Genomic DNA, 57671 nt, shown 5'->3' on the forward strand with positions numbered 1-57671 from the left:
CGGAGCTCTGATGGTCGGCCCGGACGACGAGGTGTTCGCGATGACGTCGAACGGCGGCGTGATCCGTACCACAGCAGGAACCGCTGGTCGTCGCCGAGCCGCTCGTACACGGCGGCGAGGGCCTCGGCTCCACGACCGGCATCGCTCCCGACCCGTTCGCCGAGACGGGCATCGCGTGCGGGCCGGTGCCGTTCCTCGGCATCGCGTGCGGGCCGGTGCCGTTCCTCGGCATGGCGTGCGGGCCGGTGCCGTTCACCATCGCGTGCGGGCCGGTCCCGTCGCCGATGTCGACCGACCACCAGGGGCGCGCGCCGCCGAAGGGCGCCGGGGCGGACTCCGGTCCGGGACCGTCCTCGATGACCTGCGCCGCGTCCAGGTCGTCGCCGGACGGGGAGTCCGGCGTGCCGGACCGAGGTGGTGAATCGGCCATTGCACTCCTGATGGTTCAACTACCGCAAAGGCCCACGGGCCCTACCGGATCGTAACTGCGGCAGGCGCCGCGGCGCCGAAGGATCGCCGTGTCAGCACCCGTGTCAAGAGCGGCCGGGCCGGCCCCCCGCGGAGGTCAGCCCGCCGGGAGCGCGGCCAGCTGCGACTCCAGCCTGCCGATGTCGGACTCCGCCTGGGCGAGCCGGTCGCGGTTCTTCGCCACGACCGCCTCGGGCGCCTTCGCCATGAACGCCTCGTTGCCGAGCTTGCGCCGCGCCTGGTCGACCTCCTTGCGGGCGGCGGCCAGGTCCTTCTCCAGCCGCTTGCGCTCGGCGGCGACGTCGATCACCCCGGCGGTGTCGAGGTGCACCTTCACGTCCTCGACCGGCAGAGACGCCGTCGAGGAGAAGCCGTCCTCCGGCTCGGTGAGGCGCAGCAGCGCACGGATGCCGTCCTCGTGGCCCTGCAGGGCGGAGCCGTTCCACTCGATCCGCGCGGCGACCCGCTGACCGGGCTTGAGGCCCTGGTCGGCGCGGAACCGCCGCACCTCGGTCACCATCCGCTGGAGGGAGCCGACGAGCTCCTCGGCGCCGCCGTCGCGCCGCGCCGGGTCGGCGGCCGGCCACGGCGCGGTGACGACCGTCTCCGCGCCCGTCAGGGACGTCCACAGCTCCTCGGTGACGAACGGGACGACCGGGTGCAGCAGCCGCAGCAGGTTGTCGAAGACCTCGCCGAGCACGCGGCGCGTCGCCTCGGCGCGCTCGTCGGCGAGCTGCACCTTGGCCAGCTCCACGTACCAGTCGCAGACCTCGTCCCACGCGAAGTGGTAGAGCGCCTCGCACGCCTTCGCGAAGTCGAACGCCTCCAGGTGCGCGTCGACCTCGGCGATCACCGCGTGCAGCCGGGACAGCACCCAGGCGTCGACCGTGGAGAGCTCGGCGGGCATGTCGCCGCGGGTGTGCGCGCCGTTGATGAGCGCGAACCGGGTCGCGTTCCACAGCTTGTTGCAGAAGTTGCGCGAGCCCTGCGCCCACTCCTCGGCCACCGGGACGTCGCCGCCCGGGTTCGCGCCGCGCAGCAGCGTGAAGCGGGTGGCGTCGGCGCCGTAGGCGTCGATCCAGTCGAGCGGGTCGATGACGTTCCCGAACGACTTGGACATCTTCTTGCCGAACTGGTCGCGGACCATCCCGTGCAGGGCGATGGTGTCGAACGGCTGGACGCCGTCCATCGCGTACAGCCCGAACATCATCATGCGGGCGACCCAGAAGAACAGGATGTCGTAGCCCGTGACCAGGACGGACGTGGGGTAGAAGCGCTTCAGGTCGGGCGTCTCGTCCGGCCAGCCGAGCGTGGAGAACGGCCACAGCGCGGACGAGAACCACGTGTCGAGGACGTCGGAGTCCTGCGTCCAGCCGGCGGGCGGCTCCTCGTCGGGCCCCGGGCAGACGACCTCGCCGTCCGGCCCGTACCAGACCGGGATCCGGTGCCCCCACCACAGCTGGCGGCTGATGCACCAGTCGTGCATGTTGTCGACCCACTCGAAGTAGCGGGACGCCATCTCCGGCGGGTGGATCTTGACGCGGCCGTCGCGGACGGCGTCGCCCGCGGCCCGCGCCAGCGACTCGACCTTGACGAACCACTGCAGCGACACGCGCGGCTCGACGACCGTGGAGCAGCGCTGGCAGTGCCCGACCGAGTGCTTGTAGGGGCGGACCTCCTTGACGATCCGGCCCTGCTCGCGCAGCGCGGCCACGACCGCCGGGCGGGCCTCGAACCGGTCCAGCCCCGCGAACGGGCCGTGCGCGGTGACGACGCCCCGCTCGTCCATGACCGACAGGGACGGCAGGGAGTGCCGCCGGCCGATCTCGAAGTCGTTCGGGTCGTGCGCGGGGGTCACCTTGACGGCGCCGGTGCCGAACGCGGGGTCGACGTGCTCGTCGGCGACGACGGGGATCCGGCGGCCGGTCAGCGGGAGCTCGATCTCCCGCCCGACCATGTGCGCGTACCGGGCGTCCTCCGGGTGGACGGCCACGGCGGTGTCGCCGAGCATCGTCTCCGCCCGGGTGGTCGCGACGACGATCTCGTCGTCGCCCGACCCGTACCGGATCGACACCAGCTCGCCGTCGACCTCCTCGTGCTCGACCTCGATGTCCGACAGCGCCGTCAGGCAGCGCGGGCACCAGTTGATGATGCGCTCGGCGCGGTAGATCAGGCCGTCGTCGAACAGCCGCTTGAAGATCGTCCGGACGGCGCGGGCGCGGTCGTCGTCCATCGTGAACGCCTCGCGCGTCCAGTCGACGCTGTCGCCGAGGCGGCGCATCTGGCCGAGGATGCGGCCACCGGACTCGGCCTTCCACTGCCAGACCCGCTCGACGAAGTCGGCGCGCCCGAGGTCGTGCCGCGACAGGCCCTCCTTGGCCAGCTCGCGCTCCACCACGTTCTGCGTGGCGATGCCCGCGTGGTCCATGCCCGGCACCCACGCCACCTCGTGGCCCTGCATCCGGCGGCGCCGGACGAGGGTGTCCTGGATGGAGTGGTCGAGGGCGTGGCCCATGTGCAGCGAGCCGGTCACGTTCGGCGGCGGGATCACGATGGAGAAGGCCGGCCGCTCGGGCGCGCGCTCCGGATCGGCGGTGAACAGCCCCGCCGATACCCACCGCTCGTAGAGCCGGCCCTCTACATCGGCCGGCCGGTACTGGGTGGGAAGGTCGACGTCCGCGGCGGCGCCCTGGCCGCGCTCAGTGCTGGGCTGTGTCACGGCTGACGATTCTACGGGGACGCGCGGGGTGGACGGCCCAGGACGGCCGGTCGCGCCGGGGAGATCCGCTCCGGCGGCCCCCGCCGCACCGCTCGCGTCCACGCAGATCACCTTGATCCGGTCGACCGGAACGGCCTTCGGGTCGCCTGTCCGGCGGCCGGGCCGCCTCGCACCGCGTCCGCGAGCGCCGCGCGGAGGGGCGCGCCGCCCGCGGGCATCGGCCTGGCCAGCGTCGTGCGCGGCGCCCGCGACACGCGGCGGGAGGGGTCAGAGAGCGTTTTCCCGCCGCGGTCGGGACACTGGTCACCTGACACCGGGTCGCCTCGCCGGAAAGGGTGGCGGCGAAGTCCCGCGATGGCGGGGCGGAGGGAGAGGGACGGGATGCGAGCGGGACTGGCACGCGCCGCCGTGCTGGCCGGCGCGTTCACAGCGGGGGCCGTGGCGGCACGTGCCGCGACCATCCCCTACCTCCACCGTCTCACCGCCGACCTGCAGCGCTCCCGCGAGCGCATCCTCGCCAGCCGCGAGGAGGAGCGCCGCCGGCTGCGCCACGACCTGCACGACGGGCTCGGGCCGACGCTCGCCAGCCTCGCGATGTCGCTGGACGCCGCCCGCATCACCCTCGCCGGCGAGCCGGAGCGCATGGACCCGCTGCTCGCCGAGGTCCGGGACCGGCTCGCGAACGCCGTCGGGGAGATCCGCGACCTCGCGCACGGGCTGCGGCCCCCCGCGCTGGACGACCTCGGCCTCGTCGCCGCGATCGAGTCGTTCGCCGCCGGCTGCTGCGAGCGGGTGGACGTCCGGTTCGACGGCGAGCCCGCGGGGCTGCCGGCCGCGGTGGAGGTCGCGGCGTACCGGATCGCGCAGGAGGCGCTGACGAACGTCCGGCTGCACGCCCCGGAGAGCACCGTGACGGTCAGGCTGACCCGGGACGCCGACCTTCACCTGATGGTCGCCGACACCGGGCCCGGCCTGCCGGACGCCCTCCGCAACGGGGGCCAGCCGAGGCCGCGCCGCGGCCTGGCCGCGATGAAGGAGTGGGCCGCCGAGGTCGGCGGCAGCTGCGCGATCGCGTCCCGGAACGGCGGCGGGACCGTCGTCACCGTCCGCCTGCCGCTCGCCGCCGCGCGGATCGCCGCCGGGTACCATCGTCCCTCCATCGGAAGAGACGAGCAGCGATGACCGAGACCATCCGGGTGCTCATCACCGACGACCACCCGGTGTTCCGGCAGGGGCTGAAGGGCCTGCTGCAGGCGCTCGGGGTGGAGGTCGTCGGCGAGGCCGAGAACGGCCCGGGCGCGGTGCGGCTCGCGGCCGAGCTGCAGCCGGACGTGGTCATCATGGACCTGCACATGCCCGGCGGCAACGGCATCGAGGCGACCCGCACCATCACCCGCACCAGCCCGCGCATCGGCGTGCTGGTGCTGACGATGTTCCGCGACGACGACTCGGTCTTCGCGGCGATGCGCGCCGGCGCCCGCGGCTACCTGCTGAAGGAGTCGGGCGCGGAGGAGATCGCCCGCGCCGTCAAGGCGGTCGCGGCGGGCGAGGCCATCTACGGCCCGGAGATCGCTCGCCGCGTGCTCACCTACTTCACCGACATGCCCGACCCGCGGCAGGCCGCGTTCCCGCAGCTCACCGAGCGGGAGCGGGAGGTCCTCGAACTGATCGCGCAGGGCCGCAGCAACACCGAGATCGCCGGGACGCTCTACCTCAGCCAGAAGACCGTCCGCAACCACGTCTCGAACATCTTCATGAAGCTGCACGTCGCCGACCGCGCCCAGGCCATCGTCCTGGCCCGCGAGGCCGGCCTCGGCGAGTCCCGCGGCTGACGTCCCCCCGCGGGGGGCGGCGCGGGTCAACCGCCCGCACGGGTCAGGAAGGCCCGCACCCCGGCGCGCCTGGGCAGTCCGGGCACGGGGCGCAGGATGCCCTCGCGCACGGCGAGCGCCGCGGCCTCGGTCCGGCTCGACGTCCGGGTCTTCTGCAGGACGTGCTCGACGTGCTTGTGGATCGTGCGCGGCGACAGGAAGAACTGCTGGGCGATGACGTCGTTGGACATCCCCATCGCCAGGCGCGTCAGGACCTCCACCTCGCGGCCGGTCAGTCCGTACGGCACCACTGCGGGCCGCGCGTGGACGAGCACCGCCCCCGGCAGGCGGACGGGAAGCTCGGGTGAGAGCAGCCCGACGCGGTGCCACGTCCGGTCGAGGGGCCAGAGGGCGCGGAGCCGCCGGCCGCCCGACTCCCGGAACTCCGCGACGACCTCCCGGAAGGCGCGATCCTCCAGCACCTGCGGCCGCTCCCGCTCCGGCACCGGCACGATCCGGTCGCCGGACACGAGGGCGACGCGATCCGAGGGCCGCACCCCGCCGGCGTGGACGGCGCGCCCTGCCACATCCGCCACCGCGGCCAGCGCGGGCATCACGGATGCGAGCAGCCGGCGTCCCCGGGTGTCGAACGCCCCCTGCCGTCCGCTGGAGAGGTGCACGAGGCCCACGTACCGCCCCTGGTGCCGCAGGGCCCCCGTCATGCCGTCCCGGAATCCCGCGGGCTCCACGTGCTCCTCGTAGAACCAGCCGCGGCGGAAGCTCTGGCTCGGCTCCTCGGAGATGGACGGGGGCAGCTCGGCGTTGAGCACGTCGTCGAACCAGGGGGTGCGGGCGAAGTCGACGGCCAGCGAGCGCGCCGTCTCGGCCGTGTAGCCGACCCCGGCGACCTGGCGGTGCTTCCCGTCGAACGGGTCGACCGCGATCAGGGACGCGGCGTCGCCGTCCAGGACCTCGTTCAGCAGGCGCAGCATCTCCCCGCGCGCCCGGGCCGCGTCGGGCTCGTGGACCAGCATCCCGATCTCGGCCGCGAGCGCGACATGCCGATATGTGGGCATGGCACCTCCTGGCCGCGCGCGGTCGGGCAGCGAACCACGACGAGAGCCCCGAATCTATGGCGCGGACGGGCGCCCGGACAAGATCTTCCGGCGTCACGATCCGAAGCCGCGCACGCCCCCCGGCCCCGGGCGGGGACCGCTCCCGCGCCGGCCGGGCGACTCCGCAGTTCTACGGATGTCCCGGACGCCCGGCCCGCGGTCCCATAACGCGACCGGGCCCGCAGGCGGACCTGCGGCGACCGGCACCTCCACTGGGCAAAGCGCTCTCGTCACCGGAAGAGGAACAAGCGATGACCACGGGCTACCTGTACCACGAGATCTTCGGCTGGCATGACACCGGATCGAACGCCGGCCTGTTCGGGGCGGACCCGGCGGCCGGGCTGCAACCGTTCATGCACATGGAGAACGCCGAGACCAAGCGGCGCATCCACGAACTGATCGTCGTGTCCGGGCTCATCGACCGGCTGGAGCGGGTGCGGCCGCGGCACGCCACGGAGGAGGAGATCCTGAAGGTCCACACCCGGGACCATCTGGAGCGGATCAAGACGGAGAGCGGGTGGCCGAAGGGCGGCGACGCCGGCGACGGCTTCAGCCCCTTCGGAAAGGGAGGCCACGAGATCGCGACCCTGGCGGCCGGCGGCGTCATCGCGATGGTCGAGGCGGTCGTCAACGGCGACGTCGCCAACGGGTACGCCCTGGTCCGCCCGCCCGGCCACCACGCCGTCGCGGGCAGCGGCATGGGGTTCTGCGTCTTCGGCAACCTCGCCATCGCCGCCCGGCACGCCCGCGACGTCCTCGGCGTGCGGCGCATCGCGGTCGTCGACTGGGACGTCCACCACGGCAACGGGACGCAGTCGTTCTTCTACGGCGACCCGGACGTGCTCACGATCTCGTTGCACCAGGACAACTGCTTCCCGCCGAACAGCGGCGCGCTCACCGAACGCGGCGACGGCGCCGGCTTCGGGTACGCGCTGAACGTCCCGCTGCCGCCGGGAACCGGCGACGGAGGCTACCTTTACGCCATGGACCAGGTGGTGGCGCCGGCCCTGCGGCGGTTCCGCCCGGATCTCATCCTCGTCGCCTCGGGATTCGACGGCAGCGCGATGGACCCGCTGGCCCGGCAACTGCTCACCTCCGTGGGCTACCGGAGCATGACGCGGCGGCTCATGGACGTCGCCGAGGACGTGTGCTCCGGCCGGATCGCGATGTCGCACGAGGGCGGCTACAACCCGGTGTACGTGCCGTTCTGCGGGCTGGCGGTCATCGAGACCCTGGCCGGCGCCGAGCCCTTCGACGACCCGTTCCTGCCGGTCGTCTCCGGGATGGCGGGCCAGGACCTCCAGCCGCACCAGAAGGCCCTCGTCGACGAGGTCGCGGCGCTGGTCGGCGACATCTCCGGCGGCCCGGCCGCCTAGCGGCACCCGGGCGGGCGCCCGGGCCCCTCCCCTGGCTCAGCGGGCCGCGAAGGCTCCGTGCTCGCTCTCGAAGACGAGTGCCGCGAAGCGTTCTCCGATGAGGCGGTGGGTCTCGGGGGCGGGGTGGACCCCGTCCGGCAGGGGCAGCTCCGCGTAGTCGGCCTCGCCGTAGAGGGCCCGGCCGTCGAGGTAGTGCAGGTGAGGGTCGTCCTGGGCGCGCCGGGCGGCGATGCCGGCCAGCGCGTCCCTGATGACGGTCAGCGTCAGGCGCCCGCTCGCGACCTCCGCCGGGTCTCCGGTGGCCCGGAACCGCAGCCCCGGGCCCTCGGGATCGAGGGCCAGGGGACCCGGCGTGTGCTCCTGGACGGGGCACAGGATCGGCGAGACGAGCAGCAGCGGCGTGTCGGGATGCCCCTCGCGGACGGTGTCGAGGAAGCCGTGCACGGCGGGCCCGAACGCGCGCAGCCGCATCGCGTCGGCGTTCGCGACGTTGATGCCGATCTTGAGGCTGATCAGGTCGGCGGGGGTGTCGCGGATGGCGCGCGCGGTGAACGGGTCGAGCATCGCGTTGCCGCCGAAGCCGAGGTTGACCAGATCCGCCCCGCCCCGGGCGGCGGCCACCGCGGGCCAGGTGGAGGTGGGGCCGGCGGCGGTGGAGCCGTGGCTGATCGAGCTGCCGTGGTGGAGCCACACGGGGCGTCCGGTGTCCGGGACGGGTTCGACGGGGGCGTCGGCGCGCAGGGCGATCAGCTCGGCGGACTCGACCTGCGGCAGCCAGATCTCCACGTCCTTGGCCTCGGCGGCCAGGCCCGCGAACCTGAGGGTGCCCGGCTCGCCCGGCCTGGTGACCGCCTTTTGGGTCGCCATGTCGATGACGGCCAGGTTCCCGCCGGGCACGCTGCCCCGGCCCGCCGGACGCCCGTCCACCACGAGCTCGTAGAGGCCGTCCGGCTGCGGAGGGGCGCCCTCGTAGGCGCGCTTCGTGGGCAGGACGTCCAGTTCCACGGCGGTTGCACGGGTGCGGAACGCCAGCCGCACTCCCGACGGCTGCTCCTCCGTCCTCGCCATGTACTCGTCGTGGAACTGGACGCGGGCGGCGAGGGGCAGCCGGTGCGGCAGCACACCGCGTGCCTTCCGCTCCAGTTCGAGCGCGCCGCGCACGATGCGCATGTCGATGGGAGTGGTGATCCACTCGGTCATGCCTGCCCCCTCATATTCCCTAATAGTATTAGGCAACCACCAAGTTATCCTAGGAACGAGGTTCCCTGGCACGCGCGGCCTCACCGGCGCACGCCTCGGCCGGGCGACGGCGGCAGCCGGCCAAGGGCTGTTAGCCGCGCTAAAGGCACCTTGAGAATTCGGGCGTTGCCGGGCCGGAGCGCCAGATGCCAGCGTGTGAGCGCCGGCGCCCGGGCGGAGTCCGCCGTCAACGGGGCGCGGTCGATGTGGTGCGCTGCGCGCGCGGGCTTCACCACTCCCTGGTCGGCTGCCCTGTTCCTGCGGGTCGGCGTCCCCGCAGCGGCGGGCCCGCCTCACAGGCCCTCACCCCGGTCGGCCGGCGGCTCTATGCGGACCTGCTGCCCGGCAACAGCAGATCCGGCGCGCGGTCCACACCGCGTCGGCGGCCTTCGCGGGGATCAGTCACGTGATGGCTGCTGCGCTCGAAAGCATGTACGGCGAACTCGGGCGGGCCGGTGCGGGCCGCCATGTCCGCGCGTTCCCTAACATGAATAGGCAGTCACCAAGATGCTCTAGGTCCGGAGGTTCCATGGCACGCGTGGGCATCACCGCCGAACGCCTCGCCCGGACGGCGGCGGAGCTGGCCGACGAGATCGGCTTCGACCGGCTCACCGTCTCGGCGGTGGCGCGCAGGCTCGGCGTCAAGGACCCGAGCCTGTACGCGCACATCGAGAACGCGCGGGAGCTGAAAGTGCGGGTCGCCCTGCTGGCCCTGGAGGAACTGGCCGACAGGGTCGCGGGCGCGGTGGCGGGACGTGCGGGCAAGGACGCTCTCGTGGCGTGCGCCGGCGCCTACCGCGCCTACGCCGCCGAGCACCCCGGACGGTACGCCGCGGCCCGCTTCGAACTCGACCCGGAGACGGCGGCGGCGAGCGCCGGGCCCCGGCACGCGGAGATGACGAGGGCGATCCTGCGCGGGTACGACCTTCCCGAACCCGACCAGACCGACGCGGTGCGCTTCCTCGGCAGCGTGTTCCACGGCTACGTGAGCCTGGAGCTGGCGGGCGCCTTCGGCCACACGGCCCGCGCGGCCGACACGTCCTGGGCGTGGGCGCTGGACACCGTCGACTTCGCCCTCAGGAACCACCCGTCCCGCGCGGCCGCAGGACGGCCGCGCCCCTAGCCGGAAACGCCGAGAGCAGCGGTGCCGCGTGGGCGCCCGCTGCTCTCGTGCGGTTCAGATCTCGTGCGGTGTCAGGCCGACTTCTCCCGCGGCTCGCGCTTGGGACGGTCGCGCGGGACGAGGGTCGGGTTGACGTGCTCCAGCACGGCCTCGCGGGTGATGACGACGCGGGCGACGTCCTGCCGGCTCGGCACCTCGTACATCACCGACAGGAGCACCTCCTCCATGATCGCGCGGAGGCCGCGGGCGCCGGTGCCGCGCAGGATGGCCTGGTCGGCGATCGCCTCCAGGGCGTCGTCGGTGAACTCCAGGTCGACCCCGTCGAGCTCGAAGAGGCGGTGGTACTGGCGCACCAGCGCGTTCTTCGGCTCGGTGAGGATGTTGATCAGCGCCTCGCGGTCGAGGTTGTGCACCGAGGTGATCACCGGGAGCCGGCCGATGAACTCGGGGATCATGCCGAACTTCAGCAGGTCCTCGGGCATCACGTCGCCGAGCACCGCCGACGACTCCTCGAAGTCGGACTTGGAGCGGATCTGCGCGCCGAAGCCCATGCCCTGCTTGCCGACCCGGGACTCGACGATCTTCTCAAGGCCGGCGAACGCACCGCCGCAGATGAACAGCACGTTCGTGGTGTCGATCTGGATGAACTCCTGGTGGGGGTGCTTGCGGCCGCCCTGCGGCGGCACGCTGGCGGTGGTGCCCTCCAGGATCTTCAGCAGGGCCTGCTGGACGCCCTCCCCCGACACGTCCCGGGTGATCGACGGGTTCTCGCTCTTACGGGCGATCTTGTCGACCTCGTCGATGTAGATGATCCCGGTCTCGGCCTTCTTGACGTCGTAGTCGGCCGCCTGGATCAGCTTGAGGAGGATGTTCTCGACGTCCTCCCCGACGTAGCCCGCCTCCGTCAGCGCCGTGGCGTCCGCGATGGCGAACGGGACGTTGAGGAGCTTGGCGAGCGTCTGCGCGAGCAGCGTCTTGCCGGATCCGGTGGGACCGAGGAGCAGGATGTTGGACTTGCCCAGCTCGACCAGGTCGTCACGGCCGGTGTCACCCGACTGGATCCGCTTGTAGTGGTTGTAGACGGCGACGGAGAGCGCCTTCTTCGCCGTCTCCTGCCCGATCACATAGGAGTCGAGGAACTCGTAGATCTCCCGTGGTTTGGGCAGGTTGTCCCACTTGAGGTCGGAGGTCTCGGAGAGCTCCTCCTCGATGATCTCGTTGCAGAGATCGATGCACTCGTCGCAGATGTACACGCCCGGACCCGCGATGAGCTTCTTGACCTGCTTCTGGCTCTTCCCGCAGAACGAGCACTTGAGCAGGTCACCACCGTCGCCGATGCGTGCCACCCAACCGTCTCCTTTTCGTGGGGCCGCCAGCCTTGGAGGATGCGGCGCAGCTGGTCTGCGTCCCGGAGGCTCACGACGTCGGGTTCGACGTTACCGCCTCCAGTGGACTTGGAAAGCCCCTCGCCCGGAAGTGTGACGACCGGGCTGGGGGACTCCCTCGTCCTCGTGCCGTCTCAGGACGACACTACCTCGGCCTTCCGCTTCCTGCTGGCGAAGACGTCGTCGATGAGGCCGTAGTCCTTGGCCTCGGCCGCCGTGAGGATCTTGTCGCGCTCGATGTCGCGGCGGACCTCGTCGATGCCCTTGCCGCTGTGCTCGGCCAGGATCGACTCCAGCAGATCGCGGATCCGCATGATCTCGCGGGCCTGGATCTCGATGTCGCTGGACTGGCCGTAGCTGCCCTCGGTCGCGGGCTGGTGGATCAGGATCCGCGAGTTGGGCAGCGCCGCCCGCTTGCCCGGCGTCCCGGCCGCGAGCAGCACCGCCGCGGCGGACGCCGCCTGGCCGATGCACACGGTCTGGATGTCGGGCTTGACGAACTGCATCGTGTCGTAGATCGCCGTCATGGCGGTGAACGAGCCGCCCGGCGAGTTGATGTAGATGCTGATGTCGCGGTCGGGGTCGATCGACTCCAGCGTGATCAGCTGGGCCATCACGTCGTTGGCGGACGCGTCGTCGATCTGCACGCCGAGGAAGATGATCCGCTCTTCGAAGAGCTTGTTGTACGGGTTCATCTCCTTGACCCCGTACGTGGTGCGCTCGACGAACGACGGAATGATGTAGCGGTCGTCGACCGGCTTCGGAGAGCCGCCCGCGTACGCGGCGGGCCGGACCATATCGCTGAAACCGGGTCGGATGAGGTCGCTCACTGTGTGCCTCCGAATCGTTGTGAGGTCGTCAGGAGACGGGGCCCTCGGAGGGCACCTGGTTGGCGCTGAGCACGACGTGGTCGACGAACCCGTAGTCCTTGGCCTCGTCGGCGGTGAACCAGCGGTCCCGGTCGGAGTCGCGCTCGATCTGGTCGAGCTCCTGGCCGGTGTGCTCGGCGATCTTCTCGGCGAGCGTCTTCTTGACGTACAGCATCTGCTCGGCCTGGATCTTGATGTCGGAGGCGGTGCCGCCGATGCCGCCGGACGGCTGGTGCATCATGATCCGCGCGTGCGGCAGGGCGTAGCGCTTGCCCCGGGCGCCCGCGCACAGCAGGAACTGCCCCATCGAGGCGGCCAGGCCCATGCCGACCGTGACGATGTCGTTCGGGACGTACTGCATGATGTCGTAGATCGCCATGCCGGCGGTGACGGAGCCGCCTGGCGAGTTGATGTAGAGCGTGATGTCGCGCCGGCCGTCCTCGGCCGACAGCAGCAGGAGTTCGGCGCAGATGCGGTTGGCGATGTCGTCGTCGACCTGCTGGCCGAGGAAGACGATGCGCTCGCGCAGCAGCCGCTGGAACAGCTGGTCGCCCAGAGGCAACAGGGGCGCCTCGGCGACCCGCGCCTGGATCCGCGACGACTCGTCGAAAGTCGGAGGCATGCTCACCGGGTGTTCCTCCGGTCCTTTTAATCGGTTCGGATGATTGGACATTAACGCGCTCACGGGCCCACTCACGCCCGGGGGCCCGGCTTTTCGCCAGGGGCGTACCCGGCGCGGCCCGGGCGACGCGCGGGTTCCGGACGATCTTCGCCTCGCATCCGGCCCGGCGGACCCCGCTCACGCGCACGCCCCGCACCCGTCGTACGGATGCGGGGCGTGCCCGGTGCCTCGTGGACGTCCAGGAAAAGCTCTAGGCGTCCTTGGTCTTGCCGTCCTGCTCGTCGGCAGCGTCGGCGGCCGGGGTCTCCTCAGCGGCGGCCTCAGCCGTCTCCTCGGGGGCCTCCTCCGGAGCGCCGCCCTCGGCCTGCACGTCGGCGCCGTCCTCGCCGGCGTCCTCGGCCTGGACGGTCTCGCCGTTCAGCTCGCGCTGCACGGCGTCGACGTCGATCTCGTTGCCCGACTCGTCCTTGACCGTGACGTGCTCGACCACGAGGTTCAGCGCCTTGCTGCGCAGGACCTCGGAGACGATCGCCGGGAGCTGGTTGTTCTGCGTCAGGTACTCGGCGAGCTGCTGGGGCTGCACGCCCATCTGCATCGCCTGCGAGACGACGTACTCGCTGAGCTCCTCGTTCTCGACGTTCAGCTCCTCCTGGACGGCGAGCTGGTCGAGCACGAAGCCGCCCTTGACCGCGAGGCGGGCCGCGTCGGCGACCTCGGTGTCGAACTCCTCGGCGGTCTTCTCCTCTTCCTTGAGGTAGTCGTCCTTGGTCATGCCGGCCATCTGGAGCTGCTGCTCCAGCTGCTGGTTGCGGCGGCCGATCTCCTCTTCCACGACCTTCTCGGGAAGCGGGATGTCGACCTTCTCCAGGAGCGCCTCGAGGGCCTTGTCGCGCGCCTCGGACAGCTGCTGCAGCTTCACCTGCCGCCCGAGCCGGACGCGCACGTCCTCGCGCAGCTCCTCGATCGTGTCGAACTCGCTGGCGAGCTGGGCGAACTCGTCGTCGAGGTCGGGCAGGTTCTTGACCTTGACGCTCTGCACGGTGACGGTGATCTCGGCCTCCTCGCCGGCGTGCTCGCCGCCGACCAGGGTGCCGGTGAAGGTCTTGTCCTCGCCCGCGGCGAGGCCGACGATGGCCTCGTCCAGCCCCTCGATCGCGGAGTTGCTGCCGACCTCGTAGGAGTAGCCCGCGGTGGAGGCGTCCTCGATCTCCTCGCCGTCGATCCGCGCGACGAGGTCGATGGTGGCGAAGTCGCCCTCCTCGGCCGCGCGCTCGGCGCCGGTGAGGGAGGCGAAGCGCTCGCGGAGGTTGTCGATGGTCTCGCCGACCTGCTCGTCGGTGACCTCGGCGTCCTCGACGACGACCTCCAGGCCGTCGTAGTCGGGCACCTCGAACTTCGGCCGGATGTCGACCTCGGCGGTGAACGCGAACTGGGTGCCGTCCTCCAGTTCGGTCACCTCGACGTCGGGCTGTCCGAGCACGAAGATCTCGGACTCCTCGACGGCGCGGCCGTACAGCTCGGGAAGCGCGTCGTTGACCGCCTCCTGGAGGACCGCTCCCCGGCCGACGTACTTGTCGATCAGCGGGGCGGGAACCTTGCCGGGCCGGAAGCCCTTGATCCGCACCTGCTGCGAGATCTCCTTGTACGCCTTGTCGAGGTTCGGCTTGAGCTCGTCGAACGGAACCTCGACGGTGAGCTTGACCCGCGTGGGGGTCAGCTCCTCGACATCGGTCTTCACTGGGGTCGGTCTCCTTGATCGGGCGCTGTCTCGGCCGCGGCGTTCGACGCGTTCTCTTCCTCTTTACGTGCGAGCCCTCGGCCTCCACGCAGCGGGCTGCGCCGTGGTGCTCGGCCGGTCAGTCTCTCGGCGGCGCGGGCACGCCGAAATACGGCTCCGCGCCTTCGCGCGGCCAAGTCTATGGGGTCGCGGCCCCGGCTGCGGACATCGGAGGCCCGCAAGCCCGGCGAATCCGAGTCAGCGCCACCGTACGGGCAGTGACATGGAGCACCGGGACCCCCATACTCGTCCGGGATGAACGGGATAGCCGCGGCCTCCAGTGCGACCGGTCTCTACTACCTCGGGTTCGCCGTGTTCAAGCTCGCGGCGGACCGGATGCCCCCCGTCCGGGGCAACCGCATCCCGCACATGGTGTGGACGATCGTGAGCAACTGGGTCTTCCTGATCGCGCTCGGGATCGTGCTCGGCGGCCTCGGCCTGCAGATCCTCGCGCTGCGCAACCTGCCGCTGTCCACCGCCGTACCGATCTTCATGTCGGGCATCGTGCCGCTGCTGCTGATCGCGCTGGTCTTCTTCGGCGAGCGGCTGACCCCGCGCGAGTGGCTCAGCCTGGTGCTGATCGGCGGGGCGATCCTGCTGCTGACCGCGTCGCTGCGGGGAGACGAGCCGATCGGCTCGGCCGACGCGCCGCTGTGGAAGATCGCCGCGGTGGTCGCCCCCGCGGTGCTGGTGCCGGTGCTGATCCTGGTCCTCGGCGACCACCGGCCCGACGGCCGGCACGCCCGCCCGGTGACCGGCATCGCCTACGGTCTGAGCTCGGGCTTCCCGGTCGGCACCGCCGAGCTGGCGATCAAAGGGTGGAGCGACGACGCGCACGCCACGAGCCCGCGCATCGCCGCGACGCCGTGGCCGTACCTGACGGTGCTGGCCGCGGCCATCGGGTTCGGGATCATGGTCATGGCGTTCCAGCGCTGCCGGGTCTCGATCGTGGCCACCGTGATGACCGTGAGCGCCAAGACCTACCTGCTGGTCATGGGCACGTTCCTGTACGCGGAGCCGTGGCCGCAGGACGCGGCGCACTCGGCGATGCGGCTGGGCGCGCTGGCGCTGGGCGCGGTCGCCGTCCTGCAGTTCCCCCGGCACCGGCCGATTCCGGACGAGCCCGACGGCTCCTCCGCGGAGGGCGCCGACGCGGTGGACCCGTTCGGCACGGCGGTCGGCGGGCCGGCGCTGGGCGGCCCGAGGCTCGGCCAGGCGTACCGGCACGCTCCGCAGGTGCCGCGGCAGCGTTCCCCGTACGCGCAGGACCCGCTCGGCGAGGGTTCCCGCGCCCGGCCCGAGGCCCCTCCCCCCGAGGCGGCGCCGCAGCCGCGGCGTCCCGTCCGCCCGCGGCGCCCGACCGAGACGGGCTCGGACGGTCGCTGGCGCGGCTTCGGCGACGACTGAACGGCGCCCCGCCGCCGAGCGGGGGACGCCGTTCAACGCTGTCGCCGGGTGTCAGCGCTTCTTGCCGGAGCGGCCCTTGTCCTTGCTGGGGAGGCCCTTGTCCAGGCCGGCGCGCCGGAGCGCGTCGGCCATGGCGCCGCCCCCGGAGAAGTCGCCGCCTCCCTGGCCGCCGCGGCGCTGCCCGCCGCGCTGGTTCCGGCCGCGCTGGTCCTGACCCCGCTGGCCCTGGCCCCGCTGCTCCTGGCCCCGCTGCTCCTGACCGCGCTGCCCCGGGCCCCGCTGGCCCTGGCCGCGCCGGTCCTGACCGCCGCGTCCCGGACGCGCGCCGCCCTCGCGCTGCTCGCGCTGCTCGCCGCGCCGACCGCCGCCGCCCTGCTGGTCGCGGCCCGGCTCGTCGTCCAGGCGCAGCGTGAGCGAGATGCGCTTGCGCTGCAGGTCGACGTCGAGGACCTTCACCCGGACGATGTCGCCGGGCTTGACGACCTCGCGGGGGTCGGAGACGAACTTGTCCGACATCGCGGAGATGTGCACGAGCCCGTCCTGGTGGACGCCGACGTCCACGAACGCGCCGAACGCGGCGACGTTGGTGACGACGCCCTCCAGGAGCATGCCGGGTTCGAGGTCGGCGAGCTTGTCGACGCCCTCCTTGAACGTGGCGGTCCGGAACGCCGGGCGCGGGTCGCGGCCGGGCTTCTCCAGCTCGGCGAGGATGTCGGTGACGGTCGGCAGCCCGAAGGTGTCGTCGACGAACTCCGCCGGCCTGAGCGAGCGCAGGACGGCGGTGTTGCCGACGAGGGACTTGATGTCCGTGCCCGCGGAGTCCAGGATCCGGCGGACGACCGGATAGGACTCGGGGTGCACGCTGGAGGCGTCGAGCGGGTCGTCCCCGCCGGGGATGCGCAGGAAGCCCGCGCACTGCTCGAACGCCTTCGGGCCGAGCCGCGGGACCCCCTTCAGCCCGGCGCGGCTGCGGAAGGGGCCGTTGGCGTCGCGGTGCGCGACGATGTTGTCGGCGAGGCCCTCGCCGATGCCCGACACACGGGTGAGCAGCGGCGCGGACGCGGTGTTGACGTCGACGCCGACGGCGTTCACGCAGTCCTCGACGACGGCGTCGAGGGAGCGCGACAGCTTCACCTCGGACACGTCGTGCTGGTACTGGCCGACGCCGATCGACTTGGGGTCGATCTTGACCAGCTCGGCGAGCGGGTCCTGCAGGCGGCGGGCGATGGACACCGCGCCGCGCAGCGAGACGTCCATGCCGGGCAGCTCGCGGCCCGCGTACTCCGACGCCGAGTACACCGACGCGCCCGCCTCCGACACCATGACCTTGGTCAGCTCGAGGTCGGGATGCCGGGCGATCAGGTCGGCGGCGAGCTTGTCGGTCTCGCGGGAGGCGGTGCCGTTGCCGATCGAGACCAGGTCGACCCGGTGCTCGCGGGCCAGCCGGGCGAGCGTCTCGATCGACTCGTCCCACCTGCGGCGCGGCTCGTGCGGGAAGATCGTGTCGGTCGCGACGACCTTGCCGGTCGCGTCCACGACGGCGACCTTGACGCCGGTGCGCAGGCCCGGGTCGAGGCCCATGGTCGTGCGGGTGCCGGCGGGCGCGGCGAGCAGCAGGTCGCGCAGGTTGGCGGCGAACACGCGGACCGCCTCGTCCTCGGCCTCCTGCCGCAGCCGGGTGCGCAGGTCGATGCCGAGGTGGACGAGGATCCGGGTGCGCCAGGCCCACCGGACCGCGTCCGACAGCCACTTGTCGGCGGGACGCCCCTGGTCGGCGATCGCGAACCGGCGGGCGATCTCCACCTCGTAGGAGCTGCGCGCGGCCGGGTCCTCCCCCGCCTCCTCGGGTTCCAGGTCGAGGTCGAGGACCTCCTCCTTCTCCCCCCGGAACAGCGCGAGGACGCGGTGCGAGGGCAGCTTCGCGAACGGCTCGGCGAAGTCGAAGTAGTCGGAGAACTTGGCGCCCGACTCCTGCTTGCCGTCCCGCACGCGCGAGACCATGCGCCCCCGGTTCCACATCCGCTCGCGCAGGGCGCCGATGAGGTCGGCGTCCTCGGCGAAGCGCTCGACCAGGATGGCGCGGGCGCCCTCCAGCGCGGCGGCCGCGTCGGCGACGCCCTTCTCTTCGTCCACGAACGCCGCGGCCTCGGCCTGCGGGTCGCGGGACGGGTCGCCGAGCAGCATCTCGGCGAGCGGTTCGAGCCCGGCCTCGCGGGCGATCTGGGCCTTCGTCCGCCGCTTCGGCTTGTACGGGAGGTAGATGTCCTCCAGCCGCGCCTTGGAGTCGGCCGTGATGATCTGCGCTCGCAGCTCGTCGGTGAGCTTGCCCTGCGACTCGACCGATTCCAGGATCGCGGCGCGGCGCTCGTCCAGCTCGCGCAGGTAGCGCAGCCGCTCCTCCAGCGCGCGGAGCTGGGCGTCGTCGAGCGCGCCGGTCGCCTCCTTGCGGTAGCGGGCGATGAACGGGACGGTCGCCCCGCCGTCGAGCAGGTCCACCGCGACCCGCACCTGCCCCTCGCGGACGCCGATCTCCTCGGCGATGCGCTCGGTGATGGGCCGCAGGGCGGGCCCGGGGCCCTGGCCGTCGGACGTCTGGCTGATGGTCGCTGTCACAGCTTGAATTCGCTTTCTCCCCTGAGTGTCGCCTGTGCATTGTCCAGGGAACGGGGCCGGTTGTCTTGTCACGCTCGAATGACGGTAGGCCTAACCCCACCGCATCGGTCACGAAGAGGGGGTCTAGCACCACCGAGCCGCGAGGGGCGAACGATGACAATGGTGGAGGTCCCACGGCGAACCCTTGGAGGAACGGTGAGTGAGCTACTGCGCGGGTACGGGCGGCGCGCCCTCGCCTGTTTCGGGCGGGCGGTCGTCCAGATCGTGCTGGCGTACGCGGTGAACCTGCCCTTGTTCATCGTGACCGTGCTGTCGATCGCGTTCATCCCGCTGGGGTTCGGGGTCGTCCTGGCTCCGGTGATGTTCCAGGCGATCCGGACGGTCGCCAACCAGCAGCGCGCGTGGGCGGCCGGGTGGTCGGGGGTGCGGATCCCCGTCCCGTACCGGGCGGAGCCGGCCGGGGCGGGCGTGTTCGGCCGGCTGAAGTGGGTCCTCGCCGATCCGGCCTCGTGGCGCGACCTGCTGTGGACGCTCCTGAACGTGCCGGTCGCGCTCGTCCTCGGCGTCCTCGCGGGCGGCCTGACGCTCTACGGGCTGGAGGGCGTGTTCGTGGCGCCGTGGGTGTCGCTGCTCACCGACTACGGCTGGGGTCCCTTCTGGCCGCTGAGCGACTGGGGCGTCATCGGCTTCGTCGGCACCATCGTGCTGGGCGCGGCGCTGACGGCGGTGTCCGTCCCGCTGGGGCCGCTGTTCCTGAAGGCGCACGCCCGGTTCTGCCAGTCCCTGCTCGCGCCGACGCGGGACGCGCTGGCCGAGCGCGTCGAGCGGCTCACCGAGACGCGCTCGGAGGCGGTGGACGCCTCGGCGGCCGAGCTGCGCCGCATCGAGCGCGACCTGCACGACGGCGCGCAGGCCCGGCTGGTCGCGCTGAGCATGAACATCGGCCTCGCCGAGGAGATGATGAAGCACGATCCCGAGACGGCGCAGAAGCTCCTGGCCGAGGCCCGCGAGGCGAGCGGGACGGCGCTGACGGAGCTGCGCGACCTGGTCCGGGGCATCCATCCGCCGGTCCTGGCCGAGCGGGGCCTCGACGGCGCGGTGCGCGCCCTCGCCCTCACCCTGCCGCTGCCCGTCGACGTCCGGATCGACCTGCCCGGGCGCGGGGACGCCCCGGTGGAGTCGGCGGCGTACTTCGCGGTCGCGGAGATGCTCGCCAACGTGGTCAAGCACTCGGCCGCGCGGCGCGCCTGGGTGCAGATCGAGCACCCCGGGGACCGGCTGATCATGATCATCGGTGACGACGGGACCGGCGGCGCCGACCCGGGGGCCGGGAGCGGAATGCGCGGTATCGAGCGCAGGCTGGCGGCGTTCGATGGGACGATGGCGGTGACGAGCCCGGTCGGCGGGCCGACCATCGTGACCATGGAGCTGCCGTGCGCGTTGTCATCGCCGAGGACCTCGCCCTCCTCCGGGACGGGCTGATCCGCCTGCTGGAGGCGTTCGGGTTCGAGGTCGTCGAGGCGGTCGACAACGGGCCGTCCCTGCTGAGGGCGCTGACCACGCACCGCCCGGACGTGGCGGTCGTGGACGTCCGGCTCCCGCCGACGTTCACCGACGAGGGGCTCAGGGCCGCGCTGGACGCGCGCAAGGAGATCCCGGGCCTGCCGGTCCTCGTGCTGTCGCAGCACGTGGAGCAGCTGTACGCGCGGGAGCTGCTGTCCGACAGCACGGGCGGCATCGGCTACCTGCTGAAGGACCGCGTGTCGGACGTCAAGGTCTTCGTGGAGGCGGTGCGCCGGGTCGCGGGCGGCGGCACCGCGCTCGACCCCGACGTGGTGGCCCAGCTGCTCACCCGGCACGCCCGCGAGGAGCCGCTGCAGCAGCTCACTCCCCGCGAGCGCGAGGTGCTCGGGCTGATGGCGGAGGGCCGCTCGAACGCCGCGATCGCCGCGAAGCTGTTCGTGACCGAGAAGGCGATCAGCAAGCACACCAACAGCATCTTCGGCAAGCTCGGGCTGCCGCAGTCCGAGGACGACAACCGCCGCGTCCTCGCCGTCCTGGCCTACCTGGGCGCCTGATCCCCGCCGCCTCCGGTCACGCGGCCCAGGGCGGGACGATCCGCTCGTCCCCCTGGGGCGCGATGGCGCACCGGGTCTCGTCCACCAGGGCTTCGGGGTCGTAGGCGAGGCAGCCCGCGTGGGCGGCGACGACGGCGGTGAAGCCGGTGTCCCCGGCCGTGATCTGGCGGGGCGCGTCGGCGGGCAGGACGACGGTGTCGCCGGCGCCCGCCTCCAGCTTGCGGCCGTCCAGATCGACGGTGGCGTCGCCGTCGAGGAACGTCCACACCTGCTCGGTGTCGAACGCGTGCAGCGGACCGGTCTTGCCCGGCGTCCCCTTCACGCGCCAGACCGCGATCCCCTCGGTGCCGCCCTGGGTCGGAGTGGCGGCCGTGGTCATCACGCCGTTCGGCGTCTCGGTCCGGCGGCTCTCGGCGTTGCGGATGAGCGTCATGGTTCCCCGTCCCCTAAGTTAGACAATGTGGTTGTCCATATAGTCAACGAGGTTGTCTTTCGTGTCAAGTGACGGCGGGCCGCGGGACGCGCCCGGATTCGAGCTGCCGCTGCGGCTCTTCCTGGCGTTCCGCCTGATCATCGACGAGCTGCACGCCGAGCTGGCCCGGCAGGGGCATCCGGACCTGCGCCCGATGCACGGCTTCGTCTTCCAGGCCATCGGACCGGACGGCACGACGGCGGTCGAGCTCGGCCGCCGGCTCGGGGTGTCCAAGCAGGCCGCGGGCAAGATGGTGGAGTCGCTGGAGCGGGCGGGCTACCTGGAGCGCGGCGCCGACCCCCGGGACGCGCGCCGCAAGATCGTCCGGCTGACCGCGCGGGGGGTCGACTCCCTCGTCCGGTCCGAGCGGATCTTCGAGCGGATCCGGGGCGACTGGGTCCGGACGCTGGGCGCCGACCGCATGCGGGCCCTGGAGGACGATCTCCGCCGGATGACGTCCGCGGACCTGTGGCGGCTCGACATGCCGGGGTGGTTCGGCGCGTCCTGATTTTTCTGCGCGCCCGGTGACCGTATGAGTCCAGGCAGTCGCTTAGACCACTCGTTCCGGCGTCCGCGGGTCTCCCGCGAGCCCTTGTCGGCGCCGTTCGGCGCGGTTACGATCGGCCCAATTCTTAGGAAACTTTCCTAAGAGTTGGCGGGGATTCCTGTTTGCTTCGGGGGCCGAACCGAACGGAGAACCATGTCACGACCGGGCGGACGGCGGGCCATCGCGCTCGCCGGCGCAGCGACACTCGCGGCGGCCTCGGCCCTGCTCACGGCGCCCCCGGCGTCGTCGGCGCAGGCGGTCACCGCCACCTGCAAGAAGACCTCCGACTGGGGCACCGGCTTCGACGGCAACTGCACCATCACCAACGGCACCGGCTCGGCGATCAGCAGCTGGAAGCTGGAGGCGGACCTGCCGTCCGGGACGTCCGTCGGCAACGTCTGGAACGCGACCAAGACCGTCTCCGGGAACCACTACACGTTCGCCAACACCGGCTGGAACGGCACGATCGCCGCGGGCGCGAGCACCAGCTTCGGGTTCGGCGGCACCGGTTCCGGCTGGTTCACCGGCTGCACGATCAACGGCGCGACCTGCGACGGCTCCACACCCCCCGAGAAGGACACCGAGGCCCCCTCGGCCCCGTCCGGCCTCCGCTCCACCGGCAAGACCGCCACCAGCGTGTCGCTGGCGTGGACCGCCTCGACCGACAACGTCGGCGTCACCGGCTACGACGTCTACAACGGCTCCGCCAAGGCGGCGTCGGTGACCGGCACCAGCACGACCGTCGGCGGGCTCTCGGCCAAGACCGCCTACACCTTCACCGTCAAGGCCAAGGACGCCGCCGGGAACACCTCCCCCGCGTCGGCGCCGGTGTCGGTCACCACCGACGAGGGCGGCGGCAACCCCGGAGGCGGCGGGAAGAAGGTCGTCGGCTACTTCACCGACTGGGGCGTCTACCAGCGCAACTACCACGTCAAGAACGTCGAGACGAGCGGCTCGGCCGCCAAGCTGACGCACATCAACTACGCGTTCGGCAACGTGACGGGCGGCCGGTGCGCGATCGGCGACTCCTACGCCGACTACGACAAGGCCTACACCGCCGACCAGAGCGTCGACGGCGTCGCCGACAACTGGGACCAGCCGCTGCGCGGCAACTTCAACCAGCTGCGCAAGCTGAAGAAGCTGCACCCGGACCTGAAGGTGCTGTGGTCGTTCGGCGGCTGGACCTGGTCCGGAGGCTTCGGCCAGGCCGCCCAGAACCCCGCCGCGTTCGCCGAGTCCTGCTACAACCTGGTCGAGGACCCGCGCTGGGCCGACGTGTTCGACGGCATCGACATCGACTGGGAGTACCCGAACGCCTGCGGGCTGACCTGCGACACCAGCGGGCCGGACGCGTTCAGGAAGCTGATGGCCGCGGTCCGCGCCAAGTTCGGGTCCGGCAACCTCGTGACCGCCGCGATCACCGCGGACGCGAGCGCCGGCGGCAAGATGGACGTCACCGACTACGGAGGCGCCGCCCAGTACGTCGACTGGTACAACCCCATGACCTACGACTACTTCGGCGCCTGGGACGCCAAGGGGCCGACGGCGCCGCACTCGCCGCTCACGTCCTACCCGGGCATCCCGCACGAGGGCTTCAACAGCACCGACACGATCTCCAAGCTCAGGGCCAAGGGCGTGCCGGCGAGCAAGCTGCTGCTCGGCATCGGCTTCTACGGCCGCGGCTGGACGGGCGTCACCCAGTCCGAGCCGGGCGGCGCCGCGACCGGCGCCGCGCCCGGCACCTACGAGGCCGGCATCGAGGACTACAAGGTCCTGAAGGGCAAGTGCCCCGCCACGAGCACGGTCGCCGGAACCGCGTACGGCAAGTGCGGCAGCGAATGGTGGAGCTACGACACCCCGTCGACCATCCGCGGGAAGATGGGCTTCGCCGGCGACCAGGGTCTCGGCGGCGCCTTCTTCTGGGAACTCAGCGGCGACACGACGGGCGGTGAGCTGATCACCGCGATCAAGAGCGGTCTCGGCTGAGCTGTTCGCAGAAGGGGTACTCCCAGCCCCCTCAGACAGCCGAGACTTCGGGCCCCTGACCAACCGGACGCCGGTCAGGGGCCCGCTCCTTGCTCAGAGCAGGGACTGGCCTCCGTCCACCGTGAGGATCTCGCCGTTCATGTAGGTGTTGGCCATGAGGAACAGGGCGGCGGAGGCGGCCTCCTCGGCCGCCCCGAACCGTCCGAGCGGCATGGACCCGCCCGCCTCGGCCATCGCCGCGTCGCCCTCCGCGCCGGAGGCGGCTCCGTAGGCCGTCCGCAGCAGAGGGGTGTCGAAGGCCCCGAACCGGATCGCGTTGACCCGCAGGCGTGCGGGCGCGTACTCGACGGCGAGCGCACGGGTGAGCGTCTCGACGGCGCCGCCCGCCGCCACCGGCGCGGACATCCCCGGACGGGGACGCGTCACGAGGATGCCCGAGGTCAGCGTGATCGACCCGCCCGGGGGCATCCGGCGGGCGGCGGCGCGCGCGACGGCGAGCACCGCCCACGCCGGTCCCTCGACGGCGTCCCGCACGACGTCCCGGGTGAGCCCGGTGAGCGGCCCCATGCCGACAGGGCGCCCGGCCGTCACCAGCACGTGGTCGACGGTGCCGGCGCGCTCGAAGACCTCCTCCACCGCGTTCTCGTCCGTGACGTCGGCGGCCGCTCCCAGCACCTGGGCCGCGGTCCCGGCCGCGGCCACGCGCGCCACGGCGGCGTCCAGCCGGGTCCTGTCGCGGCTCGCGAGCACGATCCGCGCACCGGCCGAGGCGAGCAGCTCCCCCGCGGCCAGGCCGATGCCGGAGCTGCCCCCGAGGATCACCGCCGTGCGGCCGGCGAGGCTCGCCGGGAGCGGTGAGCGGGCCGGGACGGGCGCTTCGGTCGTGGTCATACGTCCTCCACAAAATAAACCATCTGGTTGTTTTAGAATGCTCCCCGGACCGGCCGAAGTCAACCGGGTGGTTTAATCCGCGTATGGGCTACGACGCGGAGGCGACCCGCCGGCGGATCTTCCAGGCCGCCACCGCCGAGTTCGCCGCGCGCGGGCTCGCGGGCGCCCGGATCGATCGCATCGCCACCGAGGCACGGGCCAACAAGCAGGCCATCTACCTGTACTTCGGCGGCAAGGAGAAGCTGTTCGGCGCCGTGGTGCGCGCGAAGATGGCGGAGATCGGCAACGCGTCCGACATCGATCCGGACGGCCTGGCGGACTCCGTGGGCCGGCTGTTCGACTGGTACAGGGAGCACCCGGAGCTGGTCAGGCTGCTTCTGTGGGAGGCTCTGGAGACCTCGGGCCAGGTGCAGGGCGAGGCGGAGCGCCGCGAGGAGTTCCGGCGCAAGGCCGCGCGCTTCACGGAGCACGGCGGCGGCGGACCCGCGGACCCGGACCGCACGCGGGCCGTCCAGGACCTGATGTTCACCGTGTTCGGCCTCATCGCGTGGAACTTCGCCGTCCCGCAGTTGCGCCGGGTGATCCTGGACGAGGAGGACGACGCCGCCACCTTCGCGCGCCGCCGCGCGTCGGTCATGGAGGCGGCGCGGGTACTCGCCCAATCACACGGGTTCGGCTGAGCGGGTTCGACGACATTGGGAGCTTCCTTGCAGAACTGGACGCCGCGTCAGGTCCAGGCCGAGCCGACCGCCGCGCTCCTCGGCTTCCTCTCATGATCACGGCGGTGCTGTTCGACCTGGACGGGACGCTCCTCGACCACGAGGACGCCGCGCGCCGGGCCGTCGTCGGGATGTTCCCGGACGAGGACCCGGCGCCCCTCGCCGCGCGCTGGGCGGAGCTCACCGACCAGGCGGTCGACCGGTACCTGGCGGGCGAGCTGAGCTTCGCCGAGCAGCGCCGCCTCCGGATCGTCACCCTCGCCCGGGAGCTCGGCCTCGGCGACTGGGACGACGCCCGCGCCGACGCGTGGCTCACCGGGTACGTGGCCCGCTACCAGGCGGCCTGGCGCCCGTTCCCGGACGCCGGGCCGGCGCTCGACGCCCTCGCGGCGCGCGGCCTGCGGCTCGGGGTGATCACCAACGGGGACGCCGCCCAGCAGCGCCTGAAGGTCGAGCGGATCGGGTTCGCCGCCCGGCTCCCGGTCGTCGTCGCCTCCAGCGAGGCGGGCGCCGCCAAGCCCGCCGCCGGGATCTTCCTGACGGCCTGCGCGGCCCTCGGCGCCGAACCGCACGCGGCCGCCTACGTCGGGGACCGGCTCGTCGTCGACGCGCAGGGCGCCGCCGCCGCGGGCCTCACCGGCGTGTGGCTCGACCGGTCCGGCGGCCCGTCCCCCGGCCCCCTGGACGTCGCGCGCATCACGACGCTGGACGCGCTCCCGTCCCTGCTCCGGGGCTGATGCGGCGTCGTCTCCGCGGAGCCGGGTCAGCCGTCCTGCAGGACCGCCTCGATCTCCAGGACGATCTGGATCTTGTCGCTCAGCGCGAGCCCGCCGCCCGCCAGGGTCGTCGCCTCGCCCACGCCGAACTCCAGGCGGCTGAGCTCGCCCGTCGCGGTGAACCCGGAGCGGGCGCCCTTGGACGGGTCGTCCTGCCGGAACGGGTCGGGACCGAAGCCGCCGATCTCCAGCCGGAGCGGGACCTGCCGGGTGACGCCGCGCAGCGACAGCTCGCCGTCCAGCACGAAGTCCTCGCCGTCGCGGCGCACGCCGGTCGAGCGGTAGGTCATGGCGGGGTGCTCGGCGACGTCCAGGAAGTCGGCCGACCTGACGTGCTCGTCGCGCTGCGCGTTGCCGGTGTCGACCGACGCCAGGTCGATCGTCGCGGTCACCGACGAGTCGAGGGGGTCGGCGCCGGTCACGATCGTCCCCTCGAACGTCCCGAAACGGCCGCGGACCCGGCTGACCATCAGGTGCCGGACGGTGAAGCCGACCCCGGAGTGCAGGGGGTCGATGGTCCAGGTCCCGGCGACGTAGCCGGGGATCTCGACAAGCTGGGCCGTCATGGTGTCTCCTACGGTTATGGAAGGTAAGGCAGTTCCTTTCGGGAACCGCTTCCATGGTGCGGACAACCCGTTATCCGGCACAAGAAGGCACTTTTTTCTGCCCCGGTCACCTGGAGGGAACCAATGGAGCACACCGCCGTCGGCTGCCGCGCCCGCGAGATCCTCGACCGCATCGGCGACAAGTGGTCGCTGCAGGTCATCGCGGTGCTCGGCGAGCACACCAAGCGGTTCACCGAGCTGCGGCGCGAGATCGACGGCATCAGCCAGCGGATGCTCACCGTCACGCTGCGCGGCCTGGAGCGCGACGGCATCGTCACCCGGACCGTCTACCCCGTGGTCCCGCCCCGCGTGGAGTACTCGCTCACCCCGCTGGGCGCGACGCTGATGGACGCGGCCGGCACCTTCGTCGCCTGGGCCGAGGACCACCTCGGCCAGATCGACGCCGCCCGCGCCGAGTACGACGCCCGCCAAATGGACGTGCAGGCGGAGGACGCCCGGCGGTAACGTGGATGGCGATGGTCATTCACGAGGTGGGACGGCGAGCTAGCCGCGCCGAGCTGGGGAACGTGCAGACGTGCCCGGCCCGGCTCGGCGGTGTGCGCCGTCATCCCATCGACCTCGTGAGGCCGTCCCATGCGCTCGACTGACATCCGTTCGACCTTCCTGGGCTTCTTCCAGGAGCGCGACCACCGCGTCGTGCCGTCCAGCCCGCTGATCCCGTCCGATCCCACGCTGCTGCTGGCGAACGCGGGCATGAACCAGTTCAAGCCGTACTTCCTCGACGAGACCACGCCCGAGCACCCGCGCGCCGTGTCCGTGCAGAAGTGCGCGCGCACGTCCGACATCGAGAACGTGGGCCGCACCACGCGGCACGCGACGTTCTTCGAGATGCTCGGCAACTTCTCCTTCGGCGACTACTTCAAGGCGGAGGCGATCGCCTGGGCGTGGGAACTGCTCACCCGCCACTACAACCTCGACCCGCGACGCCTCTGGGTCACCGTGTACCTGGACGACGACGAAGCCGTCCGGCTCTGGCGGCGCGTGGGTGTCCCCTCCGAGCGGATCCAGCGGCTCGGCATGGAGGACAACTACTGGTCGATGGGCATCCCCGGCCCCTGCGGGCCGTCCTCCGAACTGCACTACGACAGGGGGCCGTCCTTCGGCCGCGAAGGCGGACCCGCGGTGGACGGCGAGCGGTACCAGGAGCTCTGGAACCTCGTCTTCATGCAGAACCTCCGTGGCGAGGGCTCCGGCAAAGACGATTACCCGATTCTCGGCGAGCTCCCTGCACGGAACATCGACACGGGGCTCGGTCTCGACCGGCTCGCGGCGGTGCTGCAAGACGTGGACACCGTCTGCGAGACGGATCTGCTTGCGCCGACGTTCCGGCTCGTCCAGGACATGGCGGGCCGCGCCTACCCGGGCCGCGACGGCGAGGACTCCATGTCCTTCCGAGTCGTCGCGGAACACTCCCGCTCGGTCGCGTTCCTCATCGCGGACGGCGTCATGCCCGCCCGCGACGGCCGCGGCTACGTCCTGCGCCGCCTGATGCGCCGCGCGATCCGGCACGCGCGCAGGCTCGGCATCGACGGCCCCGCCCTGCCCGCGCTGACCTCCAGCGTCGTCGGCAACCTCGGCGACGCCTGGCCGGAGCTCTCCCGGCGCTCCGAGCTCATCGAGCAGGTCGTCCGGGCCGAAGAGGAGGCGTTCGAGCGGACGCTGCGCCAGGGCTCCCAGCTCCTCGACGCGGCGATCGGCCGCGCCACCACCGCCATCTCCGGACGGACGGCCTTCGAACTGCACGACACCTACGGCTTCCCGATCGACCTCACGGTCGACGCGGCGCGCTCGGCCGGCCTCACGGTCGACGAGGACGCGTTCGCCGAGCTCCTCGACGAGCAGCGCCGCCAGGCCCACCGCGCCGGGCAGGGCCGCAAGGGCGGCGCGGTCGCGCGGCAGGACCTCTACCGCCGCGTCGCCGCGGCGCACGGCCTCACCGACTTCGTCGGCCACACGTCCGAAACAGCGGAAACACAGATCGGCGCCCTCCTCGGCCCGGACGGCGAGGTGCCCACCGCGACCAGGGGCGACGAGCTGGAGGTGATCCTGACCCGCAGCCCGTTCTACGCGGAGTCGGGCGGCCAGGTCGGCGACACGGGCACGATCCGCACGTCCGGCGCGACCCTGGAGGTCGTCGACACCCGCCCGGGACTGGACGGTCTGCACGTCCACACCGTCCGCATCGTGGACGGCGAAATCCGTCCCGGCGACGACGCCGAAGCGATCGTGGACGCGGACCGCCGCGCGGCCACCGCCCGCTCGCACAGCGCGACCCACGTCCTGCACGCGATGCTGCGCCGCACCCTCGGCGACCACGCGGCGCAGCAGGGCTCCCGCGTGGAGCCCGGACGCCTGCGCTTCGACTTCGCGCACTTCTCCCCCGTCGACACGGACCGCGTCCAGACCCTCGTCAACGACTACCTCCTGGACGACCCCGAGGTGCGCGTCTGGGAGGCGACCCGGGCGGAGGCGGAGCGCGCGGGCGCGATCGCCCTGTTCGGCGAGCGGTATGGCGACGACGTCCGCATCGTGGACATCGGGGACGCCTCCCGCGAACTCTGCGGCGGCACCCACGTCGGCCACGGCTCGCAGGCGGGCCCCGTCCACATCGTCGGCGAGTCCTCCATCGGCACGGGCCTACGCCGCATCGAGGCCCTCACCGGCGCCGACGCCCTCCGCCACCACGACCGCACCGCGCTGCTGCTGAAGGAGCTCGCGGCGCTGCTGAACGTCCGTCCCGACCAAGCCCCGGACCGCCTCCGGCAACGCCTGGAAACACTCGCGGAGACCCAGCGCCGCCTGGAGGAGCTGCACCGCGCCGAACTCGACCGGCACACCGACCGCCTGGCGTCCCTCGCCGAGCCCGTCCCCGGCGGCTGGCTGGTGGCGCACACCGTCCCCGGCCTGACCGGCGCGGACCTGCGCACCATCGCGACCGGCGTCCTCACCCGCCGCGACCAGCGCGGCCTCGTCGTCCTCGGCACCGAGTCGGACGGCAAGGCGGTCCTCGTCGCGGCGGCCGGGGCGTCCACCGGAGTCCAGGCGCGCGACCTGCTGACCCGAGCGGCCCGCGAGGTCGGCGGCGGCGCGGGCGGCAAGGGCCCGCTGGCGAACGCGGGCGGCCGCCGTCCCGAGAACCTCCCCAAGGCGATCACCACCGCGGCAACGGAGGCCCGCACCCTTCTGGCGACCCAGACGTGACCCCCGCGGCGTCCGCACACCCAGTGCGGGCGCCGCGTCCAACGGTGGCGGCCGGCACGGCGCTGTCGATGCGCGAATCGCGGGCACGTCCAGCCGTCAGAAGACGGGCTTGGGCACCAGGACGACGCGCCAGCCGTCCGGGTCCGCGTAAGTCAGAGCGCCGTTCTCGGTCCAATAGGGGTTCTCCGCCGGCACCGGTTCGTGCCCGGCCGCCGCGAGCCGTTCGACCACATCGCGCATCTGCACCTCGCCCGCGAAGTACAGCACGAGCAGATTGTCGCCGGTGGGCGCCGGGCACGGGCTCCCGTCGGCGTGCGAGGTGAACTCCAGGTGGTAGTCGGTGCCGGGCAGACCGAGCATCACGCCGTCATAACCGGCGTGGCCGGTGAACCGGGAGAGCTCGGGCAGGCCCAAGTGGTCCCTATAAAACGTGACCACCTCGTCCAGCCTGTCTGTAGGCCGCGCAATCCGAACCTGGACCACCCCAAGCCCGTCCGGCCATGCTTGCGTCTCCGTGGCCATGCCCATAACGGTACACCCCGTCCCGAATTATGAACCGATGGTCCCCCATGCCTTGCGGCGCCGTTCGCGTCGCATCGCCTACACGACCGGCGGGACAGCGATGCGCGGACGGCGTTCAATGGAAACATGGAAATCGTGATCATCATCTATCTGTTGATCCTTCCCGCCCTGATCTACAACTTCATGAAAAGGAGACGCCTCCGGCGCACAGGGATACACACTCGGCCATAGTGGTCCGCCACGTCGAAAGGCGGGGAGCGAAGACCACTTACGAATTTCCGGTGATCGCCTTCTTCGACGAGCCGGGGAAAAGATTCGAGTTCATTCCGCCCGAGCCGAGACCCGCATCGCCGAAGGCAAGGCAGGCGCCCGGACAACGCCTACGCGCTCGCCGCCCATGTCACGCCGTACTTCGGGGAAACGAAGGCCCATGATCTGCGTTGTGAGCACGAGCGCGTCGTCGCGACTTGGCCGTCTTCAACTCACTGAGCAAGATGCGCGTCTTCGCCCGCAGCTCTTGTCACGATCCCTGTTTCGCCTCGCCGCATGCATGAGCCGAAATGTCCCGACCTCCCCAGCCAAGAGGCAGCGGCGATGCGCGGTCGGCCCGGTCCGCCGCCCCCGCAGCCGAGGTACGAGGCGTAGGTGACGACCCCCGCTCCGCCCCCGCCCCCGCCTTTGTCGGCATGAGGCCGGAGCTGCGGGCCGCAGCGCACCTAACGGGACTTGCGGCCCCTGCGACGGTCAAGCCAAGCGAGGAAAGCCTGAGAGGCCCTGATCGAAAAAGAAGGGTCTCCGCCACCCTGCAGCGACTGCGCTCCGATGAATTTCGCGTTGGGATCCTGGCGTCGTTCATACTCGGCGTTGGTCTGTCCAGGAATGCGCTTCTTAGGTGCGGTCATCGTGGCTCCAACCGTCGTGGCGGATCTCGCCTCATGGCGCGAGCCGCGGTCTCGACAGTCAGACGCATTGTTCCCCCTCCGGTTGCCCCAACGAGGTGACTACGGCTACCGACCGCAGCCCTCGCATCAGCGCCTTGGGATCCGGTCGACTGACTTTCAGCGCGCAGTCGAGCCGCAACAGCGTGCAGCGCAAAGGCTCGCGACGTTGCCCCCTAGGCGGCTGAGCCCCGCACCAGCACGGCTCCGACCTCGCACGATGCACCGCCACCGAGCGAACATCCCGACGGTGCGCAGAACGGGACGCGGACGCCGTGCTTGCGTTCGAGCGCGCTCGAACTCCTAGCGTCACCGGCATGACATCTCAACCAGGCACTCAGCGGACATGGATCATCACCGGCGCGTCGGCGGGCTTCGGCCGTGCCATCGCCGAGTGCGCGATCGGGCGGGGCGACAACGTGGTGCTGGCCGTGCGGCGGCCCGGGTCGGTGGCCGACCTCGCGGACGCCCACCGCGACCAGGTGCTGGTCGCCGAGCTCGACGTGCGTGACACCGGGCGCGCCGGGGACGTCGTACGGGCGGCGGTCGACCGGTTCGGGCGGGTGGACGTGCTGGTGAACAACGCCGGCCGCGGGGTCGTCGGCGCGGCCGAGGAGGTCGGCGACGAGGAGCTCCGCGCGTCTTTGGAACTGCACCTTCTGGGGCCGGCGGCGCTCGTGCGGGCCGTCCTGCCGCACTTCCGCGAGCAGGGGTCGGGCACGATCGTGCAGATGAGCAGCCAGGGCGGGCGCATCTCCTTCCCTGGCGTCGGCGCGTACTCGGCCGGCAAGTTCGCGCTCGAAGGCTGGTCGGAGGCGCTGGCCGGAGAGGTCGCGCCGTTCGGGGTCCGGGTGATGATCGTCGAGCCGAGCCGGTTCCGCACCTCGTTCAACGCGCCCGACGTGCTCGGGGTCGCCGACGCCAGCGCCGCGTACACCGGGCTCCTGGGGGCCGTCCGCAACGACATGGCGGGCGCCGACGGGGTTCAGGAGGGCGATCCGGTACGGGCGGCGGAGATCATCGTGGACCTGGTCGCCGGTGACGAGTTGCCGCTGCGCCTTCCGCTCGGGCGTGAGGCGGTCGAGCGCATCGGAAGGTCCTACCGGCAGAACCTGGAGGAGCTCGAACGCTGGGCCCCTACCGCGCGTGCCGCCGACTTCCCCGGCGCCGCCGCATCCGCCCGGCCGATCTAGAGTGTGGCCATGGCCACGGACGATCTGATGTCGAGGGCGCTCGCCGCCCTCGACGAGGTCGACGGCCCGATGTCGGTCGAGGTGATCCACCGCCTCGTCGACGTCGGCGCCGCCACCGACCCCATGACCATCACGGAGGTCGCCGACCTGCTCGACATGTCGCCGCACACGCTGCGCTACTACGAGCGGATCGGGCTGGTCGAGGTGGCCCGCGACGCCAGCGGCCACCGCAGCTACGACGCGGCGGCGGTCCGGAGACTGGTGTTCCTGACCCGCATGCGCCTGTCCGGGATGGCCATGCGCGACCTCCAGCACTACATGCGGCTGGCAGACGAGGGCGACGACACCGTCCCCGAGCGCCTTGACCTGCTACTCGAACACCGCGACACGATCCGCCGCCAGCTCAAGGAGCTGACCCTGTCGCTGGCGGCAACCGAATTCAAAATCGCCACCTACGGCGGCCACACCAGCCCCACGTCAACGGAGAAGACCTGACCCGTCGGCACCGAACCACGCCGAACGGGACCACCGCGCCCAGTCAGCACGGTCACCTCGTCCTCATCACTTGGGGCGGAGGCATCGGCTCGACCCGGACGTCAATCGACGCCGACGGCCCCCACTCACGGACCCGGCAGATGATCGGCCCGGACGTACCGAAGGCCCAGCTACGCCGGGGGGGTTGGAGACACGTCCGGGAGCCGGACCTTCCACGTCGAGGACGCAAGATCCGTCACCGTGCTGATCTCCGTCAGGGACGGTCAGAGCGTGATCGCGAAGGTTCACAGTTGAACCAAGATCGCGCTCAGACGTGCCAGATCCCAGTGACAAATGATCTTCGGAAGGGCGATCAAGATCGCCTCATAGGGCTCTGACCTGGAGAAATGAGAGAGCGGGCGACGGGAATCGAACCCGCGTAGCCAGTTTGGAAGCGGCAGTTGAACACCTCTCGGAGATCGCCCCCGACCCACTAAACTGCAGGTCAGAGGCTGTTTCGTATGCCATCCTGTGCTCGCCGATGTCGCTCGGATTTCCATGATCCAGTGACAAATGAGTGACAAATGATCTTCGGGGGATCATGGGTTTCACACGCAAGCGCAAGGGGCCCGAGGGCACCCGATACCAAGCGCTTTATGACGACGCTCGGGGTGTCCGCCAGACGGCCGGCACCTTCGGCACCCGCAAGGAGGCCGACCGCGCCTGGCAACGAGCCGAGTCCCGCATCGCCGAGGGCAAAGCGGGCGACCCCCGCCGAGCCCGCCAGACCTTCCGCACCTACGTAGAGGAACGCTGGTTTCCGAACCACCGCATCGAGGCATCGACCCGCCAGGACTACGCCTACGCCCTCGCATCACACGTCATGCCGTACTTCGCGGACATGAAGCTGCAGGACATCACCTCAGAGACCGTCCGCGAGTGGATCACGCACCTCAAGAAACAGGGCGCCTCCGCCTACCGCATCAAGTACTGCAAGACGGCGATCCTCAACGCCATCTTCACCACCGCCGTCAACGACGGCGTCCTCGTCTACCACCCAAGCCGCGGCGTGAAGACCGACCCCGTCCCCGAAAAGCCGCGCCAGATCATCACAGCCGACCAGTTCGCCCGCATCTACGAGGCCCTTCCGGACGCGACCGCCCAACTCCTCGTCGAGACGGACATAGAAAGCGGCCTCCGCTGGGGCGAGCTGACCGAACTCCGCGTCAAGGACCTCGACTTCGCCACCGGCATCCTCACCGTCAGCCGCTCCGTGGTCGAACTCGTCCCCAAGTTCCACCCCGAAGGCCGCCGCTTCCTGGTGAAGGACTACCCCAAGGGCAAGCGCTGGCGCCGCTTCAAAATCAGCCCCCAGATCGTCGCCAAGCTCAAGGCCCACGTAGAGGCCAACAACCTCGTCCCCGACGACCTCTTCTTCAGCCGCCACCGAGCCGAGCCGCCCAACCTCGAACTCCTAGACCCCGACGCCCTCACCTTCGAAGCCCCGAACGGCCGCACCTACACCCACGGAACGACCACCGCCTACAGCCTCGGCAAGTGCAAATGCCACCACTGCCGAGCTGCCTACGCCGCCTACCGGGCCGAGCGCCGCGCCCAGGGCAAGGACAACCCCCGCAAGCCCCGCGTCATCGACGACGACCCCCACATCTCCGCGAACTGGTTCCGCACCCGCTGCTGGCACCCGACCCGAGCCGCCGCCGACCTCGGATGGTCACCCCGCATCCATGACCTCCGCCACGCCCACGCCTCCTGGCTCCTGGCCGGCGGTGCCGACCTCCAGGTCGTCAAAGAACGCCTCGGCCACCGCAAGATCTCCACAACCGAGCGCTACCTCCACACCCTCCCCACCGCCGACGAAACCGCCTTGGAGGCCCTAGCCAAGATCCGCGCAACCCAGGCCAGCCAGGACGCACCCGCAGACCTCGAAGCCCAACTCGCCGAAGCCCAAGCAAAGATCACCCAACTACAGGCCGTACTAGCCGACCAGTTGATCGCCCAGCACACCGAAACAAGACCAAACCTGCGCTCCGTGTAGCGCGCCTCAGGATGGATCCGGGAGCGGAGGAGTTGACATGATGGCGTCCACGTACTCGGAGGCCGAGGATCTCGCGAGTGAGGCCGCGAGCCTGTCTTGTCGTCCCGCAGCGAGGAAATGGGTCAGGCCAAGCCCACTAGCTTGTACGTGAGTTCTGCCCCTCTCGCCGGGACAGTCGGCTCCTACCATTGGTAGGATTGAGTCGTGGACGCCAAGCGAACTGCCGCCAACCAGCCTCTTCGTGTCGCGAAGCGCCGCAAGGCCGCGAGTGGGCACAGCGCGACCGAGAAGTTGTCGGCCACCATCCGCCGCGGCCGCAAGGCCGAGATCCGTGAACAAGCCCGCAAGCTGGGCCTGTCTGATTCCGCCTACGTTGATGAAGCGATCGCGGCCAAACTCCAACTCGACGCCCTCGCCGAGTTCGTTGACGAACTGGAAGAACAGCACGGGCCGTTCAGCGAGGACGAGATCCAGGCCGCCCTCGCAGCCTGGCCGTCTGCGCAAGATCAGTGAGCGCCGCTCGAGGCCGTCGGGCTGCCAGGCTTGGCGGGATCCTGGTACTCGACAACGACGCCATCAATAAGGCGGCCACCGACCGCAACGTTGCGATCTTCTTCGCTGCTGCGCTGCGCAAGCAGGCACGCTTGGTCACGTCCAGTGTCGTGCTGACGGAGATCCTGCGCGGCTCCGACCGGGACACGAAGCTGAACCATGTGCTGTCCAGCACCAGAACGGTCGTTGAGCCTGTCACCGAGGACCTCGCACGCGCCGCCGGGAAGCTGATCGGGGACGCTGGGTTCGACTCGACGGAGGTTGTTGACGCTCTGGTCGCCGCGACGGCTCACATGTACGCCGACCGTGCGGAGGCGGCAGGGCAACAGCCTGATGTGCTGATCTTGACCGCCGACTCCACACATCTACCGGGGCTGGCCGGTGATCGAAAGGGAGTAAGGGTGCAGAACGTGAAGGACATTCGCCGGCCTGCGTGAGCGCGGGCTGGCGGTGAGGCTGAGAATCAGCCTCCGGACGCCTGGCGAGGTGGCGCCTCGCTGCACGGCGGCAATTCCGCGAGGCTGAGGACGGCGGCGCAGCCGTACTGCAAACCCGAGTCCGACGTGATCGTCGGGACTGCCGACAGAGGTCTGTGCAGACTAAGGGCTCTTTCGTCTCTGTCGCTCTTTTGGTGGTAGTGGAGGGTGAGGCCCCTATCCGAGGAGGATGCGGTGGCGGAGGAGGCGGAAGCCCGCTACGACTGCCTCTTGATCCTGCGTTGTCCGCGGCGAGGATCAGGAGTGCGGGCCGGCGCCCTGGTCGGCCTTGTCGGCCAAGATGAGCAGCCCGGTGGCCGTCAGTGTTCGGAAGTCGCCCCAGATCCAGGCCGCTGTCAGGTCGTGGACCGAGTCGCGCAGCGGTCCCGACACCCACGGCACGGTCCCGTCCGGTGCGGCGATGACCTGGCGGGTCATGCCGCGGCGGCGGTGCTTTCCCGATTTGGTAGGGCCGGTCGGCGGCGACCCGGTCGATCGAGATCAGGGTGCCGCCCAGCACCAGGCGGGCCAGCCCGGCTTTGACTGCTCTGGCCAAGGCGGAGCCGAGTCTGGGCGCTCGGGCGGCGAGCAGGTCGACGGTCTCGTTGGCATAGCGCCACGCGGTGCCGGTGAATACTCCAAATCCGGCACCCAGCTCGGTGCAGGGAAGCACGGTACAAAAGCATGTGAGGTCTCTGGTGGGCGTGGGGGTTGGGAGAGATCGACCGTTCTACCAGGGAATTCTTGACATCCGAAGCTGCGCACGCTGTCCATGATCATGCTGTGACCAGCACACGGAACGGCTGCTGAAAAATGCTCATTGTGGTTCACCGCGACCGGCGGCCAATTGAGGTGGTGAGTGCCAAGCGGTGATGGTAAGAATAAAGTTGAGGCTGGCTGTGCTCATCGATAGTTAACGAACGCAGGGTGTGGTGAGCATTCTCGTGGAGGGGCCGGCTTGGAGCTCAAGAGGGCTTCCGCCGGCGGCAGGGCGATTCCCCTTGTCGGTTGAGTCGCACGTGCTGAACATGGTGGATCGACTCGTCCCAGGCGTGACCACGGTGACTCCGCACGCGCGCTACTACGCCGTACACGCCCTGGTCGCGCACGAGGCGGTAGGGCGGGGTCTCTCTGACAACGGCACGCAGGAACTGCTGCGCCGTGTCGAGGTGGCGCTCGCCGTGGTGTCGACCCATCACGATCACGAAGTCAGGCTGCCCAAGGCACATGGACAGGATGCTTTGGCGGGAGTGAGTCCGGTCGTGCTCGCAGAGGCTGCCCAACCGGGCAAAGGCGGTTACAGCAGTTCTCCGTGGGGGTTCTGGAGGCCGTACTCGGCTTCAGAGAGAGCTTTGGGGATCCTCGAGCCGGGAGGCTCGTCTCTGACGCCGGGACCACGTAGCGACGAGGCAGTGTTGCGAGCCAGCCTGGGTCCGCTTCTCGAACTGGCGGCTCAAGAGGAGATCGGCGACGAAGCCGCTGAGTTTTCCGACCACCTGTGCTTGTGCACGGCAGGGAAGGCACCTGACGGCCAGTGAGGTTCCCCCGGTAGCACGGACAGTTTGATGTTGCCCCGGTTTCACGGACTCGCTGGTCAGGAGATCAGGTTCAGCGGGTGGGTGCTTTCGAACTGTATCGGGCTCATGTAGTCCAGGGCGGAGTGTCGTCGGCGGCGGTTGTAGAACCCTTCGATGTATTCGAAGATCGCGTTGGCGAGCTCGACGCGGGTCCGCCAGCGTTGCCGGTCGAGTAGCTCGGTTTGCATGCGTGCCCAGAACGATTCGGCCACGGCGTTGTCGTAGGGGTCGCCGACGGTGCCCAGGGAGGGTAGGAGTCCGGCTCGGCGTGCGCGTTCGGTGAAGGTCCATGAGGTGAACTGGGTGCCGTGATCTGCATGGATGATCGTGTCAGGGATCTGTCCGGCGGTGCCGCGGGAGTCGATTGCCATGCCGAGAGCGGAGGTGGCCAGGTCGGCTCGTTGCCGTGAATCGATGGCCCAGCCGACCACTCGGCGGGAGTAGGCGTCCAGGACCACGCAGCAGTAGAGCTTGCCCTCGCGGGTGGGGTGCTCGGTGATGTCGGTGACCCACAACTGGTTGGGGCCATCGCGGTGGAAGTCGCGTTTCACCAGGTCGGTGACCGTTGCCGCGGCGGGGACCCGCTTGGCGCGACGCCGCAGGGGCAGCCCTGCCAGGCCGGCCCGCTGCATCAGCACCGCCACCGTCTTGCGCGAGACGGCCACGCCCTGGCCCTGGACGAGCTCGGCGCGCACTCGGGGCGATCCATAGGTCTGTCGTGATGCTTGGTGGATGGCAGTGATCTGGTCGGTCAGCCACGCTTGACGGATGGCGCGCGCCGAGGGGGGTCGGGTGCGGGCGTCGTAGAAGCCCGATCGGGACACTCCGAGCGCAAGACATGCCTGCTTGACCGGGACGCCCTCAACGGCCAACTCGGCTATTGGGGCGAACCGGGCTTTTGGGGGCACCACCTGCTCGACCGCCGCGGCGGCCTTCCGCAGGATCTTGATCTCGTTCTCCAGCTCGGCGATCCGTGCTCGGGCCTGGGCCAGGGCAGCGGACTCGGCCTCTGCGGGGCTGAGCGGCTTCAGGCCACGCTCTATCAGGTCCCGCCGTTTCCAGCGGTGCAAGCACGACTCCGCGATGCCCAGCGCCGCGGCCACGTCCCGCACCGATCGTCCCGACTCCAGCAGATCCAGGGCACGCCGACGAAACTCCGGCGGGTAAGGCTTGGGCACGAAAACGATCTCCTTCACAAGATCGCCGAACCCTACCTCCCTCAACATCCGCGCCCGTCAAACGGGGGCAACATCAGGTCTTTCCCGAGTACTACGGCGCGACCCCGGGCTGAGGGCACAGAGCGGTCGGGGAAGACCGGCGCGGTTGCCGCAACGGGACAGATAGCTGGCGCGTCTGGTCAGTCCACCGCCATCTACCTGACTTTGCGCATCCACCCGATTACGTTTTGTGAGGCGGATGGTTGAGGGGGATTCTCCCCGGCCAGGCCGCTGACCGAAGGGTTCACCCCCCCGCCGGTGCTCGGCGTCCTGCTCCGGTTGGCGCTTGCACCGGACCGGAAGGAGCAGGATGCAGGCATTCCAGACCGGCGAGATCCCCCACGGCTTCGCGATCAACGAAAACGGGGGCCTCATCCACTACAAGTACGCGATCGTCCTGGCCGTCCCGATGGCCAACCAGAGCGGTTGGGCCGGCGACGGCTACATCAGCTTCGGCAGCGACTGGGCGGACGTCCGGCTCCGGGTCGCCGTCCACAACGGCAGCACCTGGATCACCGTCAAGACCTACGACCTCACCGCCGGCGGCAACCGCGTGGGCGACCAGCTGCCCGCCTCGACTCAGAAGGTCAGCATCGGCCGGGTGAAGAGGGGCCCCAACGACATGGTTGACAACGCCCCCGCAAGCTGGCTGCTGCAGTACCAGACCACCTAGCTCCCCCGGGCATGCGTTCCGGTGGCCCGGCCTGGCGTTCTTTCCGGCCGACCGGGCCACCGGGAACAGAGGGGCGGCCTATGAGGAGGATTGGAACGGCCATTAGCGACTGGCCCGTGAGGCGGGTCGGTGAGAGGGGGTGCGGCGTCTCTTGGTGGGGCGCGTCGGTCGGCGAGGAACACCGGGCCGCCGGTGCGGCCCTTCAGGAGGCGGGGCAGGAGGCGGGCGGTGCCGGTGGCCCAGTGCACGTACTCGAACAGGTATAGATCCACAAGGAAAAGACCCAGGTCCAGGGGCCTACAGGGGCAGGAAAGGGGTTATTTCTTATGTGGCTGGATGGCGCTGGGCGTTCACCGTTCTCGGGCGCATGGCGGCGTTCTGCGGTGGGGAGGTACATCCAGGCGGCTGGTGGATGATCAGTCGCCATACCGACGTCCAGGGAGCGTGACCACGTGGGTGATGACGCTGTTCAGCAGGCGCGCACGGTTCGGTTCGTTCTTGATGAATCGTCTGTGCAGGCCGTCTATCCGCTTCCGGGCGGGGGCAACTATGCGCATGTCCTCCCGCATATCACGCTGGACAGGAGTGTCCTGCCGTGGGAGCGCGTCGTGTCCCGGTCGGGAGCGGGCGCGGCGCCGTGGCTGGCACTGCTGGTGTTCGGGGAGGGCGAGTTGCCCGGTGATCGGGCCGCCAGTGGCGTGACCGCGACGCGCATCGTCGATGAACTGCTGCATCCGGCCGAACCGGGCACGATCGGGCCGGACCTGAAGCAGGTGCCCGCTGGTGAGGCGTGCCGGACCATCGACGTGCCCACCGCGGTGTTCACAGCCGTGGCCCCTGCCCAGGATGAGAGGTGGTACGCCGCGCACATGCGCGGCATCGCCGCCCCTGTCCTGCGCCACGACGGCGAGATCCTCACTGACGGCGAATACGCGGTGGTCACAGCCGGCCGCTTTCCCCGCACCGCAGGCTCCTACGCGGTGCACCTGGTCTCCCTGGAAGGCTTCAGCCTGGGCCACCTGCCCGCCGGCACCACGCAGGTCAGGCTGGCCAGCCTGCGGTCCTGGTCGTTCATCTGCCACCCCGACGGTGGTTTCGACCTGCCGCGCCTGCTGGACAATCCCCTGATCCCCAGCCCCGGCCCCTCCGCGGAGCCCTCCGACCAGGACATGCGCGAGATGCGGGACCGCGGCCATGTTTCCGTCCGGCTCTCCACGCTCTCCGGTGAGCCCACCTATGCGTGGTACCGCGGCCCCTTCACCCCACTGGCCGCTCCCGACAATCCCGCTTTTCCCTGCCCTCTGCAGGCCGATCAACCCACTGCAGATCACGCCCTCATCTACGAGGCCGAGCATGGCCTGTTCGATGTCAGCTACGCCACCGCGTGGACCCTGGGCCGCTCCATCGCCCTCGCCCACCCCGACTACTGCGCACAGATCGTCCAAGCCCGCGAGCGGCTCGCGGACCGTGCAGCCGACCTTGGGGTCACCTCCGCCGTACCACCCGCAGGCCACGATCTGACACCGGCCGACCCCGAAGCGGCCCGCGCCCAAAAGATCCTCGCCGACCTCGCCGACCAGTACGGCCCCTCACTCGCCGCCCGGCTCGGCGAACTCGCCCTCCTGGGCGACATCCCCCTGCCCGCACTCGTCCCCGGCCCCGACCTGCTGCCCGCAGAATCCCTGCGCCTTTTCTACATCGACACGGCCTGGATCACTGCGCTGCAAGCCGGGGCCGCAGACATCGGAATCCACACCGGCCTGGACGCCCCCCTGGCTCCCTATCTCCGGCAAGCCGCCACCCGCGCCGCCCGCACCCGCCCCCCGGCAGCCGCCGCCCTGCTCAACTCCGCGCGCCTACCCGCATGGCCCGAACTCGGCTTCACCGCAACCCGGGACGGCCGGCCCCTCACCCCACTGCGCAGCTCCCACCTGGCCCCCGACATGCTGCTGGTCCTCTTCGACGCTGTGCCCGATGCGATCGCCATCCGCGAACCCGGCCAGGGCATCCACTTCGGCCTCACCACCGCAGACGATCCCACCGGCCTGTTCCGGCTGGGCGGCCTCACCACCGGCCAGGACACACCGCCCAACCACCCAACCGCCCCCGCCTAACCGCCCCCGCTCAGGTGCAAGCGTTGCTCGGGCACGCCTCGGGTGGCCACGTTCGGGCGCTCCTTCCGCGCAGGCCGGCCGAGGTCGTGGACGTGGTCGAGCAGGTCTTCAGGTGACAGCTACCTGACGATCCTGCCCCCAGTTCCGGCGCTATATCGCGACTTTCTGTAATCGCTTGACTGCGTTGATTGTGGTGGCTGGTGAGGACGAGGATCCGTGGCCGGCCGCCAGTTGCCACGGGCCCCGGGTGTCAGCGCGCCGTCGCTTGACGGCCGCCCCGGCGCCCAGATCGAGAGGAGCACGATGTCCGTCTTCCAGACCGGCCAGATCCCCCACGGGTTCGCGTTCACCGGGAACGGCGCGCTCATCCCTACAAGTACGCCATCGTCTTGGCCATCCCCAGTGGACACAGCGTTCCTCAAAGGCAGGTACGAGCCGATGGTGCCCCGTCCGGGTGACTGTGACATGCGGGGTTCTGGACGAACCATGTGCTGGGTGCGGGTCAGCGCAGGGTGTAGCCGTCGTGGGGTCGGTGGTCGCGGGAGCGGCGCAGGTCGGCCAGGGCGAAAGTGCGTTGGAGCCAGCGGTCGGCTCCGTCGTAGCGGGGGCGGAAGGCGGTACGGCCGTGGACGGTGACGCGGTTGTCCACGATCGCAAGGTCGCCGGGGGCCAGGTGGGTGGTGCGGGCGGCGGTGTCGCAGGCCCGTCCGAACGCGGCCAGGGCTGTCTGGGCTCGAGGGGTCAGCGCGGTGGTGGCGATGGTGGCCATGCGGATGTCGGGGTCGTCGGGGGAGCCCGACAGCAGCGGTTTTGGGGAGACTTGGGCGTGGTCGGCGCCGAAGGAGGGCGGCGGGGTGGTGAGGAACTCCGGTTCCCAGAGCGCCTGGCGGTCGGTCGGCGGCAGCAGGGGCAGTACCTCGCGCAGGCAGGCGGTGCGCAGGGCGGCGGTGCGGTCGTGGTCGGAGCGCAGGCACAGCAGCAGCACGTAGTCGGGTTCGTGGGGGTGGAAGGCGTTCTCGGTGTGGAAGGTCAGCAGCGCTGATCCGGTGTTGCCGGAGAAGTTCTCCCGGCCCGGCACCGGCACGACGTCCTGGACGAGCGCACCGGACTTCTCGGCCTGGTAGGCGGCCGGGTCGCCGAGCCCGCAGGCCACCATGGTGAGCACCGCCGCGCCCACGGTGCCCTCGCGCTGGACCGAGTCGGGCACCGAAGGTGTGGCGGGCAGAGCCGCCTCGTCCACCGGCAGCCCGTGGACGACCAACGCTCCGGGCCTGCCCGAGTGTCGCCGGAACCGGCGCATCCGACGCCGCAGCGCCAACGGCAACTCCTCCCAGGCCTGCCCGGCATGGGCTACCCAGGCGGGTGAATCCACCAATGCTCCGGTGCACAGGGCGCGGGCCAGCCGGTCGATCTCGGCGGTGTCGGCCGGCTCCAGACACAGGTCGATCACGTCGGCGGTGGCTTGCGGCATGGGTGTTCCTGCTGAGGGGGGCGCTCCCTGGACGACTCGATCTATCATCGGTGCCTCACCCGTCCTCATCCGCGTCGCAGGGCCGCCACGGCGCCGGCGACGTAGTGGTCTCCGAAGCGGAGCAAGGGCGCGTACTGGGCCGCTCGCCGGTGTCGTATCAGGCGCAGCTCGGCCACGGCGTTGTCGGGGCCTTGCGGCAGTTGGGCGATCGAACGGCGCAACTGCACCATCGAGTAGGCCAGCGTCACGTGCCGTTCGCCGTCGACCAGGTCGGCTTCGAGCAGGGCGTTGCGGGCGGCGGCGAGGGCGGGGTCGCGGCCGGCCAGCTGCTCGTAGTGCTCGGGGAGCACTGCGAGCAGGTCCTTCATCGCCGCGCGGAAGACCTTGTAGCCGTGGTGTTGCCGACCGCTCAGCGGCCGGTCCACCGACGGGGGCGCCATGGTGTCGCGGACGACCTGCATGTAGAAGTCGGCAGGCATCGTGCTGGCGTGGGCCATGGCCGCGGGAAACCCCCGCACGTACACGGTCGCGTGGCCCAAGCGCCGCAGCGCCGCTGCGGAGCGGCCGTGCCGCAGATGGTGCGCGGCGTCGGTCACCGCGGTGGCCGCGCCCATGTTGAACAGGACATGGACCTGGTGCCCGATGATCCACCGGACTCTCCAGACCTGCTCCAACGGCTCAGCCACAGGCACCGGCATCTGCGTCCGGGGCGAGGCAGGCCGACCGCGGTCGTCGTCCGGTGCGCCGGTGAGGTCGAGCACGGCTCGGCGCATACCGGCGACCTCCAGCGCCAGATCCGAGCCCGACAGCGGGGCCTCGCACAAATCCCGCAGCCCACGGTGGACCACCAGGGCGCCCTGCAGCGCGGCCTGATGATCCGACAACTCCATCTCACGAACCCGGAAGAACGACTGACTCGTCGATTCGGCGGGGACACTCTCACCGACGAGCGACGGGACCTTGGCCGACAACGCCGCGACCAGTTCGGCGACCGCGACCGCCGCCTGCCGCAACGCCGCCGAGCGCTCACCCGGGCGCCCGTGCGCCGGGACTTCCCGCAACGCCTGCGCGGCCCGTTGCGCCTCGGCCCGACCCGCCGCATCCAGGTCCGGAACTGATCCCCCGACCACCGGATCACGAAAGATCGCCACCGCCGGATGTCCGGCCACGCCAGATATCTCCACGATCGTGGTCCTACCTCAGGCGAACCGGCCCCACGCCTGGGCGCCCCGTCCGCATCTGGACTCCGCGACCGCCGCCCTGGCCACCGTGCCCGGCGACCGGGCTGTTACCGGGGCTCGGGTAGGTGGCCGAGTCTCGCCGATCGCGGCGCGCAAGGGCGGGAGGCCGCGGGCGGCCTGCGGTTCGGCCTGTTGCTCGCTGAGCCGAGACCGGGACGACCCGTGGCGGGGTCTCTAGCGCGTCCACGGCTGATCCGCTGCCGGTTGCCGTCACCGGCCAGCTCCACCGAACGCTCGGACGGTGGGTGATTCGGCTGCTACGTTCCGGCATCGGGTGGTGCGGCCGGGAGGTGGCAGGTGGCGCGGCGGGTCAATCCGGAGCGGCGCGCGGCCGCGGTGGCGCGGTTGCTGGACCTGCGTGAGGCCGGGGCGTTGACGTCCGGGCATGTGCGTCTGGCGGCCGCCGGGCTGGGGATCAGTGAGCGCACGGTGTGGCGGTGGCTGGGCAGCCCGGGCGGCGACCGCGGCCGCCGCCCGGGACGCGAGCCGTACCAGCTGACCGACATCGACCGGGAGGCGTTCGCTTACTTCCACGGCAGCGTCGCCGCGGTGCACCGGGCCCGGGACGCGGTCGCGGCGGCGCATGCCGCCGCTCGCGCCGCCGGCCGCAACACACCGGAGAGCGGCGCGTCGGCCGGGACGGCGTCGGCGGGCGGGGAGCCGGCTGCCAGAGCGCCGGTGCCAGTGGATGAGGTGCCGGTGGGTGAGGTGCTGGCCGCCGGGGTACCGGTGCCGCAGTTCCTGGTGGCGGGGTGGGCCGATGCTGCGCGAATGTCGCTGCGGTCGCTGGAGCGGGCGTTCGCCCGCGAGCTGACCCCGGCCGAGCGTGCGGCGTTCACCGTGGGAGAGGAGGGCGTGCGGCGCGTCGGCGTGTACGCCCAGCGGCCGCCGTCGCCCCGCAACGCGGTCTGGGAGATGGACCACAAGCAGTTGCCGATCGTGGTGCTGCCGCAGCGCGGGCATACCGCGTGCCGGCCGTGGGTGACCACGATCGTCGATGACGGGACGCGGGCGCTGGTGGGATGGGCGATCTCGCTGACCCCGCACACCGGGACGGTGCTGACCGCGATCCGGATGGCGATGGTGCACGACCCGGCGCGCGGTCCGTTCGGTGCCGTCCCGGCCGGGGTGCGGATCGACCGGGGGCTGGAGTTCGCCGCCGCCGCAGTGCGCGACGCGCTGGCGGCGTTGTGCGTGGAAGTCGACCGGCTGCCGCCGCGGATGGCGTTCCGCAAGGGAAAGGTGGAGCGGATCCACCGCACCATCGAGCAGACGATGCTGCACGCGCTGCCAGGGTTCACCAAGGGCCCGCGCAACGCCGCAGGGCGGTTGTACGGGCCGCTGGACGACCGGCTGGCCGCCCGCGTCGCCGCGGCCGAGCTCACCGAGGGCGGCCCGATGGCGCTGGAACGCTTCGCGGCCCTGTTCGCCTCGTGGGCGCACTGGTACAACACCGCCCGCCCTCATTCGATGCTGCCCGGCCGCGCTACCCCGGCGCAGGCCTGGGACGACGACCCCGGGCCGCTGAACCGCATCGACGCCGCGCTGCTGCGGCACCTGCTGATGGCCGGCGCCGACGCGGTGATCGGCAAATGGGGCATCCGCCGCAACAACCTCTACTACATCGCTCCCGAGCTGGCCGGGCGCGGCGGGACGCGGGTGCAGATCCGCTACATGCCCCGCGACGACCGCTTCATCGAGGTCTACCTGGATGGGGGGCATTTGTGCACCGCGGTCCCGCAAGCGCAGGCGACCCCCGAGCAGCGCGCGCAGATCCGCGCGCACGCCGCCGAGGAACGAAAACAGCTCGCCCGCCGGCGGCGCCGCGCCGGCGCCGCGGCTCGCGCGACCCTGGTTCCGCTCACCGACCAGCAGACCACCGTTCAGGACGCGCAGGCCCTGCCCGCCGCGCCCGGCGACCAGCTCGCCGCCCGCCGGGGCGGCCGCGCGGCCGATGACATGCTGCGCCGCCGCGCTCGGTCCAACCTGCTCGACCCCACCGCCGACCCCACCGCCAGCTCCGCCGGCGAACCCGCGGCCGACGCTGGTTCGGCCGACGGTGAGTCCGACGGTCAGGTCCCGGACGCGACGGAAGGAGCCTGACGTGCCGCGCCACTTCGTGGAGCTGGCGGGGCGGCGACGCTGGCGACCCCGCAGTTCCAGCTGACCGGGCAGATCATCGACGACCAGGTGGAGGTGTCGGCGACCGGCGTGGTGCACGGCATCGCCGGGACCGGTAAGACCTTCGCCGTCGAGGCGCACCTGGAACGCCTCCGCGACGACCGCGCCCCCGCGACCCCGAACCCGGCCGCCGGCGCCGAGCCGGAAACCAAGCCGGAAACCCAGCGCACCATTCCGCTCAGCGGCGCGGCGCCGCAGGTGGTGACCTGCACGCTGGCGTTCCCGAGCAAACCGACCATGCGGCTGGTGGCCGACGAACTTCTCCAGGCGCTCACCGGCACGCCCGCCCCGCGCAGCCGCAACCGCTTCTACCTGACCGCCGCGCTGATCGCCGAACTGTCCGGACCGCAGCGGCTGATCGTGGTCGACGAGGCGCAGCGGCTCAACAGCGACTGCATCGAGCTGCTGCGGCACCTGCACGACCACCCCGACACCCGGTTCGCGCTGCTGTACGTCGGCGGCGACGGCTGCTGGGAGGTGCTGTCGCGCGAGCCGATGCTGGCCTCACGGGTCTACCGCCGGCTCCCGTTCAAACGGCTGGAGACCGCAGGGGGCCCGGCACTGATGCGCGGCTACCACCCGATCTACCACGGCGCCGACGCCGCGCTGCTGGCCGATATCGACGCCGCCTACGGGCACGGGATGCTGCGCAACTGGGCGGTGTTCACCCGCACCGCGCTGGCGCTGTGCGCCGCGCACGGCCTGGACCACGACACCGCCGAAGTCGCCGACAACGCCTACGCCAAACTCGGCGGCGGCCTGGCATGACGGGACTCCAATGACATCCGGCGCGCGGCGTCGCCCGGACCCCGACGATGCGTGGAACCTGCGGCCGGTCCTCCCGCCGGGTACGCCGCCTCCCGCACCGCCCCCCGACCGGCCACCGCCCCAGCTGCTGATCGTCGACAACGCCGGCGACGACGTCGCCGCTGCCCGCCACCTGGCCTCGCTCGGCCGCCCACCCGCGGGCCGGGTGGTGGTGCGCCCCACCCCCGGCGCCCTCGACGTGCTCACCCTCGGGCTGGACCTGCTGGTGGCGATCGGCAAACACCCGCACGCCGCCCGCGACGAGCGCTGCTCCGCCTTCAGCTGGAAGCTGGGCACCGCGTGGCTGCAGGGCACCGGCGCCCGCGACGTCGTCGTGGACCGCGCGCACCTGCTGAGCGCCGACCAGCTCACCGAACTCGCCACCGCCACCGCCGGAATCGGCGCGAACCTGTGGCTGCTGTGGTCGACGCCGACCAACCCCTTCCACGACCACGCCGTCGCCGTCGCCCGCGGCCTTTTCGGGGACCGCACCCAGATGCTGGACCTGTGGGAGTTCCAGCGGCGCCTGCCGCCGCCCGAGCTGCCGCCGCTGGCGACCGGGCACACCGACCCCGCCGCGTGGCCGGTGCTGCCCGCCGCCGACTTCACCACCTTCCTGGCCGCGTGCCGCCGCCGGCTCACACGCGCCGATTTCGCGACCGTCCAAGCGGTGTACTACGACACCGCCGAGGCCACCGACACCTGGTACTCCGTGGTCCTGAACGAACCCACCGGCCTGCACGTCCGTCCGACCGCCGGGCTGACCGGCGCGCAGGTGACCGGCGCGGTCACCGGGTGGTTGCGTGACCACGCCGTCGGCCCCGCTCCCACCCCGCACGCCGCGCTGATCCGGCTCCGCGCCGTCCAGGCCGCGCTGCTGGTGCGCGGGATCCTGCTGCGCTGGCAGCCCGACGCGCTCGGCCCCGACCCCGCCCGCCGGCTGCCCGGCGACCTCACCGAGCGCATCGCCGCGCGGCTGCACACCATCGCCCGCACCGACGCCGTCGCCGCCACCGCGCTGTCCCTGCATCTCAACCACACCTCCTACCGCTTCGGCGAGCTGAGAATCGAAGACATCGCCCCCGACGGATCGAAGATCCGCGGCCCCGGTGTCGGCCGCCACCCGGTCCAGCGCCTCTACCGGCCGCTCAACGGATACGACACCGCCCGCTCGCGCGCCGAGGACAACGCCTGGCGCGAACTCGCCGGCCCCCAACCGATCGCATTCCCCCACCACGCCCGCGCCCTGCTGACCGCGCACCTGGCCTACCGCTGCGGCGAAGGCGCCGCCGACCACGACCCGCTGTTCGCCCACCCCGACCACCGCAACCCCGCCACGATGCTGCGCGAGGCGATCCGCCGGACCTGCCGCACCCTCGGCCTGGACCCGCCCTGGATGCACCCCCGCAACTGCATCAACGGCATGGACGTCGGCCAAGTGCCGCGCACCATCGGGTCGAACGCGGCCTGACCGTCACCGTCCTGGACCCCGACCTGGCCGCCGCGCTGACCCCGCGACACCTGGACGTCACCGACCACCGGCCCCGCTGGATCACCCGCCCCAACACCGACTCCTACCTCCCCGACGCGCCGGTGCCCGGGCCAGCTTCCGATCGCGACGACCGACCATGACCCCACCACCCGACCCACCAGGCATGGACTTCGCCGACCGGCTGCGCGCCAGCGGCCTGTCGCTGTGGGAACTGGGCGACCTGCTGGGCATCCACCCCCACTACCTATCCGGCCGACAACCCGACCTGCGCGACCACCCAGTCGCCGTGCTCATCGAAATCTGCCGTCGCCTCGACACCCACCCCGCCGACCTCGTGCCCACCCTCGACAGCGTGCTGCGCAACCGGCGCCGCACCCCACCCGGCGGAACCAAGCCAGACGCGGAGCCTGACGCCGAGGCGGACGTCCACCAGGACACCCAGACAGTGCTCACCGCGCTGACCGTCGCCGGCGTCCCGCTCACCCGTGACGTGCTCGCCGAGGCGCTGGACTGGCCGCTGCGCCGCGTTCAGGGTGCACTCGACCACGCCCTGAACCAGCCCGAACTCGCCGGGCCCCTCGCGCTGCGACGGGTTCCGCCCGACGCCTACACCCTCACCGACGACGAAGCCACCGTCCTGCTCGCCGCGATCGGCGTCAGCCGCTGGCCACCCCAGATCGACTGGAACGAGCTCCGCGCCGACCCGCGCTACCAAGCCGCGGTCGCCGCGCTGAAAGAAGCCGGAGTCCTCTACAGCGACACCGGCCCGCACCGCATCGGCGTGCACCCTGACGTGCTGTTCAGCCTGCGCTACGAAGACGACACCCGCCTCGCCCGCCAACTCGGCGAGGACCTCCCACCGGTCCCCCAGCGCGACCCGTGGTCCGGCTCCGTCCGGATCAACCGGGACGGCACCGTCGCCGGCCCGGAGCACTGACAACAACCTGTCGCGAGCCACTGTCACAAAGTCGTCGTTCCCACTGACACAAACGTGTCGCGCAACAATATTGAGGTGACCACTCGAAGAATGAACCTTGTGAAAGCGTCCGGAATCGAGCGCCATAATCAACCCTTGATTGATACTGATTAGCCATCGAAGGTCATTCCATAACTGGCCCAGAACGGGGTGCAAGATAGCTGGTAGAGCGCTACCTGTTGTGGATAACCTCCGCCCGGAAGCTCACACTGGCCAGGTGGGGACCGAGCGCGGTCCGCAAACGCCAGGAGCGGAGGTACATGACGACAGTCAGGCGAAGCAGCGACGAGCCGGAGCCTCTGCAGCGTCGAGCGAAGCTCGGCGGAGGCCGGCGGCGAGAGCGGGAACTGAGAATTCGTGTCAGCGACGTGGAGTACGAAGAAATACATGAAGCGGCGACGCGAGCCGGGCTTGCATGTAGTGCGTTCGTCGTAAAAACGGTGCGTACCGCGATTCGGGAGCAGCGCCCCCTGGACGGGGCGCTCGTCGCCTTGCATGCCGAGTTGCGGAACGCCAGCCGTCAGGTGAATGCGGTCGGTGTCAATCTGAACCAGCTCGTGCGCCATGCCAACGCCTACAACGAGGTCCCGGAGTCCGTGGAGTGGTTGGTGGCGTACTGCTTCCAGGTGGCGCGGAGGGCGGAGGCCGTCATCGTGGAACTTGGTCGACGGCTGCCGTGATCGCGAAGGTCACTCGCGGCGCAGATGTCGGCAACTTGCTGCGCTACCTGTACGGGCCGGGCAAGCGGAACGAGCACGCCGACCCACACATCGTTGCCGGGTACCGGCACCCGGCAGCTCTGGAACCAGCACGACGCGTGGGCGGGAAGCGCGATCTCCGGCCGCTGGCCGAGGCACTGCGCTCTCCGCTGGAGACGATGAGGCGGAGCTGGCCAGCGGAGCCGGTCTGGCAATGCTCGCTGCGGACGGCCCCTACAGATCGGGCCTTGACCGATGAGGAGTGGGCCGACGTCGCCGAGGAACTGATGCACCAGACGGGGATCGCGCCACGGGACGATCCCGAGGCGTGCCGCTGGATCGCCGTGCGGCACGCGGACGATCACATCCATGTCGTGGCCACACTCGCGCGAGAAGACGGCCGGAGGCCCAACATCACTCGCGACTACCTCAAGGCCCGCAAGGCGTGCCAGGTCGTCGAGCAGCGGTATGGACTGTGCCGTACCGCGGCCGCGGATCGGACGGCGGCACCCCGTCCTTCGCGGGCTGAGCTGGAACGGGCTCAGCGTGCCGGGTTGGAGGTGCCGCCTCGGGTCGCGTTGCGTCGGCACGTGGCCGCCGTCGCCGCAGCGTCGGACAGCGAGGAGGCGTTCTTCGCCGGCCTGCGTGAGCGTGGGCTGGTGGTGCGGCTGAGATTCAGTGTCCGGACGCCTGGAGAGGTGACGGGTTACGCCGTTGCGGTGCCCGAGTACACCAACTCGGAGGGCGAACCGATCTTCTTCTCTGGTGGCAAGCTCGCCGCTGACCTCACCTTGCCCAAGCTGCGCCACAGGTGGACGGAACCCGGCGTCCACCGGCGGGCTGCCAGGCCCCGCAGGTGGACGCCGGGTTCAACCGGCGACCACGCGGAGCGGGCCACTGCCTACCGGGAAGCCGCCCGAGTTGCCGGGACGGCGGCTTGGCAGATGCGCGTCCTGCGTGATCCGGGTGTTCGCGCCGATCTCGCCGCGGCGGCCTCTGACGTCCTCCATGTCACGGTGGACATCACTGGCAACCGCGAGCTGGCCGAGGCCGCCGACTTCTACGACCGCGCCGCCCGGGAGCCATTCGGCCGCATGCCGCCGGTCACGCGGTATGGCAGCGCCTTGCGCGCGGCGGCTCGGACCATTGCGGTCACCAACGTCGGCTGGGGAGATCGACGCGAGCAGAAGCGGGATCTCACGGTTGATCTGCTGTTCCTCATGGCGAACCTTGTAGATCTCATCGAGTCGACGGCCGAGCATCGCCTTGCCCAGCAGCGCTTCGCCCAAGCCGATGCTGCACGCAGGGCCGCAAGACGGCTGGACGCCGTCCGACGGATGGAGCTCCATTCAGCTGCCCCGGTATCGCCGCGAGTCGCGGAGACCCTTGAAGAGGGCCGGGCGATGGCGAGGCTTGCCGCCGAGTCCTTCCCCGTGCCGCTGGGCGACGGGTTGACATCGGGGGCTGCGCCAGCATCCCATCCGTCTCAGCGATCTTCTCATCGAAGGGGCGCGCCCAGGCGCTGACCAGGGGAAGTCGAGACTCGCCGATGTGTTCGCAGTGATGGAGTCACGAACACGGTACGTGCACAATGACTGAGCGTAAACAAAGTCATGGAGCGGCAAAGCGTCTGCCTGTCGCTCCCCGAGAGAAAGGACGGGCCATGTCCACGATCAGCTATGGCCATCCCGCGGGGGGTCTGCACCTTCAGGAGTGCACCCATGACCGACGACCACACCCAGGTCGACCGTAACCCCCAAACCGACTACGAGACCGAGCAGTCCGCCCTGGAGCTGGAGAGCGCTGTACGGTTGCTGAACCGGGCCGTGGGTCAGACGGGCGGCCTTGCCGGGCCGGCGACCGTCTACGCAGTGCTGGACGCCGTCCACGCAGCCGCAGCAACGGGCTGCCGCACGAGACCGGTGCTCCACCGTCCTGCGACACCGCCGCCGAACCCGCCCCCACGGCCTCGCGCCGGCGAGCCGAGCCACGAGCGAGACAGCCCGAGAACGGAAGGCCTCGGACGAGATGGTTCGGCAGCTCCCGGAAGGGGGCGGGAGCGTGAAGCAGATGAGCCAGGACGAGCTTCTTGCTCTCCCCACCACGGTCAGCGTTGAGACCGCCGCCCGTGCCATCGGGCTCGGACGTACGCGCGCCTACCAGCTCGCTCGCCGAGGGCAGTTCCCCTGCAAGGTGATCCGCATCGGCACGAGCTACCGCGTCGTGACGGTCGATCTCCGTCGGCTGCTCGGCATCGAGCCGAGCTAGCGAGCCGTCCAACGAACGAAGGTCCGGTTCCCGTCGGGGAGCCGGACCTTCCGTGTTGGGGACGCAAGATCCGTCACTGTGCTGATCTCCGCCAGAGACGGCCAGACCGTGATCACTAAGCACGGGAGTTGAACCAGGATGACGCTCAGACGTGCCAGATCCCAGTGACAAATGGGTGACAAATGATCTTCAGAAGGGCATTCAAGATCGCCCCACAGAGCTCTGACCTGGGAAAACAGGAGAGCGGGCGACGGGAATCGAACCCGCGTAGCCAGTTTGGAAGACTGGGGCTCTACCATTGAGCTACGCCCGCTAGGCGATCTCCGGGCCCGGTGGGCCTCGATCGCCAACCCGTAGCGTACAGGGTCTTCGGGGTGGACGTGCCGGGGGCGGAGCGGGCGGGGGCCGATCGGGACTACACTTCTCGCGTCATCGCGTTCGGCGGTGGTGTGCGGGCTGTAGCGCAGTTTGGTAGCGCACTGGCTTTGGGTGCCAGGGGTCGTGGGTTCAAATCCCGCCAGCCCGACCGAGATCAGGTAGGAAGGACGACGTCCGCCTTCCGTCTTGTTCCGGATGCGCTGGAAGCCCGAGCGCAGGAGCAGGACCCAGTGGGCCCACCACCCGAGCAACGTTCCCGTTCCGGGTCTGGGGCGGCGGCGCTTGGGCCGGTGTGCGGCGCGCGTCTGGGCCGTGTGGGGTGACGCGTTTGCTGGTGTCAGTCCAACCGGCTGCCACGGGGGCGGCGCCGTCAGGGTCACCCGGCTTTGAGTGCGTCTGTGGTGGTGTTGAAGCCGGACGTCCTGGCCCACGCAATAGGCGACCAGAGGTTGGTCAGTGCCAACCACACGCGGGTCACGCGCTCGGTCCGTCTCACCGTTCAGCGTGATCTGTGCTTCCAGGTCACTGCCCCAGACGCCGTGAGCATCGTCGGGTGATGCAGCGATCACGCGTTCTGCGATGAACTCGACGTCCGCACACAGCTCGAAGTCGATCCGGCCGAGAGCGGGCGCTCCCGTTAGAGAGACCTCGACCGGGGGCTGGTGCACGCCCTGGGGTTAGGCCGATCCGATATTCTTACAGACAGGTTTGTTCTGTCGAGGTGGGGGCGGGATGGGGCCACTCCAGGCGGGGGATCCCGTTGGGGTCGGCGGGTACCGGGTTCTCGCCCGGCTCGGTGCCGGTGGGATGGGGGTCGTCTATCTCGCCCGGTCGCCGGGTGGGCGGCTGGCGGCCCTCAAGCTCATCCGGCCGGATGCCGCCGACGACCCGGGGTTCCGGGAGCGGTTCCGGCGTGAGATCGCCGCCGCGGGCAAGGTCAGCGGGCTGTACACGGCTCCCGTGCTGGACGCCGACGCCGACGCGCCGCCGCCGTGGTTCGCCGCCGCCTTCGTCCCCGCGCCCACGCTGAAGGAGGCCGTCGAGGACGGCGGGGCGCTGCCTGAACCCGCCGTCCGCGCGCTGGGCGCGGCGCTCGCCGAGGCGCTGCAGGCCGTTCACAGGGCGGGGCTGGTGCACCGCGATCTCAAGCCCGGCAACATCCTGCTGGCCGAGGACGGGCCCAGGATCATCGACTTCGGGATCGCCAAGGTCGTCGACGCCACGCAGATCACCCGTACCGGCGGCATGATCGGCACGCTGGCGTACCTGGCGCCCGAGCAGATCGCCGGCGCCAAGGACGCGGGGCCTGCGGCGGACGTGTTCGCGCTGGGGGGCGTGCTGGTCTACGCGGCGACGGGAGCCCGGCCGTTCGGGGAGGGCGACCCGGGCGCGCTGCTCTACGAGATCATGTACGGCGAGCCCCGTCTGGACGGGCTGCCCGCGTCGCTGCGGAGCACCGTGGCCGCCTGCCTGGCCAAGGAACCGGCCCGGCGGCCTCCACTCGCGGACGTCCTCGCGGCGCTGACCCCCGCCGATCCTTCCGCGCTCCTCTCCCCCGCCCTGCGACGGGAACTGGCGGCCAGGGAGGCCGAGGCGAACCGGGTCGCGTCCGGGCCCGTGACGCTGCCGCCGCCGCTACCGCGGATCGAGGAGACGGTCCCCGACGGCCTGCGGCGGCGGCGGGTGCTGGGGCTGGCCGCCGGGGCGGCGGTCGCCGTGACCGGCATCGGCGCGGGGACGGCGGGCTGGGCGCTGGCGGGCGGGAAGTCCAAGCCCGCGAAGCCCGCGCCTCGCGGGACCGCCATCGCCTCGGCGCCCGCGCCGGCGTGGACATTCGTCCCGCCCGCGCCCGTCGGGTCCGACAAATCGCACGTGCTGGTCGCGGGCGGTGTCGTGCTGTGGGGCGGCGAAGACGCGGCATACGGGGTGGACGCCGCGTCCGGGCGGCGGCTGTGGACGGCGGACGTCAGCATGTTCGCCGGCTGCGCGGTCCACGGGTCGACGTTCGTCCTTCCGAACGGCGGCGGTCTCGACGGGAAGTCGACGATCAGCCTGGTCGACGCGGCATCGGGTGAGGCGACGCATCTGCCGATGCCCGAGGGCGCGTTTCCCCGCTCCGTCTTCGGCGTGGTCGACGGCGCGGCCCTGCTGCAGTCGGGGACGTACTCGGACGAGGGCGTCCCTGTCGTGTGGGCCGTCGACCTCGCCGGCGGCAAGGCCCGCTGGCGGTTCCCTCTCGCCGACTCGGACGCCTCCGGCGCGGCCGACCGGAACGGCCTGTACCTCAATGTGAAGCACACGCTCTTCGCCGTCGACCTCGCCACCGGCCGCAGGCGCTGGACCGTCGACTGGTCCAAAGACGGGGGTGAGTGGCTGACCCAGGGCATCGCGGTATCCGGCGGCAGGGTGTTCGGAAACTTCGCCGACACGCTCCAGGCGGTCGACACGGCCGGTGGGAAGAGCGTGTGGTCGCGGACCGCCGGCGCGGAGTTCCCCTCCGTCCTGCCCGCGGCCGGCAAGGTGATCTTCCGGGGTGACGACCTGCACGCTCACGACCGCGCGACGGGGGCCCCCGCGTGGTCCCTGGCCGGTCCGGAGAAGTTCGTCGCCGAGTCGGGGCACGACGCGGCGTCGGGCGACGTCCTCGCGGTCGCGTTCGAAGGCGGCGTCTTCGCCGCCACGGCCTCCGGCCGGGGGCTGTGGGCGCACTGGGGCGACGTCCCCCGCGCCGGGAAATGGAACGTCGCCGTGTCCGGCTCGTCGGTCCTCGCGACAGATCATGAGCGGCTGCTCTGCTTCCGGGCGGCCTCGTGACGGCCCGGCCAGGGCCCGAAGACCCCGCCCGCATCGGCGGGTACCGGGTGCTGCGGCGGCTGGGCGAGGGCGGCATGGGACGGGTGTACCTGGCCGCGTCCCCGGCCGGACGGGCGGTGGCGATCAAGGTGGTGCGGCCGGAGCTCGCCGGGGATCCGGCGTTCCGGGCGAGGTTCCGGGCGGAGGTCGCGGCAGCCCAGCGGGTCAGCGGCGCGTTCACCAGCCCGGTGGTCGAGGCCGAGCCGGACGGGGCCGTCCCGTGGCTGGCGACCGCGTACGTCAACGGCCTCAGCCTGAAGGAGACGGTCGAGCGGTACGGGCCGATGCCCGAGCCGCTGCTGCGCACGCTCGGCGCGGGGCTGGGCGAGGCGCTGATCGCGATCCACGCGGCGGGGCTGCTGCACCGCGACCTCAAACCGGCCAACATCCTGCTGGCCAAGGACGGGCCCCGGGTCATCGACTTCGGCATCAGCAGGGCCGCCGACCATGACGCGTCCCGCGGGTCCACGCGGGCGCTCACCTCCGAGGGGCAGATCATCGGCTCCCCCGGGTACATGTCCCCCGAGCAGATCCGCGGCGGGACGCTCACCGCGGCCGCCGACGTGTTCGCCTTCGGGGCCGTGCTGGCCTTCGCCGCCACCGGCCGTCCCCCCTTCGGCAGGGACGAGCTGCCCGCGATCATCCACCGGACCTTGCACGAGGCGCCCGATCTGAACGGCGTGCCGGCGTCCCTGGAGCGGATGGTGGCCGCCTGCCTGAGCCGCGACCCCGGTGAGCGCCCGCCCACCGAACTGCTGCCGTCGCTTCTGGCGGCCGAGCCGGTGGCCCCCGGCTGGCTTCCGGGCTCCCTCGGCGAGGAGCTGCGGCAGCGGGAGGACACGCTCCTCCTGGATCTGCGCGAGATCGCCAAGGCCCGCACCCGCCGGCGGCTGCTGCTCGGAGGCGCCGCCGCCGCGGGACTCGCCGTCGTCGGCGGCGGAACGGCCGCGGCACTGGCCGCGGCCGACGGTGGGGCCGGGCGGAGGCCCGCCCCGCCGAAGCCGCTGTGGCGGACGACGATCGGCGACCTCAGCGACCGGCGCTTCGCCGTCGAGGTCCTCTCCCGGACGGTCGTCCCCCACGACGAGGGGCCGGTGTACCGCTGGCACTCGCTCGACACCGGGCGACAGCTGTGGTCCAGCAGGTTCTCCGTCGCCGTCACCGGACCCAGCATGATCTATGGGATCCCGGACGAGGAGGACCGGCTGATCGCCATGGACGAGTCCCACCGGGTCAGGTGGAGCAGCGACGTGGCCGCCGGCAACGACTACCCCGAGCTGCTGGGGCCGGACGACGGGAAACTCGTCATCACCGGCCGGGACCGGACGGTCTTCGGCGTGGACGCCGCCACCGGCAGCCGGCTCTGGGCCTACGAGTGGCCCTCCGAGACCTTCTTCAGCCTCCTCTACGGCATCACGAACCACACCCTCGTCGCGATCGGCACCCCCCGCGGGGCCGACAGCCTGCTCGTCGGGCTCGACATCGCGACGGGCGCGGTCCGCTGGGCCGATCCGGAGGGCGGCCTGACCTCCGTCCCCGAGGGCGGCGGGAACCTGATCTTCCGCAACCCGTCGGGGGTCAGGCTCGAGGCGCGGTCCGCCGACACGGGCCGCGGTCTCTGGGCCGTCGAGCTTCCCAAGGCCGCGGCGGAGCCCCACGACGAAAGGCGGCTCTCGCAGAACTTCACCGTCGCA

General features: G+C 71.1%; 46 protein-coding genes, 2 tRNA genes and 1 pseudogene (1 of these 49 running past the window's edge). 31 read left to right on the top strand and 18 right to left on the bottom strand.

From position 1 onward, the window contains the following. Together ABWI04_RS12605 and ABWI04_RS12610 are read right to left on the bottom strand one after the other, a co-directional pair. A pseudogene (locus ABWI04_RS12605) lies at positions 1 to 430 on the bottom strand (hypothetical protein); the annotation flags it as partial. Between the two features lie 135 nt (positions 431 to 565). Next, positions 566 to 3187 carry a valine--tRNA ligase gene (locus tag ABWI04_RS12610; protein ID WP_345180856.1) on the bottom strand — a complete coding sequence of 874 codons (2622 nt, stop codon included), beginning with the start codon at positions 3185 to 3187 and terminating at the stop codon, positions 566 to 568. Between the two features lie 381 nt (positions 3188 to 3568). Here ABWI04_RS12610 and ABWI04_RS12615 point away from each other — a divergent pair, with 381 nt between their 5' ends. Continuing rightward, complete coding sequence (locus ABWI04_RS12615) at positions 3569 to 4369, top strand: sensor histidine kinase (protein WP_353832481.1); 801 nt, start codon at positions 3569 to 3571, stop codon at positions 4367 to 4369. After that, positions 4366 to 5019 (top strand): response regulator transcription factor, encoded by a 654-nt coding sequence (locus tag ABWI04_RS12620; protein WP_179836648.1) that lies wholly within the window; start codon positions 4366 to 4368, stop codon positions 5017 to 5019. Before ABWI04_RS12615 ends, ABWI04_RS12620 begins: the two co-directional genes overlap by 4 nt. A gap of 26 nt (positions 5020 to 5045) precedes the next feature. On the opposite strand, the gene ABWI04_RS12625 is transcribed toward ABWI04_RS12620, so the two are convergent. Further along, positions 5046 to 6074 carry a helix-turn-helix transcriptional regulator gene (locus ABWI04_RS12625; protein WP_353832482.1) on the bottom strand — a complete coding sequence of 343 codons (1029 nt, stop codon included), beginning with the start codon at positions 6072 to 6074 and terminating at the stop codon, positions 5046 to 5048. 290 nt (positions 6075 to 6364) lie between these two features. On the opposite strand from ABWI04_RS12625, the gene ABWI04_RS12630 reads away from it, so the two are divergent. Next, entirely contained in the window at positions 6365 to 7489 is a 1125-nt protein-coding gene (locus tag ABWI04_RS12630) for a histone deacetylase-like amidohydrolase (protein WP_345180863.1), read from the top strand. A 36-nt stretch (positions 7490 to 7525) separates the two neighbouring features. Here the strand turns inward: ABWI04_RS12630 and ABWI04_RS12635 are convergent, their stop codons facing one another. Next, complete coding sequence (locus ABWI04_RS12635; RefSeq protein WP_353832483.1) at positions 7526 to 8689, bottom strand: GDSL-type esterase/lipase family protein; 1164 nt, start codon at positions 8687 to 8689, stop codon at positions 7526 to 7528. 568 nt (positions 8690 to 9257) lie between these two features. On the opposite strand from ABWI04_RS12635, the gene ABWI04_RS12640 reads away from it, so the two are divergent. Continuing rightward, complete coding sequence (locus tag ABWI04_RS12640) at positions 9258 to 9851, top strand: TetR/AcrR family transcriptional regulator (protein WP_353832484.1); 594 nt, start codon at positions 9258 to 9260, stop codon at positions 9849 to 9851. Between the two features lie 71 nt (positions 9852 to 9922). Here ABWI04_RS12640 and clpX read toward each other — a convergent pair whose 3' ends face one another. The 4 genes from clpX to tig all read right to left on the bottom strand — a co-directional run bounded on the left by clpX (position 9923) and on the right by tig (position 14465). Next, on the bottom strand, positions 9923 to 11197 hold the full coding sequence (clpX, locus tag ABWI04_RS12645; protein ID WP_149261596.1) for an ATP-dependent Clp protease ATP-binding subunit ClpX: 1275 nt from the start codon (positions 11195 to 11197) through the stop codon (positions 9923 to 9925). 173 nt (positions 11198 to 11370) lie between these two features. Continuing rightward, positions 11371 to 12033 carry an ATP-dependent Clp protease proteolytic subunit gene (locus ABWI04_RS12650; RefSeq protein WP_185034410.1) on the bottom strand — a complete coding sequence of 221 codons (663 nt, stop codon included), beginning with the start codon at positions 12031 to 12033 and terminating at the stop codon, positions 11371 to 11373. A 61-nt stretch (positions 12034 to 12094) separates the two neighbouring features. Next, positions 12095 to 12727, bottom strand: coding sequence for a ClpP family protease (locus tag ABWI04_RS12655; protein ID WP_345181000.1), 633 nt, complete (start codon positions 12725 to 12727; stop codon positions 12095 to 12097). A gap of 250 nt (positions 12728 to 12977) precedes the next feature. After that, positions 12978 to 14465, bottom strand: a complete 1488-nt coding sequence (gene tig / locus ABWI04_RS12660; protein WP_353832485.1) for a trigger factor — start codon at positions 14463 to 14465, stop codon at positions 12978 to 12980. A 294-nt stretch (positions 14466 to 14759) separates the two neighbouring features. On the opposite strand from tig, the gene ABWI04_RS12665 reads away from it, so the two are divergent. Next, positions 14760 to 15911 (top strand): EamA family transporter, encoded by a 1152-nt coding sequence (locus tag ABWI04_RS12665; protein ID WP_353832486.1) that lies wholly within the window; start codon positions 14760 to 14762, stop codon positions 15909 to 15911. A 51-nt stretch (positions 15912 to 15962) separates the two neighbouring features. On the opposite strand, the gene ABWI04_RS12670 is transcribed toward ABWI04_RS12665, so the two are convergent. Further along, positions 15963 to 18524, bottom strand: a complete 2562-nt coding sequence (locus ABWI04_RS12670) for a Tex family protein (RefSeq protein ID WP_353832487.1) — start codon at positions 18522 to 18524, stop codon at positions 15963 to 15965. A 195-nt stretch (positions 18525 to 18719) separates the two neighbouring features. On the opposite strand from ABWI04_RS12670, the gene ABWI04_RS12675 reads away from it, so the two are divergent. Further along, positions 18720 to 20006, top strand: coding sequence for a sensor histidine kinase (locus ABWI04_RS12675; protein WP_345180879.1), 1287 nt, complete (start codon positions 18720 to 18722; stop codon positions 20004 to 20006). Next, complete coding sequence (locus ABWI04_RS12680; protein WP_345180881.1) at positions 19958 to 20602, top strand: LuxR C-terminal-related transcriptional regulator; 645 nt, start codon at positions 19958 to 19960, stop codon at positions 20600 to 20602. Before ABWI04_RS12675 ends, ABWI04_RS12680 begins: the two co-directional genes overlap by 49 nt. Before the next feature lie 16 nt (positions 20603 to 20618). On the opposite strand, the gene ABWI04_RS12685 is transcribed toward ABWI04_RS12680, so the two are convergent. Continuing rightward, positions 20619 to 21035, bottom strand: coding sequence for a cupin domain-containing protein (locus ABWI04_RS12685; protein ID WP_353832488.1), 417 nt, complete (start codon positions 21033 to 21035; stop codon positions 20619 to 20621). 61 nt (positions 21036 to 21096) lie between these two features. Here ABWI04_RS12685 and ABWI04_RS12690 point away from each other — a divergent pair, with 61 nt between their 5' ends. Together ABWI04_RS12690 and ABWI04_RS12695 are read left to right on the top strand one after the other, a co-directional pair. Continuing rightward, a complete protein-coding gene (locus ABWI04_RS12690) occupies positions 21097 to 21582 on the top strand; it encodes a MarR family winged helix-turn-helix transcriptional regulator (RefSeq protein ID WP_353832489.1) in 486 nt (161 codons plus the stop codon). A 192-nt stretch (positions 21583 to 21774) separates the two neighbouring features. Further along, positions 21775 to 23607 carry a glycosyl hydrolase family 18 protein gene (locus ABWI04_RS12695; RefSeq protein WP_353832490.1) on the top strand — a complete coding sequence of 611 codons (1833 nt, stop codon included), beginning with the start codon at positions 21775 to 21777 and terminating at the stop codon, positions 23605 to 23607. A 93-nt stretch (positions 23608 to 23700) separates the two neighbouring features. Here ABWI04_RS12695 and ABWI04_RS12700 read toward each other — a convergent pair whose 3' ends face one another. Beyond that, complete coding sequence (locus tag ABWI04_RS12700) at positions 23701 to 24498, bottom strand: SDR family oxidoreductase (RefSeq protein ID WP_353832491.1); 798 nt, start codon at positions 24496 to 24498, stop codon at positions 23701 to 23703. Positions 24499 to 24581: 83 nt separating this feature from the next. Here ABWI04_RS12700 and ABWI04_RS12705 point away from each other — a divergent pair, with 83 nt between their 5' ends. Beyond that, positions 24582 to 25178 carry a TetR/AcrR family transcriptional regulator gene (locus ABWI04_RS12705; RefSeq protein WP_345180890.1) on the top strand — a complete coding sequence of 199 codons (597 nt, stop codon included), beginning with the start codon at positions 24582 to 24584 and terminating at the stop codon, positions 25176 to 25178. Positions 25179 to 25270: 92 nt separating this feature from the next. After that, entirely contained in the window at positions 25271 to 25954 is a 684-nt protein-coding gene (locus ABWI04_RS12710) for an HAD family hydrolase (RefSeq protein WP_353832492.1), read from the top strand. Between the two features lie 26 nt (positions 25955 to 25980). On the opposite strand, the gene ABWI04_RS12715 is transcribed toward ABWI04_RS12710, so the two are convergent. Further along, positions 25981 to 26559, bottom strand: coding sequence for a YceI family protein (locus ABWI04_RS12715; protein ID WP_345180894.1), 579 nt, complete (start codon positions 26557 to 26559; stop codon positions 25981 to 25983). 123 nt (positions 26560 to 26682) lie between these two features. On the opposite strand from ABWI04_RS12715, the gene ABWI04_RS12720 reads away from it, so the two are divergent. Both ABWI04_RS12720 and alaS read left to right on the top strand, forming a co-directional pair. Next, on the top strand, positions 26683 to 27063 hold the full coding sequence (locus tag ABWI04_RS12720) for a winged helix-turn-helix transcriptional regulator (protein WP_345180896.1): 381 nt from the start codon (positions 26683 to 26685) through the stop codon (positions 27061 to 27063). 129 nt (positions 27064 to 27192) lie between these two features. After that, a complete protein-coding gene (gene alaS / locus ABWI04_RS12725) occupies positions 27193 to 29820 on the top strand; it encodes an alanine--tRNA ligase (protein WP_353832493.1) in 2628 nt (875 codons plus the stop codon). A 96-nt stretch (positions 29821 to 29916) separates the two neighbouring features. On the opposite strand, the gene ABWI04_RS12730 is transcribed toward alaS, so the two are convergent. Then, complete coding sequence (locus tag ABWI04_RS12730; RefSeq protein WP_353832494.1) at positions 29917 to 30342, bottom strand: VOC family protein; 426 nt, start codon at positions 30340 to 30342, stop codon at positions 29917 to 29919. A gap of 1255 nt (positions 30343 to 31597) precedes the next feature. Here ABWI04_RS12730 and ABWI04_RS12735 point away from each other — a divergent pair. From ABWI04_RS12735 to ABWI04_RS12755, 5 genes are all read left to right on the top strand, one after another. Further along, entirely contained in the window at positions 31598 to 32473 is an 876-nt protein-coding gene (locus tag ABWI04_RS12735; RefSeq protein WP_353832495.1) for an SDR family NAD(P)-dependent oxidoreductase, read from the top strand. 9 nt (positions 32474 to 32482) lie between these two features. Continuing rightward, positions 32483 to 32968, top strand: a complete 486-nt coding sequence (locus ABWI04_RS12740) for a MerR family transcriptional regulator (protein ID WP_353832496.1) — start codon at positions 32483 to 32485, stop codon at positions 32966 to 32968. Between the two features lie 580 nt (positions 32969 to 33548). Beyond that, positions 33549 to 35003, top strand: a complete 1455-nt coding sequence (locus tag ABWI04_RS12745) for a tyrosine-type recombinase/integrase (RefSeq protein WP_353832497.1) — start codon at positions 33549 to 33551, stop codon at positions 35001 to 35003. Positions 35004 to 35207: 204 nt separating this feature from the next. Continuing rightward, the gene (locus ABWI04_RS12750) at positions 35208 to 35516 is read left to right on the top strand and encodes a hypothetical protein (RefSeq protein WP_353832498.1); all 309 of its coding nucleotides are present in this window, start codon (positions 35208 to 35210) and stop codon (positions 35514 to 35516) included. Continuing rightward, on the top strand, positions 35513 to 35992 hold the full coding sequence (locus ABWI04_RS12755) for a PIN domain-containing protein (protein ID WP_353832499.1): 480 nt from the start codon (positions 35513 to 35515) through the stop codon (positions 35990 to 35992). Before ABWI04_RS12750 ends, ABWI04_RS12755 begins: the two co-directional genes overlap by 4 nt. Before the next feature lie 297 nt (positions 35993 to 36289). Here ABWI04_RS12755 and ABWI04_RS12760 read toward each other — a convergent pair whose 3' ends face one another. Then, positions 36290 to 36469 (bottom strand): hypothetical protein, encoded by a 180-nt coding sequence (locus tag ABWI04_RS12760; protein ID WP_353832500.1) that lies wholly within the window; start codon positions 36467 to 36469, stop codon positions 36290 to 36292. Between the two features lie 581 nt (positions 36470 to 37050). On the opposite strand from ABWI04_RS12760, the gene ABWI04_RS12765 reads away from it, so the two are divergent. Next, the gene (locus tag ABWI04_RS12765) at positions 37051 to 37569 is read left to right on the top strand and encodes a hypothetical protein (RefSeq protein ID WP_353832501.1); all 519 of its coding nucleotides are present in this window, start codon (positions 37051 to 37053) and stop codon (positions 37567 to 37569) included. Between the two features lie 56 nt (positions 37570 to 37625). On the opposite strand, the gene ABWI04_RS12770 is transcribed toward ABWI04_RS12765, so the two are convergent. After that, complete coding sequence (locus tag ABWI04_RS12770) at positions 37626 to 38786, bottom strand: IS3 family transposase (protein ID WP_353832527.1); 1161 nt, start codon at positions 38784 to 38786, stop codon at positions 37626 to 37628. Between the two features lie 349 nt (positions 38787 to 39135). Here ABWI04_RS12770 and ABWI04_RS12775 point away from each other — a divergent pair, with 349 nt between their 5' ends. Further along, a complete protein-coding gene (locus tag ABWI04_RS12775) occupies positions 39136 to 39498 on the top strand; it encodes a hypothetical protein (protein ID WP_353832502.1) in 363 nt (120 codons plus the stop codon). A 452-nt stretch (positions 39499 to 39950) separates the two neighbouring features. After that, a complete protein-coding gene (locus tag ABWI04_RS12780) occupies positions 39951 to 41612 on the top strand; it encodes a hypothetical protein (RefSeq protein ID WP_353832503.1) in 1662 nt (553 codons plus the stop codon). Between the two features lie 502 nt (positions 41613 to 42114). Here ABWI04_RS12780 and ABWI04_RS12785 read toward each other — a convergent pair. After that, on the bottom strand, positions 42115 to 43083 hold the full coding sequence (locus ABWI04_RS12785; protein ID WP_353832504.1) for a TauD/TfdA family dioxygenase: 969 nt from the start codon (positions 43081 to 43083) through the stop codon (positions 42115 to 42117). A gap of 65 nt (positions 43084 to 43148) precedes the next feature. Then, positions 43149 to 44252, bottom strand: coding sequence for a 3-methyl-L-tyrosine peroxygenase-related protein (locus ABWI04_RS12790; RefSeq protein ID WP_353832505.1), 1104 nt, complete (start codon positions 44250 to 44252; stop codon positions 43149 to 43151). A gap of 369 nt (positions 44253 to 44621) precedes the next feature. Here ABWI04_RS12790 and ABWI04_RS12795 point away from each other — a divergent pair, with 369 nt between their 5' ends. The 7 genes from ABWI04_RS12795 to ABWI04_RS12825 all read left to right on the top strand — a co-directional run bounded on the left by ABWI04_RS12795 (position 44622) and on the right by ABWI04_RS12825 (position 52746). Next, complete coding sequence (locus tag ABWI04_RS12795) at positions 44622 to 46427, top strand: TnsB C-terminal domain-containing protein (protein WP_353832506.1); 1806 nt, start codon at positions 44622 to 44624, stop codon at positions 46425 to 46427. An 87-nt stretch (positions 46428 to 46514) separates the two neighbouring features. Further along, the gene (locus ABWI04_RS12800) at positions 46515 to 47273 is read left to right on the top strand and encodes an AAA family ATPase (RefSeq protein WP_353832507.1); all 759 of its coding nucleotides are present in this window, start codon (positions 46515 to 46517) and stop codon (positions 47271 to 47273) included. A 10-nt stretch (positions 47274 to 47283) separates the two neighbouring features. After that, positions 47284 to 48783, top strand: a complete 1500-nt coding sequence (locus tag ABWI04_RS12805) for a hypothetical protein (RefSeq protein WP_353832508.1) — start codon at positions 47284 to 47286, stop codon at positions 48781 to 48783. Between the two features lie 184 nt (positions 48784 to 48967). Further along, complete coding sequence (locus tag ABWI04_RS12810) at positions 48968 to 49741, top strand: helix-turn-helix domain-containing protein (protein WP_353832509.1); 774 nt, start codon at positions 48968 to 48970, stop codon at positions 49739 to 49741. 299 nt (positions 49742 to 50040) lie between these two features. After that, complete coding sequence (locus ABWI04_RS12815) at positions 50041 to 50460, top strand: plasmid mobilization protein (RefSeq protein ID WP_353832510.1); 420 nt, start codon at positions 50041 to 50043, stop codon at positions 50458 to 50460. A 197-nt stretch (positions 50461 to 50657) separates the two neighbouring features. Beyond that, a complete protein-coding gene (locus ABWI04_RS12820; protein WP_449717384.1) occupies positions 50658 to 52004 on the top strand; it encodes a relaxase/mobilization nuclease domain-containing protein in 1347 nt (448 codons plus the stop codon). A gap of 544 nt (positions 52005 to 52548) precedes the next feature. After that, positions 52549 to 52746, top strand: a complete 198-nt coding sequence (locus ABWI04_RS12825; protein WP_353832528.1) for a helix-turn-helix domain-containing protein — start codon at positions 52549 to 52551, stop codon at positions 52744 to 52746. A 242-nt stretch (positions 52747 to 52988) separates the two neighbouring features. Here ABWI04_RS12825 and ABWI04_RS12830 read toward each other — a convergent pair. Further along, positions 52989 to 53059, bottom strand: a tRNA-Gly gene (locus ABWI04_RS12830). A 139-nt stretch (positions 53060 to 53198) separates the two neighbouring features. Here ABWI04_RS12830 and ABWI04_RS12835 point away from each other — a divergent pair. The 3 genes from ABWI04_RS12835 to ABWI04_RS12845 form a co-directional block, all read left to right on the top strand. Further along, positions 53199 to 53272: transfer RNA gene (locus ABWI04_RS12835), tRNA-Pro, on the top strand. Positions 53273 to 53856: 584 nt separating this feature from the next. Next, positions 53857 to 55938 carry a protein kinase domain-containing protein gene (locus ABWI04_RS12840; protein ID WP_353832512.1) on the top strand — a complete coding sequence of 694 codons (2082 nt, stop codon included), beginning with the start codon at positions 53857 to 53859 and terminating at the stop codon, positions 55936 to 55938. Further along, positions 55935 to 57671, top strand: the 5' portion of a protein-coding gene (locus ABWI04_RS12845) for a protein kinase domain-containing protein (RefSeq protein ID WP_353832513.1). The gene runs 432 nt beyond the window's last position; only the first 1737 of its 2169 coding nucleotides appear in the window; the start codon lies at positions 55935 to 55937; its stop codon lies off the right edge, out of view. The genes ABWI04_RS12840 and ABWI04_RS12845 overlap by 4 nt, the downstream gene beginning before the upstream one ends.

Origin of the sequence: Actinomadura sp. NPDC000929 (genome assembly GCF_040492065.1) — a bacterium.
Taxonomy (GTDB): domain Bacteria; phylum Actinomycetota; class Actinomycetes; order Streptosporangiales; family Streptosporangiaceae; genus Spirillospora; species Spirillospora verrucosospora.

What these genes read in the sequence shown, in the direction of transcription:
- ABWI04_RS12615 (WP_353832481.1), top strand. Translation starts at nt 3,569, where the DNA reads ATGCGAGCGGGACTGGCACGCGCCGCCGTGCTGGCCGGCGCGTTCACA.
- ABWI04_RS12620 (WP_179836648.1), top strand. Translation starts at nt 4,366, where the DNA reads ATGACCGAGACCATCCGGGTGCTCATCACCGACGACCACCCGGTGTTC.
- ABWI04_RS12625 (WP_353832482.1), bottom strand. Translation starts at nt 6,074, where the DNA reads ATGCCCACATATCGGCATGTCGCGCTCGCGGCCGAGATCGGGATGCTG.
- ABWI04_RS12630 (WP_345180863.1), top strand. Translation starts at nt 6,365, where the DNA reads ATGACCACGGGCTACCTGTACCACGAGATCTTCGGCTGGCATGACACC.
- ABWI04_RS12635 (WP_353832483.1), bottom strand. Translation starts at nt 8,689, where the DNA reads ATGACCGAGTGGATCACCACTCCCATCGACATGCGCATCGTGCGCGGC.
- ABWI04_RS12640 (WP_353832484.1), top strand. Translation starts at nt 9,258, where the DNA reads ATGGCACGCGTGGGCATCACCGCCGAACGCCTCGCCCGGACGGCGGCG.
- ABWI04_RS12650 (WP_185034410.1), bottom strand. Translation starts at nt 12,033, where the DNA reads ATGGTCCGGCCCGCCGCGTACGCGGGCGGCTCTCCGAAGCCGGTCGAC.
- ABWI04_RS12655 (WP_345181000.1), bottom strand. Translation starts at nt 12,727, where the DNA reads ATGCCTCCGACTTTCGACGAGTCGTCGCGGATCCAGGCGCGGGTCGCC.
- ABWI04_RS12665 (WP_353832486.1), top strand. Translation starts at nt 14,760, where the DNA reads ATGAACGGGATAGCCGCGGCCTCCAGTGCGACCGGTCTCTACTACCTC.
- ABWI04_RS12685 (WP_353832488.1), bottom strand. Translation starts at nt 21,035, where the DNA reads ATGACGCTCATCCGCAACGCCGAGAGCCGCCGGACCGAGACGCCGAAC.
- ABWI04_RS12695 (WP_353832490.1), top strand. Translation starts at nt 21,775, where the DNA reads ATGTCACGACCGGGCGGACGGCGGGCCATCGCGCTCGCCGGCGCAGCG.
- ABWI04_RS12700 (WP_353832491.1), bottom strand. Translation starts at nt 24,498, where the DNA reads ATGACCACGACCGAAGCGCCCGTCCCGGCCCGCTCACCGCTCCCGGCG.
- ABWI04_RS12705 (WP_345180890.1), top strand. Translation starts at nt 24,582, where the DNA reads ATGGGCTACGACGCGGAGGCGACCCGCCGGCGGATCTTCCAGGCCGCC.
- ABWI04_RS12710 (WP_353832492.1), top strand. Translation starts at nt 25,271, where the DNA reads ATGATCACGGCGGTGCTGTTCGACCTGGACGGGACGCTCCTCGACCAC.
- ABWI04_RS12715 (WP_345180894.1), bottom strand. Translation starts at nt 26,559, where the DNA reads ATGACGGCCCAGCTTGTCGAGATCCCCGGCTACGTCGCCGGGACCTGG.
- ABWI04_RS12720 (WP_345180896.1), top strand. Translation starts at nt 26,683, where the DNA reads ATGGAGCACACCGCCGTCGGCTGCCGCGCCCGCGAGATCCTCGACCGC.
- alaS (WP_353832493.1), top strand. Translation starts at nt 27,193, where the DNA reads ATGCGCTCGACTGACATCCGTTCGACCTTCCTGGGCTTCTTCCAGGAG.
- ABWI04_RS12730 (WP_353832494.1), bottom strand. Translation starts at nt 30,342, where the DNA reads ATGGCCACGGAGACGCAAGCATGGCCGGACGGGCTTGGGGTGGTCCAG.
- ABWI04_RS12735 (WP_353832495.1), top strand. Translation starts at nt 31,598, where the DNA reads ATGACATCTCAACCAGGCACTCAGCGGACATGGATCATCACCGGCGCG.
- ABWI04_RS12740 (WP_353832496.1), top strand. Translation starts at nt 32,483, where the DNA reads ATGGCCACGGACGATCTGATGTCGAGGGCGCTCGCCGCCCTCGACGAG.
- ABWI04_RS12745 (WP_353832497.1), top strand. Translation starts at nt 33,549, where the DNA reads ATGGGTTTCACACGCAAGCGCAAGGGGCCCGAGGGCACCCGATACCAA.
- ABWI04_RS12760 (WP_353832500.1), bottom strand. Translation starts at nt 36,469, where the DNA reads ATGACCCGCCAGGTCATCGCCGCACCGGACGGGACCGTGCCGTGGGTG.
- ABWI04_RS12775 (WP_353832502.1), top strand. Translation starts at nt 39,136, where the DNA reads ATGCAGGCATTCCAGACCGGCGAGATCCCCCACGGCTTCGCGATCAAC.
- ABWI04_RS12785 (WP_353832504.1), bottom strand. Translation starts at nt 43,083, where the DNA reads ATGCCGCAAGCCACCGCCGACGTGATCGACCTGTGTCTGGAGCCGGCC.
- ABWI04_RS12805 (WP_353832508.1), top strand. Translation starts at nt 47,284, where the DNA reads ATGACATCCGGCGCGCGGCGTCGCCCGGACCCCGACGATGCGTGGAAC.
- ABWI04_RS12810 (WP_353832509.1), top strand. Translation starts at nt 48,968, where the DNA reads ATGGACTTCGCCGACCGGCTGCGCGCCAGCGGCCTGTCGCTGTGGGAA.
- ABWI04_RS12815 (WP_353832510.1), top strand. Translation starts at nt 50,041, where the DNA reads ATGACGACAGTCAGGCGAAGCAGCGACGAGCCGGAGCCTCTGCAGCGT.
- ABWI04_RS12820 (WP_449717384.1), top strand. Translation starts at nt 50,658, where the DNA reads ATGAGGCGGAGCTGGCCAGCGGAGCCGGTCTGGCAATGCTCGCTGCGG.
- ABWI04_RS12825 (WP_353832528.1), top strand. Translation starts at nt 52,549, where the DNA reads ATGAGCCAGGACGAGCTTCTTGCTCTCCCCACCACGGTCAGCGTTGAG.
- ABWI04_RS12840 (WP_353832512.1), top strand. Translation starts at nt 53,857, where the DNA reads ATGGGGCCACTCCAGGCGGGGGATCCCGTTGGGGTCGGCGGGTACCGG.